60 protein-coding genes (1 of these 60 only partly in view) are annotated in these 56,706 nt (G+C 66.9%); 2 read left to right on the forward strand and 58 right to left on the reverse strand.

Annotated elements, in window-relative coordinates; translation table 11 throughout:
* On the forward strand, positions 1 to 1,995 hold a 1,995-nt coding region (locus tag B7438_RS06780; protein WP_085368804.1), incomplete at its 5' end, for an acyltransferase family protein.
* 10 nt (positions 1,996 to 2,005) lie between these two features.
* On the opposite strand, the gene B7438_RS06785 is transcribed toward B7438_RS06780, so the two are convergent.
* From B7438_RS06785 to B7438_RS06985, 41 genes are all read right to left on the reverse strand, one after another.
* On the reverse strand, positions 2,006 to 3,034 hold the full coding sequence (locus tag B7438_RS06785) for a GNAT family N-acetyltransferase (protein ID WP_085368805.1): 1,029 nt from the start codon (positions 3,032 to 3,034) through the stop codon (positions 2,006 to 2,008).
* A gap of 78 nt (positions 3,035 to 3,112) precedes the next feature.
* Positions 3,113 to 3,667, reverse strand: a complete 555-nt coding sequence (gene rplQ / locus B7438_RS06790; protein ID WP_085368806.1) for a 50S ribosomal protein L17 — start codon at positions 3,665 to 3,667, stop codon at positions 3,113 to 3,115.
* Positions 3,668 to 3,736: 69 nt separating this feature from the next.
* Positions 3,737 to 4,732, reverse strand: a complete 996-nt coding sequence (locus tag B7438_RS06795; protein WP_055894825.1) for a DNA-directed RNA polymerase subunit alpha — start codon at positions 4,730 to 4,732, stop codon at positions 3,737 to 3,739.
* A 125-nt stretch (positions 4,733 to 4,857) separates the two neighbouring features.
* Entirely contained in the window at positions 4,858 to 5,256 is a 399-nt protein-coding gene (rpsK, locus tag B7438_RS06800) for a 30S ribosomal protein S11 (RefSeq protein ID WP_055821293.1), read from the reverse strand.
* 41 nt (positions 5,257 to 5,297) lie between these two features.
* Positions 5,298 to 5,672 carry a 30S ribosomal protein S13 gene (gene rpsM, locus B7438_RS06805; RefSeq protein ID WP_055894822.1) on the reverse strand — a complete coding sequence of 125 codons (375 nt, stop codon included), beginning with the start codon at positions 5,670 to 5,672 and terminating at the stop codon, positions 5,298 to 5,300.
* Between the two features lie 170 nt (positions 5,673 to 5,842).
* Complete coding sequence (gene rpmJ, locus B7438_RS06810) at positions 5,843 to 5,956, reverse strand: 50S ribosomal protein L36 (protein WP_021759549.1); 114 nt, start codon at positions 5,954 to 5,956, stop codon at positions 5,843 to 5,845.
* Between the two features lie 78 nt (positions 5,957 to 6,034).
* Positions 6,035 to 6,256 carry a translation initiation factor IF-1 gene (gene infA, locus B7438_RS06815; protein ID WP_021759551.1) on the reverse strand — a complete coding sequence of 74 codons (222 nt, stop codon included), beginning with the start codon at positions 6,254 to 6,256 and terminating at the stop codon, positions 6,035 to 6,037.
* Between the two features lie 185 nt (positions 6,257 to 6,441).
* Positions 6,442 to 7,272 carry a type I methionyl aminopeptidase gene (gene map, locus B7438_RS06820; protein WP_085368807.1) on the reverse strand — a complete coding sequence of 277 codons (831 nt, stop codon included), beginning with the start codon at positions 7,270 to 7,272 and terminating at the stop codon, positions 6,442 to 6,444.
* A gap of 6 nt (positions 7,273 to 7,278) precedes the next feature.
* Entirely contained in the window at positions 7,279 to 7,887 is a 609-nt protein-coding gene (locus B7438_RS06825) for an adenylate kinase (protein WP_179150747.1), read from the reverse strand.
* Positions 7,884 to 9,206 (reverse strand): preprotein translocase subunit SecY, encoded by a 1,323-nt coding sequence (gene secY / locus B7438_RS06830; protein ID WP_085368809.1) that lies wholly within the window; start codon positions 9,204 to 9,206, stop codon positions 7,884 to 7,886. Before secY ends, B7438_RS06825 begins: the two co-directional genes overlap by 4 nt.
* 83 nt (positions 9,207 to 9,289) lie before the next feature.
* Entirely contained in the window at positions 9,290 to 10,024 is a 735-nt protein-coding gene (rplO, locus tag B7438_RS06835) for a 50S ribosomal protein L15 (RefSeq protein WP_085368810.1), read from the reverse strand.
* Positions 10,024 to 10,209 (reverse strand): 50S ribosomal protein L30, encoded by a 186-nt coding sequence (rpmD, locus tag B7438_RS06840; protein WP_085368811.1) that lies wholly within the window; start codon positions 10,207 to 10,209, stop codon positions 10,024 to 10,026. The genes rplO and rpmD overlap by 1 nt, the downstream gene beginning before the upstream one ends.
* Positions 10,209 to 10,928 (reverse strand): 30S ribosomal protein S5, encoded by a 720-nt coding sequence (gene rpsE, locus B7438_RS06845; RefSeq protein WP_082581390.1) that lies wholly within the window; start codon positions 10,926 to 10,928, stop codon positions 10,209 to 10,211. Before rpsE ends, rpmD begins: the two co-directional genes overlap by 1 nt.
* Positions 10,925 to 11,296: a 50S ribosomal protein L18 gene (rplR, locus tag B7438_RS06850; protein ID WP_085368812.1), complete on the reverse strand. Its 372-nt coding sequence runs from the start codon at positions 11,294 to 11,296 to the stop codon at positions 10,925 to 10,927. Before rplR ends, rpsE begins: the two co-directional genes overlap by 4 nt.
* Before the next feature lie 2 nt (positions 11,297 to 11,298).
* Entirely contained in the window at positions 11,299 to 11,835 is a 537-nt protein-coding gene (gene rplF, locus B7438_RS06855; protein WP_085368813.1) for a 50S ribosomal protein L6, read from the reverse strand.
* 6 nt (positions 11,836 to 11,841) lie between these two features.
* Entirely contained in the window at positions 11,842 to 12,240 is a 399-nt protein-coding gene (gene rpsH, locus B7438_RS06860) for a 30S ribosomal protein S8 (RefSeq protein ID WP_055894808.1), read from the reverse strand.
* A gap of 103 nt (positions 12,241 to 12,343) precedes the next feature.
* Positions 12,344 to 12,931, reverse strand: coding sequence for a 50S ribosomal protein L5 (rplE, locus tag B7438_RS06865; protein ID WP_085368814.1), 588 nt, complete (start codon positions 12,929 to 12,931; stop codon positions 12,344 to 12,346).
* Positions 12,931 to 13,290 carry a 50S ribosomal protein L24 gene (gene rplX, locus B7438_RS06870; RefSeq protein ID WP_085368815.1) on the reverse strand — a complete coding sequence of 120 codons (360 nt, stop codon included), beginning with the start codon at positions 13,288 to 13,290 and terminating at the stop codon, positions 12,931 to 12,933. The genes rplE and rplX overlap by 1 nt, the downstream gene beginning before the upstream one ends.
* 3 nt (positions 13,291 to 13,293) lie before the next feature.
* Positions 13,294 to 13,662, reverse strand: coding sequence for a 50S ribosomal protein L14 (rplN, locus tag B7438_RS06875; protein ID WP_055894798.1), 369 nt, complete (start codon positions 13,660 to 13,662; stop codon positions 13,294 to 13,296).
* On the reverse strand, positions 13,659 to 13,964 hold the full coding sequence (rpsQ, locus tag B7438_RS06880; protein WP_055894793.1) for a 30S ribosomal protein S17: 306 nt from the start codon (positions 13,962 to 13,964) through the stop codon (positions 13,659 to 13,661). The genes rplN and rpsQ overlap by 4 nt, the downstream gene beginning before the upstream one ends.
* Positions 13,964 to 14,293, reverse strand: coding sequence for a 50S ribosomal protein L29 (gene rpmC / locus B7438_RS06885; RefSeq protein ID WP_085368816.1), 330 nt, complete (start codon positions 14,291 to 14,293; stop codon positions 13,964 to 13,966). Before rpmC ends, rpsQ begins: the two co-directional genes overlap by 1 nt.
* A complete protein-coding gene (gene rplP / locus B7438_RS06890) occupies positions 14,293 to 14,712 on the reverse strand; it encodes a 50S ribosomal protein L16 (RefSeq protein WP_055894786.1) in 420 nt (139 codons plus the stop codon). Before rplP ends, rpmC begins: the two co-directional genes overlap by 1 nt.
* A gap of 2 nt (positions 14,713 to 14,714) precedes the next feature.
* On the reverse strand, positions 14,715 to 15,491 hold the full coding sequence (gene rpsC / locus B7438_RS06895; RefSeq protein WP_085368817.1) for a 30S ribosomal protein S3: 777 nt from the start codon (positions 15,489 to 15,491) through the stop codon (positions 14,715 to 14,717).
* Positions 15,491 to 15,883, reverse strand: coding sequence for a 50S ribosomal protein L22 (rplV, locus tag B7438_RS06900; RefSeq protein WP_055894778.1), 393 nt, complete (start codon positions 15,881 to 15,883; stop codon positions 15,491 to 15,493). The genes rpsC and rplV overlap by 1 nt, the downstream gene beginning before the upstream one ends.
* A 24-nt stretch (positions 15,884 to 15,907) precedes the next feature.
* Entirely contained in the window at positions 15,908 to 16,189 is a 282-nt protein-coding gene (rpsS, locus tag B7438_RS06905) for a 30S ribosomal protein S19 (protein WP_055894775.1), read from the reverse strand.
* A 9-nt stretch (positions 16,190 to 16,198) separates the two neighbouring features.
* Entirely contained in the window at positions 16,199 to 17,038 is an 840-nt protein-coding gene (gene rplB, locus B7438_RS06910) for a 50S ribosomal protein L2 (RefSeq protein WP_055894771.1), read from the reverse strand.
* 26 nt (positions 17,039 to 17,064) lie between these two features.
* The gene (gene rplW, locus B7438_RS06915; RefSeq protein ID WP_085368818.1) at positions 17,065 to 17,361 is read right to left on the reverse strand and encodes a 50S ribosomal protein L23; all 297 of its coding nucleotides are present in this window, start codon (positions 17,359 to 17,361) and stop codon (positions 17,065 to 17,067) included.
* Positions 17,361 to 18,011 carry a 50S ribosomal protein L4 gene (gene rplD / locus B7438_RS06920; protein ID WP_085368819.1) on the reverse strand — a complete coding sequence of 217 codons (651 nt, stop codon included), beginning with the start codon at positions 18,009 to 18,011 and terminating at the stop codon, positions 17,361 to 17,363. The genes rplW and rplD overlap by 1 nt, the downstream gene beginning before the upstream one ends.
* Positions 18,012 to 18,015: 4 nt before the next feature.
* Positions 18,016 to 18,675, reverse strand: a complete 660-nt coding sequence (rplC, locus tag B7438_RS06925) for a 50S ribosomal protein L3 (protein WP_055894761.1) — start codon at positions 18,673 to 18,675, stop codon at positions 18,016 to 18,018.
* Between the two features lie 11 nt (positions 18,676 to 18,686).
* The gene (gene rpsJ / locus B7438_RS06930; RefSeq protein ID WP_005050520.1) at positions 18,687 to 18,995 is read right to left on the reverse strand and encodes a 30S ribosomal protein S10; all 309 of its coding nucleotides are present in this window, start codon (positions 18,993 to 18,995) and stop codon (positions 18,687 to 18,689) included.
* A gap of 381 nt (positions 18,996 to 19,376) precedes the next feature.
* On the reverse strand, positions 19,377 to 19,850 hold the full coding sequence (locus B7438_RS06935; protein ID WP_085368820.1) for a hypothetical protein: 474 nt from the start codon (positions 19,848 to 19,850) through the stop codon (positions 19,377 to 19,379).
* Positions 19,851 to 20,267: 417 nt separating this feature from the next.
* The gene (gene tuf, locus B7438_RS06940; protein WP_055894752.1) at positions 20,268 to 21,461 is read right to left on the reverse strand and encodes an elongation factor Tu; all 1,194 of its coding nucleotides are present in this window, start codon (positions 21,459 to 21,461) and stop codon (positions 20,268 to 20,270) included.
* Between the two features lie 113 nt (positions 21,462 to 21,574).
* Positions 21,575 to 23,689: an elongation factor G gene (gene fusA, locus B7438_RS06945; protein ID WP_085368821.1), complete on the reverse strand. Its 2,115-nt coding sequence runs from the start codon at positions 23,687 to 23,689 to the stop codon at positions 21,575 to 21,577.
* 118 nt (positions 23,690 to 23,807) lie between these two features.
* Positions 23,808 to 24,278 carry a 30S ribosomal protein S7 gene (rpsG, locus tag B7438_RS06950; RefSeq protein ID WP_055894744.1) on the reverse strand — a complete coding sequence of 157 codons (471 nt, stop codon included), beginning with the start codon at positions 24,276 to 24,278 and terminating at the stop codon, positions 23,808 to 23,810.
* Positions 24,278 to 24,652 (reverse strand): 30S ribosomal protein S12, encoded by a 375-nt coding sequence (rpsL, locus tag B7438_RS06955; protein WP_055787040.1) that lies wholly within the window; start codon positions 24,650 to 24,652, stop codon positions 24,278 to 24,280. Before rpsL ends, rpsG begins: the two co-directional genes overlap by 1 nt.
* Positions 24,653 to 25,040: 388 nt before the next feature.
* Positions 25,041 to 25,337 (reverse strand): WXG100 family type VII secretion target, encoded by a 297-nt coding sequence (locus tag B7438_RS06960; RefSeq protein ID WP_085368822.1) that lies wholly within the window; start codon positions 25,335 to 25,337, stop codon positions 25,041 to 25,043.
* Positions 25,338 to 25,461: 124 nt separating this feature from the next.
* On the reverse strand, positions 25,462 to 26,352 hold the full coding sequence (locus B7438_RS06965; RefSeq protein ID WP_085368823.1) for a hypothetical protein: 891 nt from the start codon (positions 26,350 to 26,352) through the stop codon (positions 25,462 to 25,464).
* On the reverse strand, positions 26,349 to 26,951 hold the full coding sequence (locus B7438_RS06970) for an alpha/beta fold hydrolase (RefSeq protein WP_085368824.1): 603 nt from the start codon (positions 26,949 to 26,951) through the stop codon (positions 26,349 to 26,351). The genes B7438_RS06965 and B7438_RS06970 overlap by 4 nt, the downstream gene beginning before the upstream one ends.
* Positions 26,948 to 27,574 (reverse strand): hypothetical protein, encoded by a 627-nt coding sequence (locus B7438_RS06975; protein ID WP_085368825.1) that lies wholly within the window; start codon positions 27,572 to 27,574, stop codon positions 26,948 to 26,950. Before B7438_RS06975 ends, B7438_RS06970 begins: the two co-directional genes overlap by 4 nt.
* 34 nt (positions 27,575 to 27,608) lie before the next feature.
* Positions 27,609 to 29,018, reverse strand: a complete 1,410-nt coding sequence (locus tag B7438_RS06980; protein WP_085368826.1) for a putative T7SS-secreted protein — start codon at positions 29,016 to 29,018, stop codon at positions 27,609 to 27,611.
* A gap of 9 nt (positions 29,019 to 29,027) precedes the next feature.
* Positions 29,028 to 29,351: a hypothetical protein gene (locus B7438_RS06985; RefSeq protein ID WP_085368827.1), complete on the reverse strand. Its 324-nt coding sequence runs from the start codon at positions 29,349 to 29,351 to the stop codon at positions 29,028 to 29,030.
* A 112-nt stretch (positions 29,352 to 29,463) separates the two neighbouring features.
* Here B7438_RS06985 and B7438_RS06990 point away from each other — a divergent pair, with 112 nt between their 5' ends.
* The gene (locus B7438_RS06990) at positions 29,464 to 33,951 is read left to right on the forward strand and encodes an FtsK/SpoIIIE domain-containing protein (RefSeq protein WP_085368828.1); all 4,488 of its coding nucleotides are present in this window, start codon (positions 29,464 to 29,466) and stop codon (positions 33,949 to 33,951) included.
* Positions 33,952 to 33,970: 19 nt separating this feature from the next.
* Here the strand turns inward: B7438_RS06990 and B7438_RS06995 are convergent, their stop codons facing one another.
* From B7438_RS06995 to B7438_RS07075, 17 genes are all read right to left on the reverse strand, one after another.
* The gene (locus B7438_RS06995; RefSeq protein WP_085368829.1) at positions 33,971 to 34,459 is read right to left on the reverse strand and encodes a DUF6121 family protein; all 489 of its coding nucleotides are present in this window, start codon (positions 34,457 to 34,459) and stop codon (positions 33,971 to 33,973) included.
* A gap of 47 nt (positions 34,460 to 34,506) precedes the next feature.
* Positions 34,507 to 35,679, reverse strand: a complete 1,173-nt coding sequence (locus B7438_RS07000) for a hypothetical protein (protein ID WP_085368830.1) — start codon at positions 35,677 to 35,679, stop codon at positions 34,507 to 34,509.
* 105 nt (positions 35,680 to 35,784) lie between these two features.
* Positions 35,785 to 36,504, reverse strand: a complete 720-nt coding sequence (locus B7438_RS07005; RefSeq protein WP_143465684.1) for a hypothetical protein — start codon at positions 36,502 to 36,504, stop codon at positions 35,785 to 35,787.
* A gap of 2 nt (positions 36,505 to 36,506) precedes the next feature.
* The gene (locus B7438_RS07010) at positions 36,507 to 37,316 is read right to left on the reverse strand and encodes a hypothetical protein (protein WP_085368832.1); all 810 of its coding nucleotides are present in this window, start codon (positions 37,314 to 37,316) and stop codon (positions 36,507 to 36,509) included.
* Entirely contained in the window at positions 37,313 to 38,362 is a 1,050-nt protein-coding gene (gene pilM / locus B7438_RS07015; RefSeq protein WP_085368833.1) for a type IV pilus assembly protein PilM, read from the reverse strand. The genes B7438_RS07010 and pilM overlap by 4 nt, the downstream gene beginning before the upstream one ends.
* 19 nt (positions 38,363 to 38,381) lie before the next feature.
* Positions 38,382 to 39,227, reverse strand: coding sequence for an A24 family peptidase (locus tag B7438_RS07020; protein WP_085368834.1), 846 nt, complete (start codon positions 39,225 to 39,227; stop codon positions 38,382 to 38,384).
* Positions 39,224 to 41,110, reverse strand: coding sequence for a hypothetical protein (locus B7438_RS07025; RefSeq protein ID WP_143465686.1), 1,887 nt, complete (start codon positions 41,108 to 41,110; stop codon positions 39,224 to 39,226). The genes B7438_RS07020 and B7438_RS07025 overlap by 4 nt, the downstream gene beginning before the upstream one ends.
* On the reverse strand, positions 41,107 to 41,748 hold the full coding sequence (locus B7438_RS07030) for a type II secretion system protein (RefSeq protein ID WP_168690057.1): 642 nt from the start codon (positions 41,746 to 41,748) through the stop codon (positions 41,107 to 41,109). The genes B7438_RS07025 and B7438_RS07030 overlap by 4 nt, the downstream gene beginning before the upstream one ends.
* Before the next feature lie 8 nt (positions 41,749 to 41,756).
* On the reverse strand, positions 41,757 to 43,115 hold the full coding sequence (locus B7438_RS07035; protein WP_085368837.1) for a prepilin-type N-terminal cleavage/methylation domain-containing protein: 1,359 nt from the start codon (positions 43,113 to 43,115) through the stop codon (positions 41,757 to 41,759).
* Between the two features lie 83 nt (positions 43,116 to 43,198).
* Positions 43,199 to 43,642: a type II secretion system protein gene (locus tag B7438_RS20965; RefSeq protein WP_085368838.1), complete on the reverse strand. Its 444-nt coding sequence runs from the start codon at positions 43,640 to 43,642 to the stop codon at positions 43,199 to 43,201.
* 175 nt (positions 43,643 to 43,817) lie between these two features.
* Complete coding sequence (locus B7438_RS07045; RefSeq protein WP_179150748.1) at positions 43,818 to 45,044, reverse strand: type II secretion system F family protein; 1,227 nt, start codon at positions 45,042 to 45,044, stop codon at positions 43,818 to 43,820.
* A 4-nt stretch (positions 45,045 to 45,048) separates the two neighbouring features.
* Positions 45,049 to 46,590, reverse strand: coding sequence for a type IV pilus twitching motility protein PilT (locus B7438_RS07050; protein ID WP_306293887.1), 1,542 nt, complete (start codon positions 46,588 to 46,590; stop codon positions 45,049 to 45,051).
* 8 nt (positions 46,591 to 46,598) lie between these two features.
* On the reverse strand, positions 46,599 to 48,269 hold the full coding sequence (locus B7438_RS07055) for a GspE/PulE family protein (protein WP_085368839.1): 1,671 nt from the start codon (positions 48,267 to 48,269) through the stop codon (positions 46,599 to 46,601).
* 166 nt (positions 48,270 to 48,435) lie between these two features.
* The gene (locus B7438_RS07060; protein WP_085368840.1) at positions 48,436 to 48,666 is read right to left on the reverse strand and encodes a hypothetical protein; all 231 of its coding nucleotides are present in this window, start codon (positions 48,664 to 48,666) and stop codon (positions 48,436 to 48,438) included.
* 102 nt (positions 48,667 to 48,768) lie between these two features.
* Positions 48,769 to 52,644 carry a DNA-directed RNA polymerase subunit beta' gene (locus B7438_RS07065; protein ID WP_085368841.1) on the reverse strand — a complete coding sequence of 1,292 codons (3,876 nt, stop codon included), beginning with the start codon at positions 52,642 to 52,644 and terminating at the stop codon, positions 48,769 to 48,771.
* 44 nt (positions 52,645 to 52,688) lie between these two features.
* A complete protein-coding gene (rpoB, locus tag B7438_RS07070; protein WP_085368842.1) occupies positions 52,689 to 56,186 on the reverse strand; it encodes a DNA-directed RNA polymerase subunit beta in 3,498 nt (1,165 codons plus the stop codon).
* Positions 56,187 to 56,484: 298 nt separating this feature from the next.
* Positions 56,485 to 56,706 carry the final stretch of an aldehyde reductase gene (locus B7438_RS07075; RefSeq protein ID WP_256921900.1) on the reverse strand. 804 nt of this gene lie beyond the right edge of the window, so 222 of the gene's 1,026 nt are visible here — the last part of the coding sequence; the start codon falls outside the window, past its right edge; the stop codon is at positions 56,485 to 56,487.

The raw sequence follows: 56,706 nt of genomic DNA on the forward strand, positions 1-56,706 counted from the left end.
TCCCCCAGCCGCACTCTCCCCTCGCATCCCGGCCGCCAGCCTCGGCTCACGGTCCGCCCCACCGTCACCGTGCGTCCCTCCGGACACCCGCCGTTCGCGGGCAGGAACGCGCGGCGCCGCTACGCGGGGCTGGACGGCCTGCGCGCGTTCGCGGTCGCCGCCGTGCTCGTCTACCACCTGTTCCCCGGCATCCTGCCCGGCGGGTTCATCGGTGTCGACATCTTCTTCGTGGTGAGCGGCTTCCTGATCACCAGCCTGCTGAAGCGCGAGCGCTCCGGCACGGGCCGCATCGACCTGCGCGGGTTCTGGGTGCGGCGTGCGCGACGGCTCGTGCCGGCGATCGTGGTGCTCGTCCTCGTCTGCTCCGCTGCCGCGCTGGCCGTGGGAGGGGACGTGCTCGTCGGGTTGCCGCGGCAGATCCTCGGGGCGGCGACGTTCAGCGCCAACTGGCTGTCGATCGGGGCCGACAGCAGCTACTTCGCCCAGGATGCGCCCGAGCTGTACCGCAACCTCTGGTCGCTGGCGGTCGAGGAGCAGTTCTACCTCGTCTGGCCGCTCGTCATCCTCGCCGTCGCACTGCTGCGCCCGTGGTGGGCGAGGCTCGCGGTCGTCTCCGCGGTGGCGGTCGCATCGGCCGTGGCGATGTTCGCGCTGTACCCGCCGGACGGCGACCCCACCCGCGTCTACTTCGGTTCGGACACGCACAGCTTCGGGCTGGCCATCGGCGCCGCCCTCGCCATCCTGATCGCGCGCTCCCGCCCGCTCGACCTCGACGCCGGCGAGACAGCGATGCAGACCTTCGTCCGGAGGTGGCTGCCGCCGCTCGGCGTGCTCTCGCTGGCCGGTCTGGTCGCGGCCTGCGTGCTGCTGCCCGACGACGCCGCGTTCACCTACCGCGGCGGCCTCGTGCTGGTCAGCGTCCTCAGCGCCATCGCAATCTGGGCAGCCGTCGTCCCCGGCGCGCGGCTCGGCCGCATCCTCGACACCCGACCGCTCCAGGCGGTCGGCGCGCGATCGTACGGACTGTACCTCTGGCACTGGCCGGTGTTCGTGCTCGTCTGCGCCATCGTCCCCGACGAGCACGACCCGGTGATGGCCCCGATCGTCGGCTTCGGAGCGCTCGCCATCGCATCGGCCGCCGCCTTCTTGTCCTACCGCTGGGTCGAGCAGCCCATCCGCCGGCACGGGATGCGCGGAGTGCTCGCCGCGGGCAGGCGCAGGATGCGCGCATCCCGGGCTGCACGTGCCGGCGGCGTCTCTGTGGTCGCGGTCGCCGCCGTGCTCTCCGTGGCGACGGTCGCGGCGATGGTCGTCGCGCCCGCGGCGACGGGCGCCCAGCGCTTCATCGAGCGCGGCTCGGCCTCGCTCGGCGGACCGACCGCCGGCCAGCAGCACGGAGGAGACTCCGTCCCGCACGACCGGCAGCACCTGCGCATCCCGCCAGACCCGCAGCCGGTCGCCACCGGCACGGACATCTCGGCGTTCGGCGACTCGGTGATGCTCGCGTCCGCTCCCGCACTGCAAGAACGGTTCCCGGGTATCCGGATCGACGCCGTCGTCTCCCGGCAGCTGAGCGCGGCGCCTGCGCTCGTGCGCTCGGCCGCGGAGGCGGGCGGGCTGCGGCCCGTCGTGCTGGTGGGGCTCGGGACGAACGGCTCGATCAGCGCCGACACCCTCGGCGACCTCCTCGACGCGATCGGGCCGAGCAGGAAGCTCGTGCTGGTCACCGTGCAGGCGCCGCGATCCTGGACGGAGGGTGTCAACAGCACCATCGCCGGTTTCGCCGCTGCCCACCCGAAGCAGGTCGCCGTCGCGCCCTGGCGAGAGGACATCGCCGGCCACCTCGACCTGCTCGCCGACGACCAGATCCACCCCGGCCACCGTGGCGGCCTGGTCTACGCCGACGCGCTCCGCGATGCGCTGCTCCAGCTGGCGGCGAACTCGCCCGTGCGCGTCGCCAACCCGTGGGACACGGCAGGCCCGCGCCCGCAGTGACGCAGCGGGCTCAATACGTGCGCACCAGGCTGACCTCGGCGTCCGTGCGCTCGAACCCCATCCCGGTGTAGAGGCCGAGGGCGCCGGACGGGTTCTCCGCGTCCACGGACAGCGTCACCTTCTGCCAACCGAGCGCCGCGCACGCCTCCATCGTCCGGCCGAGAAGGGCGGGAGCGATCCGCTTGCCGCGCGCGTCGCGGATGGTCCCGACCATCCCGATGTACGCACCGGTGAAGCCCTGGGTCTCCCAGTCGCCCTCGTTTACCTGGTTGAGCGCGAAGCCGACGACCCGGTCGCCGGACAGCGCGAGGAACGAGATGTCCGGCCGGAACGTGCCGCCGATCCACGCGTCCCACTGCTCCTCGCTCATCGGCTGGCTCGCCCAGTGGTCGCGGAACGAGTCGTTGCGCGCGGCCAGCGCACCAGCGGACAGCTCGTCGCTGAACGGCACGATCCGGATGCCGTCCGCCGGCTCGACCACGGGGATCGGCTCCGCGAGGTCGCGCTCCAGCTCGAAGAAGTAGCGCGCGGTCTCGAACCCGTCGTGGTGGAACAGCCGCACGGCGTCCTCCGCGCGCTCGTCGGCGTACGCCATGATCCAGGCGGGAAGACGCTTGGTCGACGCCGCCAGCTTCTGCTCGGCACGCGCGCGCGACCACGCCAGCAGTTCGCGCCCGATGCCCCTGCCACGCACCTCGGGATGCACGCCGCCCTCCAGGAACACGCGCACGAGCGACTCCTGCAGCGGGGGCATCGTGGTCACCCCGACCGCCACGAGCCTGCCGTCCCCGTCGAACCCGAGCACGGTGTCCTCCGCGAGGTCGACGAACGAGTAGTCGAACAGCTCCTGCACCTCCTCGCGGGTGTGCAGCCACTCGGGGTGGTCCACCGCATCCATCGCCCGCTGCGCCTCGGTGACGGCGTCGACATCCGCCTGCGTGGCAGGACGCCACAGAGCGACCAGTGGATGCGCGGGGGCGTGCGTCGCAGGCGTGGTCACGCGCTCGTTCACGGGCAGGAGGTCGTCGAGGTCGGCCATGCCTCCACCCTAGCGACGGGCCCAGCAACGACGAAGGCCCCGCATCCAGTGGATGCGGGGCCTTCGTGAACCGTGAGGTCAGGCCTTCTCGGCCTCGGCCTCTGCGGTGGTCTCCTTCGGGGTGACCTCCGCGTCGGCGGTGGTCTCCTCGACGACCTCGGCCTCAGCGGCCTCGGTCTCGGTGGAAGCTGCCTCGACCGGCGCCTCTTCTGCTGCCGGGGCAGCCTTCGGAGCGGCGGTGGTGCTCGACTTGGTCGACTTCACCTTCGGGGTGACAGGCTCGAGCACGAGCTCGATCTGCACCATCGAGGCGTTGTCGCCCTTGCGGAAGCCCAGCTTCGTGATGCGGGTGTATCCACCCTCGCGCTCGGCGACGAGCGGAGCGATCTCGGTGAACAGCTCGTGCACCACACCCTTGTCGTGGATGGTGGCCAACACGCGACGGCGGGCGTGCAGGTCGCCGCGCTTCGCGAACGTGATGAGGCGCTCGGCGATCGGACGCAGGCGCTTCGCCTTGGTCTCCGTGGTCTTGATGCTCTTGTGGGTGAAGAGCGCAGCGGCCAGGTTGGCGAGCATCAGGCGCTCGTGCGCGGGACCGCCTCCGAGGCGGGGGCCCTTGGTGGGCTTAGGCATGATCGGTTATCTCCAGTTGTAAAAATCGACAGTGTCGATGTATCAGGTGGCGTCGTCGGAAGACAAGCCTCAGATGGTGGTCTCGTCTTCTTCGTAGCCGCTGTAGAAGTGGGCGCCGTCGAAGCCGGGGACCGAGTCCTTGAGCGAAAGGCCCATCTCGGTCAGCTTGTCCTTGACCTCATCCACCGACTTCTGGCCGAAGTTGCGGATGTTCATCAGCTGCGTCTCCGAGAGCGAGACGAGCTCGCTGACGGTGTTGATGCCCTCGCGCTTGAGGCAGTTGTACGACCGGACGGACAAGTCGAGGTCCTCGATCGGCATCGACAGCTCGGAGCTGAGGACGGCGTCGACCGGCGCGGGGCCGATCTCGATGCCCTCTGCCGCGGTGTTGAGCTCGCGGGCCAGACCGAACAGCTCGGTCAGCGTGCGGCCGGCCGAAGCGATGGCGTCGCGGGGGCTGATCGCGGGCTTGGTCTCGACGTCGACCACGAGGCGGTCGAAGTCGGTGCGCTCACCGGCACGCGTCGCCTCGACACGGTAGGTGACCTTGAGGACCGGGGAGTAGATCGAGTCGATCGGGATCTGACCGGCCTCGCTGTACTCGTTGCGGTTCTGGGTCGCCGACACGTAGCCGCGGCCACGCTCGATGGTCAGCTCGACCTCGAACTTCGCCTTGTCGTTGAGGGTCGCGATGACGAGCTCGGGGTTGTGGATCTCCACACCGGCCGGAGCCGAGATGTCGGCGGCGGTCACCTGACCGGAGCCGGTCTTGCGGAGGTACGCCGTGATCGGCTCGTCGTGCTCGCTGGAGACGACGAGTCCCTTGATGTTCAGGATGATCTCGGTGACGTCTTCCTTGACACCCGGGACCGTGCTGAACTCGTGCAGCACGCCGTCGATGCGGATGCTGGTGACAGCCGCGCCGGGGATCGAGGACAGCAGGGTGCGGCGAAGCGAGTTGCCGAGGGTGTAACCGAAACCGGGCTCGAGGGGCTCGATCACGAACCGCGAGCGGAACTCGGAAATGTTCTCTTCGGCGAGCGTAGGACGCTGTGCAATGAGCACTGTTGATTCCTTTCGGCTAAGTGTCCGCTATATGACACTTGCGATTTGCGCGCCGGGATCGATGACGGCCAACCGCCACCGATCCCCGCCTGCGCGAAAATGGATACTGAGAGAACTACTACTGCTTAGACGCGACGACGCTTCGGCGGGCGGCAACCGTTGTGCGCCTGCGGGGTGACATCGTTGATCGAGCCGACCTCGAGGCCTGCGGCCTGGAGCGAACGGATCGCGGTCTCGCGACCGGAGCCCGGTCCCTTGACGAAGACGTCGACCTTCTTCATGCCGTGCTCCTGCGCCTGACGCGCAGCAGACTCGGCGGCGAGCTGAGCGGCGAACGGGGTCGACTTACGCGAACCCTTGAAGCCGACGCCGCCGGACGATGCCCAGCTGATGACCGCACCGGTGGTGTCGGTGATCGAAACGATGGTGTTGTTGAACGTCGACTTGATGTGGGCCTGGCCCACGGCGATGTTCTTCTTCTCTTTCTTGCGCGGCTTGCGAACGGCCGACTTGGGTGCTGCCATGATTTCTCCTGAATCCTATGGGCGAGGCTGCTGGCTAAGGCCTAGCGAGCCTTCTTCTTGCCGGCCACGGTGCGCTTCGGGCCCTTGCGGGTGCGAGCGTTGGTCTTGGTGCGCTGACCGCGGACCGGGAGGCCCTTGCGGTGACGGATACCCTCGTAGCTGCCGATCTCGACCTTGCGCCGGATGTCGGCCGCGACCTCGCGGCGGAGGTCACCCTCGACCTTGAAGTTGCCTTCGATGTAGTCGCGGAGGGCGACGAGCTGGTCGTCGGACAGATCCTTGACGCGGATGTTGCCGTCGATTGCGGTGTCGGCGAGGGTCTTCAGAGCCCGCGTGCGGCCGACGCCGTAGATGTAAGTGAGTGCGACTTCCACGCGCTTCTCGCGCGGGATGTCAACGCCTGCTAGACGTGCCATTGTGGCTTCTCCTGTGAGTGAGTGGAGGTCTGCAGCAATCCCGGTGCCCCGGCCTCCAACCGGGGGTGTCCCCCTCCTCGCTCACGCGATTCGGGATCTGGGACTGCCAGATTTCGATATTGAGTTATGGGTGGCCGGCGGGAAATGCATCCCACCGGCCGGAACCGCGATTAACCCTGGCGCTGCTTGTGGCGCGGGTTCTCGCAGATGACCATGACCCGGCCGTTACGACGGATGACCTTGCACTTGTCGCAGATCTTCTTGACGGAGGGCTTGACCTTCATATTTCTTTACCTTTGTTCGCTGTCCTCGTACCTCGCCAGGGGCTACCCGGTGGCGAGGCCGTTACTTACAGCAGACCTTTACTTGTAGCGGTAGACGATCCGGCCGCGGGTCAGGTCGTATGGGCTCAGCTCCACGATCACGCGGTCCTCGGGGAGGATGCGGATGTAGTGCTGGCGCATTTTGCCGGAGATGTGGGCAAGGACCTTGTGGCCGTTGGTCAACTCAACGCGGAACATCGCGTTGGGAAGAGCTTCGACTACGGATCCTTCGATCTCGATGACGCCGTCTTTTTTGGCCATAGCCTCACTGTCGCTAAAAGTCGTGGTTTGCTGGTCGTGCGTTGATTGTGGTGACGGCACGCTGAAACGCGCCTAAGACACCAAGGATCAATCTTATGGGATTGTCTGGCGTTTTGCCAATCCTTGTGTATGATCTGCGCACGCTGACCGCGAACAGCCCGGTCGGGGCGGGATTCCCTGCCCGGTCACGCGATCGGAGTCGGAGTGATGCCGAACGGTGCGAGACCGGCCGCTCCCCCGTCGGCAGCGGTCAGCACCCAGATGCCGTCCTTGTGCACGGCGACGCTGTGCTCCCAGTGCGCTGCCGCCGAGCCGTCCTCGGTGGCGACGGTCCAGCCGTCGTCCTTCACGTAGGTCTCCGGGTCGCCGAGAACCACCATCGGCTCGATCGCGACGACCAGGCCCGGCTTCACCTCCGGACCCTTCGCGCGCACGCGGTAGTTGAAGACCGGGGGCTCCTCGTGCATCCTGCGGCCGATCCCGTGTCCGATGTAGTCGGTCAGGATGCCGTACTCGCCCTGCGAGAGGATGTGGTCCTCCACGGCTTCGCCCACCTCGTTGAGGTGCTTCGCCGTCGCGAGCCTGGCGATGCCGTGCCAGAGCGACTGCTCGGTCACGTCGGAGAGCTTCTGGCGCTCGGCGACCAGCTCCGGCCTGGCCGGGTCCGGCAGCACGAAGCTGCGCGCCGAGTCGCCGTTCCAGCCGTCGAGGATCGCACCGCTGTCGATGGAGACGATGTCCCCCGGCTGCACGATGCGCGAACCGGGGATGCCGTGAACGACCTCGTCGTTCACCGACGAGCAGATGGTGTGGTGGTAGCCGTGTTCGAGCTTGAAGTTCGGCATTCCGCCTGCGGCGATGATCGCCTGCTCAGCGAGCTCGTCGAGCTGCAGCGTGGTGACGCCGGCGACGAGCGCATCCCGGACGGCGTCGAGCGATGCGGCGGTCGCGAGACCGGGCGCCACCATCAGCCTGAGCTGCGCCGGCGACTTGTAGATCGAACGCTTGAAGACCAACGGAGCCTATGCCACGGACTCGTCGCGCTCCGCGACGGGCAGGATGCCCTTGCTCGCGAGCGCCGACTTGATGCGTGCTGCCACCTCGTCCATGTCGCCGAGTCCGTCGACCTCGACGAGGAGTCCGCGCGAGCGGTACACGTCGATCAGCGGAGAGGTCTCGCGCACGTAGACCTCCTGGCGGTGCCGGATGGCCTCCTCGGAGTCGTCTGCACGACCCTGCTCCTGCGCACGCTTCGAGAGGCGGGCGACGATCTCGTCCTGGTCTGCGACCAGCTGGATGACCGCGTCGAGCTTCTGCCCGTTCTTCTCGAGCAGCTCATCCAGGTATGCCACCTGGTCGAGCGTGCGCGGGTATCCGTCGAGCAGGAAGCCGTTCTTGGCGTCGTCCTCAGCGATGCGGTTGGTGACGAGCTCGTTGGTGAGGCTGTCCGGGACGTAGTCGCCCGCGTCGACGATCGCCTTGACCTGCAGGCCGAGCGGCGTCTCGTTCTTGATGTTGGCCCTGAAGATGTCGCCCGTGGAGATGTCCGGGATCCCGTACGCGGTGGTGATGCGAGAGGCCTGAGTGCCCTTGCCCGCTCCGGGAGGTCCGACGATCAGCATACGGGTCAACGCAGAAGCCCTTCGTAGTGCCGCTGCTGGAGCTGGGAGTCGATCTGCTTGACCGTCTCCAATCCGACACCGACGATGATCAGGATGGACGTGCCGCCGAACATGAAGTTCTGACTGGCTCCGATGACCGCGAATGCGACAAGCGGTATCAGCGCGACGAGACCCAGATAGATCGAACCGGGGAGGGTGACGCGGGTGAGCACGTAGTCGAGGTATTCGGCGGTCGGACGGCCGGCACGGATGCCGGGGATGAAGCCGCCGTACTTCTTCATGTTGTCGGCGACTTCTTCCGGGTTGAACGTGATGGCCACGTAGAAGTACGTGAAGCCGACGATCAGCAGGAAGTAGAGCAGCATGTAGAGCGGGTGGTCGCCCTTGGTGAGGTAGTTCGTGATCCAGGTCACCCAGGGCGCGGGAGCCTTGCCCGCTGCCGGCTGGTTGAACTGCGCGATCAGCGCCGGCAGGTAGAGCAGCGACGACGCGAAGATCACGGGCACGACACCGGCCATGTTGACCTTGATCGGGATGTACGTGTTGTTACCGCCGTACGTCCGCCTGCCCACCATTCGCTTGGCGTACTGCACAGGGATGCGCCGCTGCGACTGTTCGACGAAGACGACCGCCATGACGATCAGCAAGCCGATCGCGATCACCAGCAGCAGCGTCTCGATGCTCTGCGACTGGGCGATGGCCCAGAGCGAGCTCGGGAACTGAGCCGCGATCGAGGTGAAGATGAGGAGGGACATGCCGTTGCCGATGCCGCGCTCGGTGACGAGCTCGCCCATCCACATGATGAGGCCGGTGCCGGCGGTCATGGTGATGACCATGAGCATGATGGCGTACCAGGAGTCGTCCGTGATGAGCTGGGTGCACTGCGAGACGGCGGTGGTGCCGAAGAGTGCGCCGCTGCGGGCGACGGTGATCAGCGTGGTCGACTGAAGGACGCCGAGCGCGATCGTGAGGTAACGCGTGTACTGCGTGAGCTTGGCCTGACCGGCCTGGCCCTCCTTGTAGAGGGTCTCGAAGCGCGGAATGACCACGCGCAACAGCTGCACGATGATCGACGCGGTGATGTACGGCATGATGCCGAGCGCGAAGATCGAGAGTTTGAGGAGCGCGCCACCCGAGAACAGGTTGACGAGCGAATAGAGACCAGAAGTGTCCTGGTTGGCATTGAGACAGGTCTGCACATTGCCGAAGTCAACGAACGGCGCCGGGATGAACGAGCCAAGGCGGAACAGGGCGATGACGCCCAAGGTGAAGGCGATCTTCCGGCGAAGATCTGGTGTGCGGAAGATCCGCGCAACGGCGCTAAACAAAAGTGCGTCCTGCTTTCCTGTAAGGAGTCAGCCGGGTGACCGGAGAAATACCGGTCACCCGACTGTACAGCTTTACGGTGTGGCTACTTGACCGAGCCACCCGCGGCGACGATCTTCTGCTCTGCAGAGCCGGAGACCTTGTCGACCGCAACGTTCAGCTTAACCGCAATGTCCCCGTTGCCGAGAACCTTGACCTTCTCGTTCTTGCGAACGGCGCCCTTGGCGACGAGATCGGTGACGGTGACGTCACCACCCGACGGGTAGAGCTCGGCGAGCTTCTCCAGGTTCACGACCTGGTACTCGACGCGGAACGGGTTCTTGAAGCCGCGAAGCTTCGGGGCCCGCATGTGGAACGGCAGCTGGCCACCCTGGAATCCGGGGCGGACCGAGTAGCGAGCCTTCGTACCCTTGGTACCACGGCCTGCCGTCTTACCCTTCGAGCCCTCACCGCGTCCGACGCGGGTGCGGTCCTTCTTGGCACCTGCTGCTGGACGGAGGTGGTGAACCTTGAGCACGTGCTCGCGGGTCTCCGAGGGCGATGCCTTCTTGGCCGGGGCCTTCGCGGCGGGCTTGTCAGCCTTGGCGACGGTCTCGTCCTTCGACGCTGCGGCAGCCTTGGCAGGAGCCTTGGCGGCCGGAGCCTTCGCAGCAGGAGCCTTCTTCTCGGCGGCCAGCTTGTCGGCAGCGGCCTTCGCCGGAGCCTTCTTGGCCGGAGCCTTCTCAGCAGCGGCCTTGGCCGGAGCCTTGGCAGCAGCTGCCTTCTTCTCGGCGGCCGGCTTGGCGGCAGCCTTGGTGGTTGCTTCCTTTTCGTCAGCCATTAGTCAATCTCCTCGACCTTGACAAGGTGAGCGACGGTCTTGACGTACCCGCGGTTCTGCGAGTTGTCCTCGCGAACGACGACGTCACCGATGCGCTTGAGTCCCAGGCTGCGAAGGGTGTCGCGCTGGTACTGCTTCTCACTTACTTTGGACTTGATCTGCGTGATCTTCAGACGCGCAGCCATCAGGCACCTGCCTTCGCGGTCGCGGCGGCCTCTGCCGCCTGGGCCTCGGCACGCAGCAGGCGAGCCGGAGCCACCTGGTCGTAGTCGAGTCCACGGCGAGCGGCAACGGCGCGAGGTTCCTCGAGCTGCTGCAGCGCCTCGACGGTCGCGTGCACGATGTTGATCGTGTTGGACGAACCGAGCGACTTGCTCAGGACGTCGTGGATACCGGCGCACTCGAGGACGGCGCGGACCGGGCCACCGGCGATAACACCGGTACCTGCCGCGGCGGGGCGCAGGAGCACCACACCGGCTGCAGCCTCACCCTGGACGGGGTGCGGGATGGTGTTGCCGACGCGCGGGACGCGGAAGAAGTTCTTCTTCGCCTCTTCGACGCCCTTCGAGATCGCCAGCGGGACCTCGCGGGCCTTGCCGTAGCCGACACCGACCAGACCGTTGCCGTCTCCGACGACGACGAGGGCGGTGAAGCTGAAGCGACGTCCACCCTTGACGACCTTCGAGACGCGGTTGATGGTCACAACGCGCTCGAGGAACTGGCTCTTGTCCTGGTCGCGGCTGCCGCGATCACGGTTGGGGTTGCGCTCGCGACCACCACGGCGGGCCTCACGGGGCTCGCTCTGGGTGTTGGTGGTCGATGCCGCAGTCTCAACCGGCGCCTGGGCGTCGGTCGTCTGCTCAGAGGCCACGGTCTGCTCCTTGTTGTTCTGTTCGTCGCTCACAGGTTCAATCCACCCTCTCGAGCTCCTTCGGCGACAGCTGCGACGCGACCTGCGTACTTGCTGCCTCCACGGTCGAATACGACGGCGTCGACGCCAGCGCTCTTGGCGCGCTCGGCGACGAGCTCGCCGACCTTGCGTGCCTTGGCGGTCTTGTCACCGTCGAAGCTGCGGAGGTCCGCCTCCATGGTCGACGCAGACGCGAGGGTGTGACCCTTGCTGTCGTCGACGATCTGGACGAAGACGTGACGTGCCGAGCGGTTGACGACCAGACGCGGACGGACCGCGGTGCCCTCGACCTTCTTGCGGAGCCGGGTGTGACGGCGGCCGCGTGCTGCGGACTTGCTCTTTCCTCTGGTTCCGAGAGCCATGGTTACTTACCAGCCTTTCCGGCCTTGCGGCGGACAACCTCGCCGGCGTAGCGCACACCCTTGCCCTTGTAGGGCTCGGGCTTGCGGATCTTACGGATGTTGGCGGCGACCTCACCGACGGCCTGCTTGTCGATACCACTGACCGTGAGCTTGTTGTTGCCCTCGACCGTGAACGTGATACCCGCGGGCGGCTCGACGTTGACCGGGTGCGAGAATCCGAGAGCGAACTCGACGCCCGCGCCCTTCTGCGCGACGCGGTAACCGGTGCCGACGATCTCGAGTCCCTTGGAGTACCCCTCGGTGACGCCGATGATCTGGTTGTTGATCAGGGTGCGGGTCAGGCCGTGCAGCGAACGCGATGCGCGCTCGTCGTCGGGACGGGTGACGAGCACCTGGCCCTCTTCCAGCTTGACCTCGATCGGGCTGGCGACGACGAGGCTGAGCTCGCCCTTCGGGCCCTTGACGGTGACGGCCTGGCCGTCGATCTTCACATCAACCCCGGCAGGGATGCTGATGGGCAGTCTTCCAATACGCGACATGACGAACTACCACACGTAGGCGAGGACTTCCCCACCCACGCCCTTCTTCTCAGCCTGACGGTCGGTGAGCAGACCGGAGGAGGTGGACAGGATGGCGACGCCGAGGCCGCCGAGAACCTTGGGGATCTCGGTGGACTTCGCGTAGACGCGGAGTCCGGGCTTGGAGACGCGCTTGATGCCGGCGATGGAACGCTCGCGGTTCGGTCCGAACTTCAGACCGAGGGTGAGGGTCTGGCCGACGCGTGCGTCGCTGACCTCCCAGCTCGCGATGTAACCCTCGGACTTGAGGATGTCGGCGATGTGCGCCTTGAGCTTCGAGTGCGGCATCGACACGGTGTCGTGGTGCGCCGAGTTCGCGTTGCGCAGTCTGGTCAGCATGTCTGCGACCGGATCTGTCATTGTCATTTCGGTGTTTCCTTTGTTCACCAGGTTTCGTTCAGCCGTTACACGACTGACGACCTGTGGTGGAAGCGGGCCGGCCGGATCGGCCGGCCCGACAGGGTGAGGACTAGTTCGCGGCCTCGTTGGAACGGAAGGGGAAGCCGAGCTGCTTGAGCAGCGCGCGGCCCTCTTCGTCGTTCTTCGCGGTGGTCACCACAGTGATGTCCATTCCGCGGACGCGGTCGATGCGGTCCTGGTCGATCTCGTGGAACATCGCCTGCTCCGTGAGACCGAAGGTGTAGTTGCCCGTTCCGTCGAACTGCTTGTCCGACAGACCGCGGAAGTCGCGGATACGGGGAAGTGCAAGAGACAGCAGGCGGTCGAGGAACTCCCACATGCGGTCGCCACGCAGCGTGACGTGCGCGCCGATCGGCTGACCCTCGCGCAGCTTGAACTGCGCGATGGACTTGCGGGCCTTGGTGACCTGCGGCTTCTGACCGGTGATCTTGGTGAGGTCTGCGACCGCACCATCCATGACCTTGCCGTCACGAGCAGCCTCGCCGACGCCCATGTTGACGACGATCTTCACGAGACCCGGCACCTGGTGCGGGTTGGTGAAGCCGAGGTCCTTGGACAGCTGCGCTGCGATCTCGTTCTTGTACTTCTGCTTGAGACGCGGCTGGATTTTGCCAGCAGCGGTTGCAGTGTCGGTCATTACAGGTCCTTACCTGACTTCTTGGCGTAACGAACGCGGACCGTCTTGGTGACGCCGTCCTTCGTGACAGTCTCGTTGCGGAAACCGACGCGGGTCGGCTTCTTGGTCTCGGGGTCGACGAGCGCCACGTTGGAGACGTGGATCGGAGCCTCGTGCGTCTCGATGCCGCCGGTCTTCGTGCCACGCTGCGTCTGTCCGACGCGGACGTGCTTGGTGACGAAGTTGACGCCCTCGACGATCACGCGGTTCTTCTCGACGAGAACCTCGATGACGCGACCCTGCTTGCCCTTGTCGCCTCCGCGCGCCTGCGACGCACCGGAGATGACCTGGACCAGGTCGCCCTTCTTGATGTTCGCCATGTGTTACAGCACCTCCGGGGCCAGCGAGATGATCTTCATGAACTTCTTGTCGCGGAGTTCGCGACCGACCGGTCCGAAGATGCGGGTACCGCGGGGGTCCCCGTCGTTCTTCAAGATCACTGCGGCGTTCTCATCGAACTTGATGTATGAGCCGTCCGGGCGGCGGGTGTTCTTCACCACGCGCACGATGACAGCCTTGACGACGTCGCCCTTCTTGACATTGCCGCCGGGGATCGCGTCCTTGACCGTGGCGACGATCGTGTCGCCCAGGCCGGCGTAACGACGGCCGGAGCCGCCGAGCACGCGAATCGTGAGGAGCTCCTTGGCGCCCGTGTTATCGGCGACCTTGACTCGGGATTCCTGCTGAATCACTTGGCCTTCTCCAGAATCTCAACCAGGCGCCACCGCTTGGAGGCGCTCAGCGGACGGGTCTCGTTGATGAGAACGAGGTCGCCGATGCCGGCGCTGTTGCTCTCATCGTGCGCCTTCACCTTGGAGGTGCGGCGGATGACCTTGCCGTACAGGGGGTGCTTCACGCGGTCTTCGACCTCGACGACGATGGTCTTGTCCATCTTGTCGCTGACGACGTAACCGCGACGGGCCTTGCGGTACCCGCGGACGAGGGCCTCGTCGGCCGCCGACTCCGCGGCCGCAGCCTTGGTGGTCTCAGCCATTACTTGGCCTCCTCAGTCTCAGTCTCGGCGTCGGCGGCCGCGGGGGCGGCCTTCTTCGCCTTGGTCTTCTTCTCAGCCTTCGCGTCGGCGACCTCGGCGGGGGCCGGGGTGGCCCTGATGCCGAGCTCGCGCTCACGGATGACCGTGTAGATACGAGCGATGTCGCGCTTCACGGCGCGCAGGCGGCCGTGGCTCTCGAGCTGGCCGGTGGCCGACTGGAAGCGCAGGTTGAACAGCTCTTCCTTGGCCTTCTTCAGCTCGTCGACGAGACGCTCGTCTTCGAAAGTGTCGAGCTCTGCGGATGCGAGCTCCTTGGATCCGATCGCCATTACGCGTCGCCCTCCTCGCGCTTGATGATGCGTGCCTTGAGGGGCAGCTTGTGAATTGCACGGGTCATGGCCTCGCGAGCGAGTTCCTCGCTGACACCAGAGACCTCGAAGAGGACTCGACCCGGCTTGACGTTGGCGACCCACCACTCGGGGGAACCCTTACCGGAACCCATGCGGGTTTCGGCCGGCTTCTTCGTGAGCGGACGGTCGGGGTAGATGTTGATCCACACCTTGCCACCACGCTTGATGTGACGGGTCATCGCGATACGAGCGGACTCGATCTGACGGTTCGTCACGTACGCGGGGGTCAGGGCCTGGATGCCGAACTCGCCGAAGGAGACCTTCGTGCCACCAGTGGCCTGGCCGGAACGGCCGGGGTGGTGCTGCTTGCGGTGCTTGACTCTACGTGGGATCAACATGGTTATGCCTCAACTCCTGCTGCGGCCGGCGCGCTCTCGGCTGCAGGGGCGTTGCCCCGGCCACCGCCGCGACGCGGACGGTCACGGTCGTTGCGCTCGCGCGACGGCTTCTGGTTGGCCTGCTCGCGAGCAAGCTCCTTGTTCGTGATGTCGCCCTTGTAGATCCACACCTTGACACCGATGCGACCGAAAGTGGTCTTGGCCTCGTAGAAGCCGTAGTCGATGTTGGCGCGGAGCGTGTGCAGCGGCACACGGCCCTCGCGGTAGAACTCCGAGCGGCTCATCTCAGCGCCGCCGAGACGGCCGGACACCTGGATGCGGACACCCTTGGCGCCTGCGCGCTGGGCGCCCTGCAGGCCCTTGCGCATCGCGCGGCGGAACGCCACACGTGCGGAGAGCTGCTCTGCGATGCCCTGAGCGACGAGCTGAGCGTCGGCCTCGGGGTTCTTGACCTCGAGGATGTTCAGCTGGATCTGCTTGCCCGTGAGCTTCTCGAGGTCGGCGCGGATGCGCTCTGCCTCTGCGCCACGACGACCGATCACGATGCCCGGGCGGGCGGTGTGGATGTCGACGCGGACACGGTCACGGGTGCGCTCGATCTCGATGCGGGAAACACCCGCGCGGTCGAGCGACGTCTGCAGCAGACGACGGATCTTGACGTCCTCGGCGAGGTAGTCACTGTACCGCTGACCCGGCTTGGTGCTGTCCGAGAACCACCGCGACACGTGGTCGGTGGTGATGCCCAGACGGAAGCCGTATGGATTGACTTTCTGACCCATTACTTGCTCGCCTTCTTCGTAGCCTTGGCAGCTGCGGCCTCATCCGGCGTCGCGAGGACGATCGTGATGTGGCTGGTGCGCTTGTTGATGCGGAAGGCCCGGCCCTGTGCACGCGGCTGGAAGCGCTTGAGGGTCGTGCCCTCGTCAACGAATGCGCTGCTCACGTACAGGTCCTGCTCGTCCAGATAGGTGTTCGACTGGTCGGCCTTGACTCGCGCGTTGGCGATCGCCGAGGCGACGAGCTTGTACACCGGCTCGCTCGCACCCTGCGGGGCGAACTTCAGGATGGCCAGGGCCTCCTGTGCCTGCTTGCCGCGAATCAGGTTGACGACGCGACGAGCCTTCTGGGGGGTCACGCGGATGTGTCGCACGCGTGCGATCGACTCCACCATTTCTCTCCTCCTTACGTCACCGCGTTAGCGGCGACGACCCTTCTTGTCGTCCTTCACGTGTCCACGGAAGGTGCGGGTGGGAGCAAACTCACCGAGCTTGTGCCCAACCATGGTCTCGGTGACGAACACCGGGATGTGCTTGCGACCGTCGTGCACCGCGATGGTGTGACCCAGCATGGCCGGGACGATCATCGAGCGGCGCGACCAGGTCTTGATCACGTTCTTGCTGTTGGCCTCGTTCGCGGCGACAACCTTGCGAAGCAGGTGGTCGTCGACGAAGGGGCCCTTTTTGAGACTGCGTGGCATCTTCTACTCCTACTTACGCTTCTTGCCGACAGTACGACGACGCACGATGAGCTTGTCGCTTTCCTTGTTCGGGTGGCGGGTGCGGCCTTCCTTCTGACCCCACGGGCTGACCGGGTGACGACCACCGGAGGTCTTGCCCTCACCACCACCGTGCGGGTGGTCGATCGGGTTCATGGCAACACCACGGACGGTCGGGCGGACGCCCTTCCAGCGCATGCGGCCTGCCTTGCCCCAGTTGATGTTCGACTGCTCGGCGTTGCCGACCTCGCCGATCGTCGCGCGGCAGCGTGCATCCACGTTGCGGATCTCACCCGACGGCAGACGGAGCTGCGCGTACGGGCCGTCCTTGGCGACGAGACGCACGGAAGCGCCGGCCGAACGGGCGAGCTTTGCGCCACCGCCCGGCTTGAGCTCGATCGCGTGGATCACGGTACCGGTGGGGATGTTGCGCAGCGGCAGGTTGTTGCCCGGCTTGATGTCCGCGCCTGCACCCGACTCGACGATGTCGCCCTGCGACAGCTTGTTCGGGGCCAGGATGTAGCGCTTGGTGCCGTCCACGAAGTGGAGCAGCGCGATACGTGCGGTGCGGTTGGGGTCGTACTCGATGTGAGCGACCTTCGCGTTGACGCCGTCCTTGTCGTTGCGACGGAAGTCGATCACGCGGTACTGGCGCTTGTGGCCACCACCGATGTGACGGGTCGTGATGCGGCCCTGGTTGTTGCGGCCACCGGTCTTCGACAGCGGACGGAGCAGCGACTTCTCGGGCGTCGACCGGGTGATCTCAGCGAAGTCGGCAACGCTCGAACCGCGACGACCGGGGGTCGTGGGCTTGTACTTACGAATAGCCATTGTCTGTTTTCCTCTAGATCCCGGCCTTAGCCAACTGCCGTGAAGATGTCGATGGAACCGGACTTGAGCGTGACGATGGCACGCTTGGTGTCCTTGCGCTTGCCGGTGCCGAACTTGGTGCGACGCGTCTTGCCCTGACGGTTCAGGGTGTTGATCGAGGCGACCTGGACCTTGAAGATGCTCTCGATGGCGAGCTTGATCTCGGTCTTGTTCGAACGCGGGTCGACGACGAACGTGTACTTGCCCTCGTCGATCAGGCCGTAGCTCTTCTCAGAGACGACCGGGGCGATGATGATGTCGCGCGGGTCCTTGTTGACGGCCATTACGCGTTCACCTCTTCCTTGTTGGACTTCGAAGCGATGAAGCCTTCGAGCGCACCCTTCGTGAAGACGATGTCGTCACTGACGAGCACGTCGTACGCGTTCAGCTGGTCGAAGGTCAGCGTGTGGACGGTGGGCAGGTTGCGGACGCTCTTGAGGCTCACCGCGTCGTCGCGCTCGAGCACGATGAGGACGTGCTTCGAGGTGGCGACAGTGGCGAGGTACTCTGCGACGGCCTTGGTCGACGGGGTCTCACCGAGGGCGAGCGACTCGACGGCGTGCAGGCGGCTTCCGCGGGCGCGGTCGGAGAGAGCACCGAGCAGAGCAGCGGCGATCATCTTCTTGGGGGTGCGCTGCGCGTAGCTGCGGGGCACCGGTCCGTGGACGATGCCACCACCGGTCATCTGAGGGGCGCGGATCGAGCCCTGACGAGCGCGACCGGTTCCCTTCTGCTTGAACGGCTTGCGACCTGCACCGGAGACCTCACCACGACGCTTGGTCTTGTGAGTTCCCTGACGCGCCGCAGCGAGCTGCGCGACGACGACCTGGTGGATCAGCGGGATGTTGGTCTGGACGTCGAAGAGCTCGGCGGGAAGCTCGACAGAGCCTGCCTTCTTGCCCTTGACATCGAGAACGTCAATCGAGGTAGCCATGCGACTAGGCCCCCTTCACTGCGTTGCGGACGAAAACGATGCGGCCGCGAGCGCCGGGAACGGCGCCCTTGACCAGCAGGAGGCCCTTCTCTGCGTCGACGGCCTGAACCTTGAGGTTCAGAACGGTCACACGCTCGCCACCCATGCGACCGGCCATGCGCATGCCCTTGAAGACACGGCTCGGGGTCGAGGAGGCGCCGATGGAACCCGGCTTGCGGTGGTTGCGGTGTGCACCGTGCGAGGCGGAGACACCCTTGAAGTTGTGACGCTTCATCACACCGGCGAAGCCCTTACCCTTGGACGTTCCGACGACGTCGACCAGCTGGCCGGCCTCGAACGTGGCGTCGACGGTGAGCTCCTGGCCGGCCGAGTACTCGGCGGCGTCTGCGGTGCGGACCTCGGTGAGGTGACGGCGCGGCGTGACGCCGGCCTTGTCGAAGTGACCTGCCGACGGCTTGTTGACCTTGCGCGGGTCGATCTGGCCGTAGGCGATCTGGACGGCGTTGTAGCCGTCGACCTCGGGGGTGCGGACCTGGGTGACGACGTTCGGCGTGATCTCGATGACGGTCACGGGGATGAGCTTGTTGTTCTCATCCCAGACCTGGGTCATTCCGAGCTTCTTGCCGAGGAGGCCACGGGAGGTCTTGGTTTCGATGTTCGACATGGCACTCCCCCTTAGAGCTTGATCTCGATGTTGACGTCGGCGGGCAGGTCGAGACGCATGAGCGAGTCGACGGCCTTCGGCGTCGGGTCGATGATGTCGATCAGCCGCTTGTGCGTGCGCATCTCGAAGTGCTCACGGCTGTCCTTGTACTTGTGGGGAGAACGGATGACACACACCACGTTCTTCTCGGTGGGAAGGGGCACCGGGCCGACGACGGTAGCGCCTGCACGGGTAACCGTGTCGACGATCTTGCGCGCCGAGGTGTCGATGACCTCGTGGTCATACGACTTAAGCCGGATGCGGATCTTCTGTCCCGCCATGTCTGACTCACTCTCTTGTTATGGCGTCGTACGAGACCGGCTCCCGAGAGAACCTGACTCGCATTGGACGCGGATGCGACGAACGCTTGTTGGGGAACGCCACTATTCTTCTGTCAACTCATCGACCGCCCGCGGACATGGGTGAACCCTTGTCTTCGAGGTTGTCGATTAAGCTTTGCTCTTCTACCCGCGGCCTAACCATCTTCCGAATGCCGCCTGGCGGCGTCTCGGTGGGCTATGCACTGCCTGGCAGTGATCCGTTCGGAGCGCACATGAGCGCACTCGTTCCGAAATGTTGAACTAGACAAGTTTGCCAGACTCCGGCCCAAGCTGCAACCCGGGCGTGTCGCGGGCGCGTCGCACGCCGCTTCGCGCTCGCCCTCAGCCCGAGAAAGCCCGGACGATCACGTCGACGGCGAGCACCACGACGACGATCCCGACCAGCAGATCCGTCCACGTCGCGAGCGCCTCCTGCGCGTTCTTGCCCCTCTTCGGCAGGTGCATCAGCCCGGCGATCAGGAGGAAGACGCCGCCCGCGATGCCCGCGGGGAGAGCCCACCCTGGCACGAGTGCCAGCAGGCCGGCGATTCCCATGCCGAGGTTGGCCGTGCCGAGCTCGCGCGTGAGCTGCTTTTCCTGCACCGTCGGCGTGGCAGCGCCCAGGATCGCCGTGGTCGGCCCCCTGCCGGAGACCTGCGCGACGCCAGCCACGAGCAGCCGCGTGCCGACTCCCCAGAACACCCACCACTTGCCGAAGACCAGCACGGGGTCTCCCCCGCCCACCGCCAGCTCGATCGAACCGGAGACGATCGGAAGCACCACGGTCTGCGCGATGACGAGCACGAAGTAGCCCATGCATCAGGACCTTATCGGCAGCACCCCGTTACGCGCCAGCAGCGGTCCGAGACGGTCGGCACTACGGGCGGTGTCCCCAAGCGCCAGACGCACAGAGCGGGGCCCGGCTGAACGCCGGAGCCCCGCTCGGGTGACGCCTCGCGCCGTCACCCCGTGCTGTTGCCAATGGGACCGCTTACGCGACTCCCGAACTTTCCGTCCGAATGCCTGTCTGCGGGTTGGCCTGGTTTGCGAGGTCATGGATATCCATACGCTCTCCCTTCATCGACGGAACCGTCCGGTTGAAACGGTGTCCTCATTCTGCGCTTTGCCCAGCGGGAGGTAAACCCCCTGGAGCAAACGCCCAGGACCCGATGGGGGAATGCAAAAAGGGGCCGGACCTTTCGGTCCAGCCCCTTTCCGAGCAGTCGGAGAAGACTACTTGATGATCTTCGTGACCGTACCAGCGCCCACGGTGCGGCCACCCTCACGGATGGCGAAGCCGAGGCCCTCCTCCATAGCGATCGGCTGGATCAGCTCGACCGTCATGTCGGTGGTGTCGCCGGGCATGACCATCTCGGTGCCCTCGGGCAGCGTGATGACGCCGGTGACGTCGGTGGTGCGGAAGTAGAACTGCGGACGGTAGTTCGCGTAGAACGGGTTGTGACGCCCACCCTCATCCTTGGACAGGATGTACGCGGTGCCCTCGAAGTTGGTGTGCGGCGTAACCGAACCCGGCTTCACGACGACCTGACCGCGCTCGACGTCCTCACGCTTGGTTCCACGGAGGAGCAGACCACAGTTCTCGCCGGCCCATGCCTCGTCGAGCTGCTTGTGGAACATCTCGATACCAGTGACCGTGGTCTTCTGCGTCGGGCGGATGCCGACGATCTCGACCTCGGAGTTGATGGCGAGGGTTCCACGCTCGGCGCGGCCGGTGACGACGGTTCCACGACCGGTGATCGTGAAGACGTCCTCGATCGGCATCAGGAACGGCTTGTCCTTGTCGCGCACCGGGTCGGGGATGGAGTTGTCGACGGCGTCCATGAGCTCGACGATCGACTCGACCCACTTCTCGTCGCCCTCGAGAGCCTTGAGGCCCGAGACGCGAACGACGGGGGCGTTGTCGCCATCGAAGTCCTGGCTCGACAGAAGCTCGCGAACCTCGAGCTCGACGAGCTCCAGGATCTCCTCGTCGTCGACCATGTCGGACTTGTTGAGCGCGACGAGCAGGTACGGAACACCGACCTGCTTCGCGAGCAGCACGTGCTCACGGGTCTGCGCCATCGGGCCGTCGGTAGCGGCGACCACGAGGATCGCGCCGTCCATCTGAGCGGCACCGGTGATCATGTTCTTGATGTAGTCGGCGTGCCCAGGGGCGTCAACGTGCGCGTAGTGGCGCTTCGGGGTCTCGTACTCGACGTGCGAGATGTTGATCGTGATACCGCGCTGACGCTCTTCCGGAGCCGAGTCGATCGACGCGAAGTCGCGCTGAACGTTGGTCGCCGACGGGTACTTGTCAGCAAGCACCTTCGAGATCGCCGCGGTGAGCGTCGTCTTTCCGTGGTCGACGTGACCGATGGTTCCGATGTTGACGTGCGGCTTAGTCCGCTCGAACTTGGCCTTAGCCACTGGGTCCTCCTCAGGACTCTCGTGTAGAAGCCCCGGCCGATGGTTTCCGGCCGGCAACTCTACGGGATTGTTTATCTATGTTACGGGATACTGCGAAAGGAGGGTGACCGGAGTCACTCGCCCTTGTTCTTCTGGACGATCTCGTCGGCAACAGCCTTGGGAACCTCCGCGTAGCTGTCGAAGGTCATCGAGTAGACCGCACGGCCCGAGGTCTTCGACCGCAGGTCGCCGATGTACCCGAACATCTCCGACAGCGGAACGTTCGCGCGGATCACCTTGACCCCGCTCGCGTCCTCCATCGACTGGATCTGACCACGTCGTGAGTTGAGGTCACCGATCACATCGCCCATGTACTCTTCCGGCGTGCGAACCTCGACCGCCATGAGCGGTTCGAGGAGCACGGGGTTCGCCTTGCGCGCGGCCTCCTTGTAGGCCATCGAGCCGGCGATCTTGAACGCCATCTCCGAGGAGTCGACGTCGTGCGAAGCGCCATCCACGAGGGTGGCCTTGACACCCACGGTCGGGAAGCCGGCGAGAACACCCACCTGCATCGCGTCCTGGATACCGTGGTCGACCGAGGGGATGTACTCGCGCGGGACGCGGCCACCCGTCACAGCGTTGACGAACTCGTAGCTCGTCTCCGGCGTGACATCCATCGGCTCGATCGTGATCTGGATCTTGGCGAACTGGCCAGAACCACCGGTCTGCTTCTTGTGGGTGTAGTCGTACTTCTCGACCGCGCGACGGATGGTCTCGCGGTAGGCCACCTGGGGCTTGCCGACGTTGGCCTCGACGTTGAACTCGCGCTTCATGCGGTCGACCAGGATGTCCAGGTGAAGCTCACCCATACCCTTGATGACCGTCTGACCGGTCTCCTGGTTCTGCTCGGTGCGGAACGTCGGGTCTTCCTCGGCGAGCTTCTGGATCGCGGTGCCCAGCTTCTCCTGGTCGGCCTTGGTCTTCGGCTCGATCGCGACCTCGATGACGGGCTCGGGGAACGTCATCGACTCGAGGACGACCTGGTTGTCCGGGTCGCACAGGGTGTCACCGGTGGTGGTGTCCTTGAGGCCGATCACGGCGTAGATGTTGCCAGCGGTCAGGAAGTCGACCGGGTTCTCCTTGTTGGCGTGCATCTGGAAGATCTTCCCGATGCGCTCCTTCTTGCCCTTGGTCGAGTTGACGATGCCAGCACCGCTGTCGACACGGCCGGAGTACACGCGCACGTAGGTCAGACGACCGAAGAACGGGTGGACGGCGACCTTGAAGGCCAGAGCCGAGAACGGCTCGGACGCGTCGGCGTGGCGAAGGATGACCTTCTCCTCGTCGCGCGGGTCGTGAGCCTCGATGGCCGGAACGTCGATCGGCGACGGAAGGAAGTCGATCACAGCGTCGAGCATCGGCTGCACGCCGCGGTTCTTGAACGCGGAACCGCAGAGCACCGGGTAGAGCTCGCTGTTGATCGTCATCTTGCGGATGGCGCCCTTGATCTCTGCGACCGTGAGCTCCTCACCGCCGAAGAACTTCTCGAGCAGTGCGTCGTCGCTCTCCGCGACGGTCTCGAGCAGCGTCTGACGGTACTCGTTGGCCTTGTCGACCAGGTCGGCCGGGATCTCCTCGATGGCGTACTTGGCGCCCATCTGGACGTCACCCTTTGCGTCACCGCGCCAGGTCAGCGCACGCATCTCGATGAGGTCGACGACGCCCTCGAAGGCGGACTCGGAACCGATCGGGAGCTGCAGCACCAGCGGCTTGGCGCCGAGGCGGCTGACGATGGTGTCGACCGTGTAGTAGAAGTCGGCGCCGAGCTTGTCCATCTTGTTGACGAAGCAGATGCGCGGGACGTTGTACTTGTCGGCCTGACGCCAGACGGTCTCGGACTGGGGCTCGACGCCCTCCTTGCCGTCGAAGACGGCGACGGCGCCGTCGAGGACGCGGAGCGAACGCTCCACCTCGACGGTGAAGTCCACGTGACCCGGGGTGTCGATGATGTTGATCTGGTTCTTGTTCCAGAAACAGGTGACGGCCGCGGACGTGATGGTGATGCCGCGCTCCTTCTCCTGCTCCATCCAGTCGGTCGTCGAAGCGCCGTCGTGGGTCTCGCCGATCTTGTGGTTGACGCCCGTGTAGAACAGGATGCGCTCGGTCGTAGTGGTCTTGCCGGCATCGATGTGGGCCATGATGCCGATGTTGCGGACCTTGTTCAGGTCGGTGAGCACGTCCTGTGCCACAGGGTTCCTCCGAAAAGTAGAAAGGTGAAGGGGTGCCGGCCCGGGTGGGGCACTCCATGGAGTACAACACCCGGACCGGCGTGGTAATGCCCGAACCGGGATTACCAGCGAGCCGGATTTACCAGCGGTAGTGCGCGAAGGCCTTGTTCGACTCGGCCATCTTGTGCGTGTCCTCGCGACGCTTGACAGCGGCGCCGAGGCCGTTCGACGCGTCGAGGATCTCGTTGGTGAGGCGCTCGGTCATGGTCTTCTCGCGACGACCCTTGGCGTAGCTGGTGAGCCAGCGCAGCGCGAGCGTGTTCGCGCGGTGCGGCTTGACCTCGACGGGGACCTGGTAGGTCGAGCCACCGACGCGGCGGCTGCGGACCTCGAGGGTCGGGCGGACGTTGTCGAGCGCCTTCTTGAGCGTGACGACGGCATCCTGACCGGACTTGGAGGCGACGCCTTCGAGCGCGTCATACACGATGCGCTCTGCGAGGCCCTTCTTGCCGTCGAGCAGGATCTTGTTGACGAGCTGGCTGACGATCGGTGCGCCGTAGACCGGGTCTGCGACGACGGGGCGCTTGGGAGCTGGACCCTTGCGAGGCATTACTTCTTCTCCATCTTCGCGCCGTACCGGCTGCGAGCCTGCTTGCGGTTCTTGACGGCCTGGGTGTCCAGCGCGCCACGGACGATCTTGTAGCGAACACCGGGGAGGTCCTTCACACGACCGCCGCGGACGAGCACCATCGAGTGCTCCTGCAGGTTGTGGCCCTCACCGGGGATGTAGGCCGTGACCTCTGTCCCGTTGGAAAGCTTGACGCGAGCCACCTTGCGGAGAGCCGAGTTCGGCTTCTTCGGGGTGGTGGTGTAGACGCGGGTGCACACGCCGCGCTGCTGGGGGTTGGCCTTCAGGGCGGGCGCCTTGGTCTTTGTGACCTTGGGGCTGCGGCCCTTCCGAACCAACTGCTGAATGGTTGGCACTGAACTTCTCCTTATATGGACTGCACGGTGACAGGTGTTGCTTCCCCGAGCCAGGGCACGCCCTGCTGGGCGTGTCTTTTCTCAGGGGGACCGATCGACGTTCAGAAGTGTTCGTCATCGATATGCCGTGGGGGCCGGACTCCCGTGCGGTTGTCCTGCCCATCGGATGAGTACGTGCCTGCCCACTCGCGGTGGCCATTCCTGGGCACCAGACGAGCGCGCGACAGAGCGCACACCCGATAAATCTTAGCTCGCGGGCAGCGCCCGGTCAAATGGATGCGGGTGCGCGCGGCGCGTCTGCAGCCCGTGATCTCCCCGCTGGGAGTATACGGCGAAGCGCGGGCATCCATCGTGGATGCCCGCGCTTCGCGGTGGAGGCGGAGAGGACTCAGCCGCCGATGCCCTTGGCGAGCTCGCTGTCGACGTTCTGCAGAGCGTCAGCGGCCTTGGTGAGGAACTGCGACATCCCGTCGAGACCGTTCACCGCGTCGGTCGTGCCCTTGGTGAACTGCTCGTACGAGGTGTGGAATGCGCCGGAGGCCTGGTCGGTGACGAAGCCGCCGTTGACGAGTCCGTTGACCAGGTTCTGCAGTTCGTGGAGCTTGGCGGTGATGTCGTCCTTGCCCGAGATGAGGCGGTTGGCGGCATCGGTCATCTCGCCGTACGTGACGTTCATGTTTGCCATGATGTCGTTCCCTTCGTGTTGTCCGAGAGGCCAACCCCTCGGCCGACCAGTGATATCAAACTATCCGCGGATGCCGGTGGAGTGGAATGGGGAGCACTCCCCATGCACCTCCCCCGGCGGTCCCCTACGCGGCGGACTCCCCGGAGCCCAGCTCCTCGCCTGCGCGCCAGAACTGCGTCGCGCAGACGATGCCCGCGACGATCAGCGCGAGGCCGAGCGCGACGAACGAGAGCGTCCAGGGCAGCGCGTCTGCGAGCTCGGAGCTGGACGAGGTCGGGCCGACGGCGGAGGATAGCGGCGTGAACGCGAGCACCAGGATCACGCCGCCGAGGCCGGAGAGCCAGAGGTCGAAGCGCCAGCGGTAGTCGAAGAAGCGCCAGAACCGGCGGCCGGGTGCATCCACCCCCTGCTGCACCTTTCCTGCGGCCTGCGCGCGGTAGTAGGAGAGCTTCTTGATGAGCGAGGTGATCGCTGCGACGGTCACACCGAAGCCGATGGAGCCGTAGATGACCCAGTAGCGCGAGAAGTCGTTCTCGTCGCCGACGCTCGCCGGCCAGCCGCCGGTGAACCAGGAGACGACCGGCACCAGCACGAGCAGCACGGAGATCAGCAGGCCGACGACGATCCAGAAGACGTGCCAGCCGACCGGGAGGACGCGGAACCGGGACACCATGCTCGCCGACGGCAGGACCGTGTCCGGAGGCGCCGGGTTGCGCTTCATCGCTCCCCTGCGCAGCTGCTCCCCGGCGACGAGGCCGCACATCGCGAGCAGCAGGATCACGCCGGGGGTCGCGCCCATCGCGACGGCGGCGACGCCGCGGATGCCGTCGAGCGAACCGTCGTCCGGGCCTCCCGCTACGGCGGTCATCACGAGACCGCCGCCGACCAGCAGCACGAACGCGATGGCGGCGAGGATGCCCCCGCCCACGCTGAGCACGCGCCCGAATGCCCGGTTCGATGCCGCGACCCGCTCCCTGCGCTGTGCGAGCGCCTCCTCGGTCAGTTCGTCGGTCACGAGACCTCCTCGGTCTGCAGTTCGGCCCAGGTGAGGGAATCGACGATCGCGTCGAAGAAGAGCGTGTACAGCTCGGGGTCGTGGGCGGTGGGGGCGGAGACGCTGACGGTCAGCAGGCCGGCGTCCGCCGGGTACGGCACCGAGTATTCGAGGTAGAGGGACGGCTCGCGCGTCTCCCCGATGACGTCCTCGCCGATCTCCCGGATGCGGGCGACCGGTCCCGTGCGCTGCTCGATGAGCTGCGCGCCGGGCGTCGCGGCGGCGAGCCGTTCGGCGAGAGGGCGCTCGGCGTCGACCTCCTCCGGCCACGCGCGGTCGCGCGCGATGAGGGCTGCGGGCAGCGGGATGCCGGGGAGGACTTCGAGCGACATCCAGAACGCGGTGGCGCCGGCGGCCCGCGCGCGCTCTGCCGTGCTCACCAACTCCTCGCGCGCATCCCGTCTCATCCGCGCCAGGCGGTCGTTGCGGCCGACCTGCTGCAGCACCAGGGTCCGGATGCGCTCGCGCATGGTCTCCTCGTCGACCAGCGGGATCTCGGCCCAGGTGCCGGGGAGGATGATCGAGTACGAGCCCTGCGGGGAACGGGCGGTGTACGTCATGCGTCCACCCTGTCCGCGAGGGTGACGGTGAGCGTCGCGACCAGCGCCTGCACGTCGGAGGCCATATCGGTGAACACGCCGAGGTTCTCCGCCGACGCCACGAACTGCACGACCTGCGCGGCGTCCGGCGGGTAGACCACCGCCACGACCCGCTCCTCCAGCTCGGCGCCGCCGTCCGGGAGGGCGTGGGCGATGAGGTTGTGCGAGCCGACCAGTTCGCCGGCGTCCACGGCGGAGCGCCAGGTCTGCACGGCGAAATAGCTCTGGCCGGAGTCCGGCTCGACGACGGGAGCAGCGAGCGCCTCCTCGTACTGGTCCGGCGTTCCGACCAGCTCGATGGGGGCGAGCGAGAAGACGAGTGCCGCCCCTGCCCGGCCGATCTCCGGGTACGGGATCCAGACCGCCGCGGTCATCGCCGGGTTGCGCATCTCGCGGAAGCGCGAGCGCGCGAACGCGAGTTCGTCGGCGAGCTTGGCGCGCATCCCCTGGTCGTCGACGAGGGATGCGGCGAGGTGCGTCGGCCAGTCCGGGTCCGAGGCTTCGGCGAGCGGCATCGGATACCAGCGCTCCGGTGTGCCGATGCTGAAGTCGACGATGTCGCGCCGTGTTCCGTTCGCCGTCACTGAGCCTCCCCTTCGCCCACCGGTACCCTACCCGCTACTTCGTGCCGTTGTTGGCGACGTTCCAGACGTCCTTGACCACGCCGACCGTGCTGCTCGTCGCTCCGCCGATCTTGTCGTAGTCGCCGGGGACGAACGACGAACCGGTGTCGATGGCCTGCCCGATCGGGTTGTTGGTGAAGCCGGAGACCGCGCCCGTGACCACCTTGACCGTGTTGTGCACCTGGTAGAGGGTCGCGGCCCCCGCGGTGAACTTCATGCCGTTGGTGAGCAGGCTCGGATCCGCCTTGGCCAGGTTGTAGAAGCCGACCAGGTCCTTGTTGATGCCGAAGCCCTTGCTGATGCTGAGGTTCAGGCCGGGGAACGCCTCGCGCGCCGCTTCCTTGATGAGCTCTGGACCGGACTTGGTGCCGGACTGGAACGCGGTGAGCGCCGCCTTCTGCGCATCCGTGCGGATGAACGGGGACTTGAACGCGTCGGAGAGCGGCTTGCTCAGGGCCTCGTTGGCCTTGGTGGCGCTCATGAAGTCCGTGCTGTGCCTGCTGACCCCCTGCAGCCGCGACAGCTGGCGGCTGTCGGTGATGCCGGTGCGGACGATGGCGGTGGCGCGCAGGTTCTTGGCCACCATCGCGAAGATCTTCCCGCCGAACAGCGTGAGCACGCAGCCGACGGCGGCGAACGCGACATCCCACCAGGAGCCGTCGCCGTTGATGACCTTGACGATGGACTCGACCAGGTCGATGATCGCTCCGATCGCGCCGAGCACGATCAGGATCTGGCCGAGGATCGGCACCCAGGCGAAGAAGATCGCCAGCACGCCCGCCCACTTGCAGATGGTCTTGAAGATGCTGAAGACGGTGGAACCCCAGTCGTCCCAGAACGAGTCCTTCAGGCCGTGGTTGTTCTTGTCGACGACGTTGACGATGGCGGCGATGGCGGTCTCTGCTGCGGAGTTCTTCGCATCCAGCGCTGTGTGCCACTCCGCGTGCGCCGCCCGCAGGTCGGCGTCGGCTGCGTCGGCGGCATCCTGAGACTTGGTGGCCGCCGTGGATGCCGTTGCCTTGTCGGCGTCTGCCGCGGTGTCCGCTGCATGCTGCGCGGTGGTCGCCGCGTGCTTGGCGGTGTTGGCCGCCTCCTGCTTGCTCTCGATGTGCGCGATGGCGGTGGTGGCCGCATCCTGGGCCGAGCGCAGAGACGACGAGTACGTGATGAGGGCGTCCGCCGTCGTGCGGTAGCGGTCGTGGGCTTTGTCGATGTCGCCGGCGACATCCTTGGCGGAGTCGCGGAACGCGTCGATGGCCTTGCTGACCATCTGGTCGACGTCGCCGATCTTCTTCAGCGTGGTGACCGAGCGCTGGATGGCGTCGGCGATCTCGGCGTAGTGGCGCGCCTTGGACAGCACCAGGTCCGGGTCGCCCTTGAGCGGCTGGTATTCGACGTCACTCATCTGCGTCTCCTAGTTCTTCGCCGGCGCTGCCGGGTAGTCCTGCGACTTCGCCGCGTCTTCCAGTGCGGTGGCAAGCCCCTCGTCCACCTTGGTGAAGCCGTCCGTGACCCCCGCGACGGACTTGGAGAGGCTCTCCACCGACTCGGTCATCTTCTTGCGCTTGTCGTTCCACTTGTGGGCGAAGTCGCGCACGTGGCCGGAGAGTCCGTCGTGGCCGGTGGCGTCCGCGACGGCGTCACTGAAGTCGTCTGCGCCCTTGAACTCGGAGACGATGGCCTCGAGGTCGGACTTGAGCTGTCCGAGCAGTTCCAGGTCGAGCTTCAGATCGGTCATGACGTTCCCCTCCGTTTTCAGGCTGTAGCCAACCTACCGAGCGCGGCATGGTGAGGCGATGGGGAGCAGTCCCCATGCAGCGACGTGCATGTATATAGGTATCGTTCTTTGCGTGCGCCTCAAACTCACGCTCTCCCGCCCATCCGGTGCCGGCGATGACATCGTCGTCACCGCAGACGCCGCAGCCAGCATCTCGGAAGTCGCCGCGAGCATCCGGCGTGTCGACCCGCGCGGCGGGGAAGGGCCGGTCACCGACGACAGGGCGCTGACCCTCCGCGCCGCCATCCCCGGCCAGGCGGAGACCCTCGTGCTGCCACCGGATGCGCCGATCGGCGAGGCCTGGATCGGGAGCGGGGCGACGGTCAGCCTGGCGGACGCCGGGGTGTACTACGCCCCGAGCGACCTCGGCGACGCGCCGGCGGTCGCGACGGCGCAGATCCTCACCGGCCCCGACGCCGGGCGTGAGTTCCCGCTCCGGCCGGGAACGGCCCTCCTCGGCAGGGACGACAGCTGCGACATCGTGCTCAACGACCCGCTGGTGTCGAAGCGGCACGTGCGCCTCGAGGTGGGCGACGGCGTCGAGGTGATCGACCTCGGCTCCGCCAACGGCGTAGTGGTGGATGGCGGCATCGTGACCCGCCTCACCGTGCGGAGGTCGGAGACCCTGCTGATCGGAGACACCGAGGTGCGCATCGCGGTGTCCGGGCTGTCCGGCATCCCCGCTGCAGCGCCGAAGGCCGGACCGGTCTTCTTCAACAGGTCGCCGCGGGTGGAGCAGCGGTACGCGGGCCAGGTGTTCCAGGCGCCGGAGGTGCCGACGGAGAAGGACGACCCGCCCTTCCCGCTGCTCGCGATGATCACGCCGCTGCTGCTCGGCGGGGCGATGTTCGCGCTCACCCGCCAGCCGACGTCGCTGCTGTTCGTGCTGCTCTCCCCGGTGATGCTCATCGGCAACTACATGACCGGGCGCACCCGCGGCAAGCGCAAGCTCAAGAAGGCCATCGCGGTGTTCGACAAGCGACTGGATGCGCTCACCGCCAAGCTGGACGCCGAGCGCCTCCGTGAGGTCGAGCTCCGGCGTGCGGAATCGCCGACGACGCACGCGGCCCTCGCGGACGCCGTGCAGCGCGGCCCGCTGCTCTGGACGAGGCGCCCCGAGCACTGGTCGTTCCTCAACCTGCAGCTCGGGATCGGCTCGATGCGGTCGAGGAACACCATCGCGAGCAACGATCGCGGCGAGATGATCGTCGAGTTCCAGGAGCGGCTGGACGCGGTCATCGACGCCAACGAGCGCGTCTCGGACGTCCCGGTGCTCGACAACCTGTTCGAGTCCGGCGCGCTCGGCATCGCCGGCCCGGCCGAGCACATCGCCGGGTCGGTCAACTCGACCCTGGTGCAGCTGACGGCGCTGCACTCCCCCGCAGAGCTCGTGGTCGCCGCCCTCGTCTCCCCGCGCTGGTCGCGGGAGCTGGAATGGCTCAAGTGGATGCCGCACACCTCGTCGCCGCATAGCCCGCTCGCCGGGGGCCACCTCGCGGACAGCGCGTCGAGCGCATCCACTGTCCTCAGCGCGCTCGAAGGGCTCGTGGAGGAGCGGCTGGCCCGCGCGAAGGGCCCGCAGCGCCGCGGTGCGATGGAGCAGGAGCGGGCCGCCATCGAGCGCGGGGCCGAGGTGGGCAAGTCGCAGACCGTCGACGGGACGCCGTCCCCCGTTCCCGCCGTGGTGGTCGTCATCTCCGGCGACGTGGCGATCGACCGGCCGCGCCTGGTGCAGCTGGCGGAGGCCGCTGCCGACGCCGGCGTCTTCCCGATCTGGCTGGACACCGACGTCGCGGCGCTTCCTGCCGTCTGTCGTACCTACGTGGCGCACGCAGAGCGGGACGACCGCGCGACGGTCGGCTTCGTGCGCATCGGCGAGACCATCGACGACGTTGTCACCGAGCCCGTCGACCGCGCCACAGCGCTCGACTACGCGAAGCGCATGGCCCCCGTGATCGACGCGGGCGCGCTCGTCGCCGACGCCAGCGACCTGCCGCGCAGCATCTCGCTCGTCAGTCTGCTCGGGCACGACCTGACCGAGTCGTCCGTCGCCGTCATCGATCGGTGGAGGCAGAACGCGTCCATTCACGACAGGTCGGGCGCGCGCCCCGTGAAGCGCAGAGCAGGCACCCTGCGGGCCATCATCGGCTCCGCCGGCGTGGATGCGATGCACCTCGACCTGCGCAGCCAGGGCCCGCACGCCCTCGTCGGCGGAACGACCGGCGCGGGCAAGAGCGAGTTCCTGCAGGCCTGGGTGCTCGGGATGGCCGCCGAGTACAGCCCGGACAGGGTCACCTTCCTGTTCGTCGACTACAAGGGCGGCTCCGCCTTCGCGGACTGCGTGAGCCTGCCGCACTGCGTCGGCCTGGTCACCGACCTCAGCCCGCACTTGGTGCGCCGTGCGCTCACCAGCCTGCGCGCCGAACTGCACCACCGCGAGCACCTGCTCAACCGCAAGAAGGCCAAGGACCTGCTGGAGCTGGAGAAGCGCGGCGACCCGGAGTGCCCTCCTGCGCTCGTGCTGGTGATCGACGAGTTCGCAGCGCTCGTCGGCGAGGTGCCGGAGTTCGTGGACGGCGTGGTCGACATCGCCCAGCGCGGACGGTCGCTCGGCATCCACCTCATCATGGCCACCCAGCGCCCCGCCGGCGTCATCAAGGACAACCTGCGCGCGAACACCAACCTGCGCATCGCGCTGAGGATGGCGGACGAGTCCGACAGCCAGGACGTTGTCGGCGTCTCGGACGCCGCCCACTTCGACCCGGCCATCCCCGGGCGCGGCATGGCCAAGACCGGCCCGGGCAGGCTCGCCCCGTTCCAGTCCGCGTACGCGGGCGGCTGGACCAGCCGAGAACCGGAGCGCGCGGGCGTCGAGGTCGCCGAACTGCGCTTCGGCGGCGAGATCCGCTGGGAGGAGGAGGGCTCCGGCCGCGAGGAGGAGCGCGACCTCGGGCCGACGGACCAGCAGCGCCTCGTGACCTCGATCGTGCGGGCGCAGGGCGAGGCCCGCATCCCGTCGCCGCGGCGTCCCTGGCTGGACGAGCTGGCCGCTGTCTACGACCTCGGGCTGCTGCGGCAGCGCACGGACGCCGAGCTGCTGCTCGGCGTGAGCGACGTGCCGGACAGGCAGCAGCAGCTGCCGGTGTACTTCCAGCCGGACGTGGACGGCAACATCGCCATCTACGGCACGGGCGGCGCAGGCAAGTCCGCTGCGCTCCGCACACTGGCGTCGTCGGCGGCGATCACCCCGCGCGGCGGCCCCGTGCGCGTCTACGCGCTCGACTTCGGTGCAGGCAGCCTCCGGATGCTCGAGAAGATGCCGCACGTCGGCTCCGTCATCCCCGGCGACGACGCCGAGCGCATCATCCGGCTGTTCCGGATGCTCAAGGAAGAACTCGAGACCCGTGGGCCGCGGTTCGCCGAGGCCAACGCCTCCAGCATCACCGAATACCGCAGGCTGACCGGGCGCCAGAACGAGGCGCGCATCCTGCTGCTGATCGACGGCTTCCCGAACTTCCGCGAGGACTTCGAGATCCCGGCGGGACGCTCGCAGTGGTACGACGTGTTCAAGGACATCCTCAGCGACGGCCGCCAGCTCGGGATGCACGTCGCACTCACCGGCGACCGCGCCGGCGCCGTCCCCACCGCGATCCGGTCGCTCGTGCAGCGTTCCGTCGTGCTGCGGCTCGCCGACGACGGCTACGGGATGCTCGACGTGCCGAGCGACATCCTGGGCCCGTCCTCCCCTCCCGGGCGCGCGATCGTCGACGGCTACGAGACGCAGCTCGCGGTGCTGGGCGGGAGCGCATCCGTGTCGGACCAGTCCGCAGCGACGACGCGCCTGGCCGAGGCGATGGTGCGCGCCGGGGTGCAGGAGACGCCGCCGATCGGCTCGCTGCCCAAGGAGTTCGCCATCGAGACGCTCCCGCCGTCGCACGACGGGGCGCCGGTGCTCGGGGTCAGCGACCTCGACCTCGGGCCGTTCGGGTTCGAGCCCGCCGGAACGCTGCTCGTCGCAGGCCCTCCGGCGAGCGGCCGGTCGACCACGCTGGCGGCGCTCGCGGCCTCTGTGCTGCGGTTCGACCCGCACGCGCGGCTCTACTACCTGGGCAACGCGCGGTCGGCGCTCGGGCGGGCGAGCCACTGGACAGACGCGGCGACGACGCCGGAGACCGCGGCTGCGCTGGCGAAAGACCTGGTCGCCGCCGTCGCCGACCCGGACACGGAGGGGCGCATCGCGGTGATCGTGGAGAGCATCGGGGACTTCCTGCAGACCCCGGCCGACTCCCCCATCGTCGAGCTCGTGCGCGCCGTGCGCCGCAGCGACCACCTGCTGGTCGCCGAGGCGGAGTCGAGCGCGTGGGGGTCGTCGTGGCCGCTGCTCGGCGAGGTGAAGAACGGCCGCCGCGGTCTGCTGCTGCAGCCGGACTCGGTCGAAGGCGACCTGCTGCTCAAGACGCCGCTGCCGAGGCTGAACCGCTCCGAGTTCCCGCCCGGGCGCGGCGTCTACATCGCCAAAGGTCGCTTCGCGCGCGTGCAGGTGCCGCTGGTCGGGGAGTAGAGAGAGGCGCGGGTGCCCGCTACTTCTCCTTCTCCCACGGCCAGCGCGGGCGACCGCGCTGCTGGAAGCGGCCGACGAGGACGAGCTGGTACAGGAGCGTGACGACGAACCCGGCGATGCCGACCGTGATCGCGTAGATGCTGCCCAGCTGCCCGACGGCGAACAGGACGTACGCGAACGGCTGCGACGGGTCGCCCGCCGCCCCGGCGACCCCTCCGGCGACGATGAACACGAAGTAGCAGGCGAACCCGACGGCCAGCGCGACGCCCGGCGAGATGCGCTGCTTCTCCGCCGGGACGCGGGTGCCGATCACCAGGAGGAACACGAAGAGCATCAGCGTCGCGCATCCGGTCATGATCGGTCCGACGAGCGGGCCGATGTCCGGGTCGGCGATCACGTCCGTGTTCGTCGCCAGCGAGATCAGCCCGAAGGCGGCGACCACCAGCGCCAGGTAGAGGAACGTGGCGAAGGCCGACAGGACGGCTGCGTACGCACGATACTCACGCATGAGTGGAGTCACGCATCACTGGAGTCACGCAGGGCGGTGCGTGCCGGTCAGTACCCCTGCGGCGTGGCGTACGCGGCGACGGCCTGGTTCTGCGCGTCGGCGAGCTGCTGGTCGTATGCGGCCTGAGCTTCTGCGTTGCGGATCTTGAGCTTGCGGCCGCGCGCTGCGAGCCACGCACCCGTCCACATCGAGATCTCGCGCGCGATCACACCGGCGAGCACCGCGAACGGGGCGACCCAGAGACGCTGAACGACCACGACGGCCTCGTTGGCGGTGAGCGTCCAGACGTGGAGGTCGACCAGCGACGCCCCGACGTACGCGAAGTAGACGAACAGCGCCACGAACAGGCCACCGAGGATGTAGGCCCACCAGCGGGCGCGGTTGATGATCTGGATGAGGACGACCATGCCGACGAAGAACGCCACCACGGGCACCCACCCGGCGGACTGCGACAGGAAGAAGCGCGACAGCGACTCGGCGAACTGGTCGGTCGGGGTGAGGGCGTAGCCGACGAGCACGACGGCGATCACCCACAGCACCGCGAACACGACCGTGCCGACGAGCGCGATCAGGATGCCGAAGCCCCTGTTGCTCTTCTTCTTCGGCGGCTCCGGGCGCTGCACGTAGATCGGCGTGACCGGCTGCGCGTACCCGGGGGCCGGAGCTGCGCCGGGCTCGGGAGCCCAGGTGGCCTCTCCTGCCACGGGCTGGGCGGTCGGCTGCCCGGTGGTGGGCTGGGCGGCGGTGGCCGCCTCTGCCGCGACGATCACGGGCGTGGCCGACTGGGCGGGGGATGCGGTGTCCACCGTGGCCGTTCCGGCTGCGGCGGCCGCCGGCACGTCTCCGGTGTGCGAGCGGGCGACGGCGGCGGCGATGTCGTCATCGGTCGCGACGACGGGCTCCGGCTCCGTGACCTTGGCGGGAGTGCTGGGGGCCGGAGTCGCGGGGACCTCGGTGGCCGTGGCCTCCTGTGCGTCTGCGGCAGGCGCATCCGGTCGGTTGACGTGGCCGCGCGCAGACACCGGGCTCGACGGCGGGTCGACGACCTCAGGGTCGGTGTCGCGGGGCTCGGTCGCTGCGGGCTCGGCTGCTGCGGGCTCTGCCGCTGCAGTCTGGGCGGGGGCCGTCGCCGGCGCCGTTCCGGCCGTGGTCGGCGCATTCTCCCCCGCGGGCTCCGCGGCTGCGCCGTTGTTCCGCGCAGATTCCGGCGTCTCGCTCATGGTGCCACTCCTCGATCGGCCCGGTCGGGCATCCGTCAGTGCTGCCCACTGTAGCAACGGGGTGAAGGAAGTCCAGGGAGGGCTGGCGGTGAGCGGGCGGAGTGGTTATTTCTGCGCTGCGGCCGCCTTCGGGAGGGTGAGGACGTATGTGTAGCCGTTGATCTTGGCGTCGACGCCCGTGCCGCCGGATGCTGGACCGGAGGAGAAGCCGTCCACCAGGAACAGCCGCTGGCCGGTCTGAGCGGCGTGCAGAAACGCCACGACGTTGGTGTATCCGCCTGTCACGGTGAAGCTGACGGGCACCACCGTGAAGTTCTGGGCCGTGATGAGGGGACTGACGACGGGCGGCATCCCGGCGACGGGGACCGGCGCAGCCGTGGCCGTCGGAGCGGGGGTCGGCGTCGCCGACGGCGACGGGGTGGCCGTCGAGGCGGCGGACGAGCCGGTGGAGGCGACGGGGGCCGCCGGTGCTGCCGGGGCTGCGTACGGCTGCCCGTCCGCGATCGCCCAGCCCGAGATCACCACGCCGTTCGCCGCTGCGAAGCCATTGAGCTCGTCCATGAACGCCGCGTTGGCTGACTCGGTCGGCACGGAGGCGGCGAGTGATGCCAGCGTCTTCTTCAGCGCCGGGAGGTTCGCCGAGTCCTTCTTCAGCCGGTCGAGCACGGCGGTGTTCGCTGTGATGGTCTGGTCGACCTGCGCGGTCTGCGTGTCAGCGGCGGCGGCCTGGTCGAGCTGGGGCTGGATGCCGACCACCCAGCCGAGCGCCACGAGGGCGACCATCACGATGACGGAGCCGATCATCCAGAGTCTGGTCTTGTCCATGATCACTTGCCCTTCTGCTCGAAGCGCTTCGCGTAGCGCGTCTGGTCGACATGGAGGGTGATGGTGACCTTGTACTGACCGGTCGTCGTGTCGAGTGAACCGATGCTCGGCACCACGTCCGCGACGCCAGGGATCTTCTCCAGCTCGCGCACCCAGGCGGTGACGTCGGGGATGGTGGGACTGGAACTGACGGTGGTGACGGTCCCGATCCTGGCCAGCTGCAGCGGGTCGGGAGACTGCTGGTAGATCGCGAGCGGCGACGCGGAGTCCGCCGCGACCGTGTCGAGGGCGACCCCGGCCGGTTGCACGGCGCCCACCTGGTCGAGCAGCGCTTTCCAGTCGATCTCGGTGGACGCGCCCACCCGCTGCGCCGCCTGGGCGAGCGCGACCTCTTTCTGCACATCCCGGACGCCGGTGAACTTCTGCTGCTGGGTGAGCAGGTCGGCGGTGGCGAGCTGGGCTCCGAGGAACCTGGCCTGGGCCGCGACGTTGTAGACGAACGCCCCACCGATGGCGAGGACGACGGCAAGCAGCACGGCGAGGACTCCCCAGCCGAAACCGCGGCGGGTGCTCCTGTTCTTCCGTTCGGCCCTGACCTCCGGCGGCAGGAGGTCGACGCGCGGCTCGCTGCCGATGTCGATGCTCTCCGCGCGGCCGGCGGATTTCGGCGCGGACGCTCTGGTGGCCTTGAGTTCGGCCGGGGCTGTGGGCTTCTTGGGCGCTTTCGGCGCCCTGCGGCCCTTCGTCGCCGGAGCGACCGTCGGCAGCTGCTCCGTCTCCTGGGCGTCCGAGCGCCTCGTCGTGATACTCATGCTGCGCTCCCGAGTGCGAGGCCGAGCGCCACCGTGAGCGCCGACCGGTTCTGCCGAAGCGCATCCGCGTTGAGACTCCGCGAGAGGGCGACGGCGTGGAAAGGGTCGCCGACGGCGACGGGCAGCCTGGTCATCTCGCTCAGCGCGTCGGTGAGGCCGGGCAGCTGGGCTCCGCCTCCCGTCACGACGAGCCCGCTGACCGGGTTGTTCGGGCGGGTGTTCACGAAATAGCTGACCGTGTTCCGCAGGCTGGTGAGCAGCTCGCTGGTCACGCGGTAGATGATCTCGACCGCCTGCTGCTCCTCGATGGTGGTCACCTGCTTGGCCAGGCCGATCGTCGCCTTGATGCGCTCGGCCTCGCCGAGCTCGACGCCGAGCCCCTCCCTCAATGCCTGGGTCAGCTCCGCTCCCCCTGCCGGGATGATGCGCACGAACTGCGGCACGCCGTCGGTGACCACGACGACGCTCGTCGTGTTCGCGCCGATCTCGATCAGGGCGACGGTGCCGCCGATCCTGGCCCTGCTGATCAGGATGCGGCTGAGCGCGAACGGGATGAGGTCCACATCCACCGTGGTCAGCCCGGCGAGCTGCGTCGCCTTCACGTTGCCGAGCACCGCCTCCTTCACGGCGGCGACGAGCAGGCCGTTCACCACCGGGCCGTTGTCGCTCATGCCCTCGGAGACCGGGTAGAAGTCGAGCAGCGCCTCGGCGACCGGCACGGGCAGCATGTCCTGCACCTGGAACGGGAGGGCCTCCCTGATGCGGGTGCGCGACATCCGCGGCACGGTGAGGTCGCGGGCGAGCACCCGCTGGTTGCCCATCCCGAGCACCACGTCTTTGCTCTTGAAGCCGCCCTGCTGCCAGAGCCGCTTGAGGCTCGCGGCGACGGTGTTCGGCTCGAGCACCTCTCCGCGGCTGACGGCGCCCTCCGGCAACGGGACCTCGAAGTGGCGCAGCAGCGTCGGCCGCGCCTTGGCCGGGTCGGCGACCTCCACGGCGCGAACGGTCGAACTTCCGACGTCGATGCCGACGATGCTCGTAGCCATTCGATCTCCTTGAGCTCTTCTATGCGATTCCGAGAAGCGCCAGGTAGGCGCCCCACACTGCGTTGCCGGCGAGGACGCCGATCCAGGCCCCGCCGAGCATCCACGGCCCGAACGGGATGCCGGACCCGCGGCGCGCGCGGCGCGAGACCAGGAGCGCGGTGGCGAACAGGCCGCCGAGCAGGAAGGCGGCGAACGCGCCGACGACGAGAGCACCCCAGCCGAGGAAGCCGAGGAAGAGGCCGAGGACGCCCGCGAGCTTGACGTCGCCGAACCCCATCCCGCCGGGTGCGATCATCGCGAGGATGAGGTAGACGGCGAACAGTCCTGCGGCGCCGACGACCGCCCGCACCAGCACACCGGGCTCGCCGTTCAGCAGCGCGGCGGCACCGAGCAGCACGGCCCCCACCGCGTACGAGGGGAGCACGATCGCGTTCGGCAGGCGGTGCGCATCCAGGTCGATCAGCGCGAGGGCGATGCTGATGGCGGAGAGATAGAGGAACGCGACCACGACGAGCACGGCGGCGACCGTGGATGCGGTCCCCACCGGATGCACGGAGCCCGGCCCGGCCCAGAACCACCAGGCGACGAACGCGAACGCCAGCCCGGTCGCCGCCTCGACGAGCGGGTACCGTGCCGAGATCCCGCTGCGGCACGACCGGCACTTGCCGCCGAGGAACAGCCACGACAGCACCGGGATGTTGTCGTACGGCTTGATCTCGGTGCCGCAGCTTCCGCACGCACTCGGCGGCGACACGATCGACCTGCCCGCCGGCACGCGGTAGACGACCACGTTGAGGAAAGAGCCGATCAGCAGGCCGAACACGGCGACGAACCCGACGGCGGCGATGGCGACGGCGGCGGTCATGAGGTCGGGCCTCCGTTCGAGCGGTACGCGACGGCGACCTCGATCTCGGTGGTCACGTCGTAGGAGGTGGTGCGCGGGGTCGGGAACTTGGGCGGAGGGGAGTTGAGAAGCCTGGTGTCGTAGCTATAGCGCTTGAGGAAGCCACTCGACCCGCTGCCCTGGCCGACCGGGCCGCGGAACTCCTGGGCGATGGAACCGGTGACGCAGAGGTAGCCGTACGGGTCGCCGGAGTCGTAGTTCTGCACCTCGAAGCTGTGGTAGTTCGAGAGGATCGCCGCGTTGATCGTGCGGGCGCAGCTCGTGCTCGACGACGAGGCCTCCCAGGTGATCGGGGACGAGACGGCGTTGCAGCTGCCGCTCGTCCAGTTGCTCGGGCTGGTGCAGACGAGCGGGTTGTACACCCACACCGCCCCGGCGCCGACGAGCCCCAGGATGTCGTGGGCGGCATCCGAGTAGACGAGCTTGCCGGTGATCCAGGCGAAGTGGTCGGCGTTGATCGTGATGGCCGAGTGCATGGTGCCCTGGACGAACACGTCGCCCGCCGTGCAGGAGTATCCGGCGGCGGTGGCGACCACCTCGTACTTGAGCGGGTAGCCCAGCCCGTTGCCCGACGACGTCGTGTCTGCTCCGACGCACTTGAAGGTGTTCCCGTTCGGCGACTTGTTCGACGCCCACGAGTTCGGGTCGCTGGTCGCGGTGGGGATGCTCTGCACGTAGATCAGGTTGTTGTAGAGCTGAGACGTCGAATCGATCGTGATGTCCTGACCGTTCACCGTGTCCGACAGCGTGCCGGTGTTCGACGTCTTCGTCGGGTCCCCCGGCTTGCCGCAGAACGCCGGGTTCGCGGGAACGCCGGGACCGGTGGCCGGGTTGCCGACCACCTGCGTCTGCTTGGTCCACGGCGAGATGACGTTCATCTTCGCCACGCCTCCGACGAGCTTGAACGTGATCTTGGTCGGACCGGTGTACAGACAACCCGGCTTCGGGACCTTGCCCTGGATGTCGGTGCGCACCTGGTCGAGCTGCTGCTGCGGTGGCGGCATCGTGATCAGGGCGGCGTTGCCAGGCGCACCGGCGTTGAACACCGGGGTGGTGCTGCCGGACGGGCAGTTGTTCGAGCTGTAGAGCTTGCCGGACGAGTCCCTGTTCGGGTTCGCCGTGCTCACCCGCTGTTTGAACGTGCCACCGCAGATGTTGAGCGTGTCGTTGGAGTGGACGGCGCCGTCGAGGGTGTCACCGGTGATGAAGTTGATCAGGCATCCGGAGGTGCGTGCCGTCGTGGACTGCCAGGCGTACGCCTTGGTGCAGGACTTGGAGTTCAGCTGGGGGTCGAGGATCTCGTAGTCGGTGAAGTACACGTAGTTCGTGAAACCGGTCTGTTTGATGTTCGCCACCACGCTGCGGGCGACGGTGTCGACGAGACCGGTGGCGCGCACGTGCAGGACGCCGGTGCTCGCATACTTCGAGTTGTCCACCTCGTAGCGGAAGGCCGCGTTCGCCGGAAGGCCGTCGCTGAGCGGCACGGCGGCCCAGCGCGCGCCGGCAGCGACGTCGAAGGCGGGGTTGTTGTTCCCGGAGGGGAGCGCGACGGTCCCCGCCGAGCCATTGGCGATGGTGAACTTGGATGCGGGGTTGCCGTACTGCTGATAGCTCGGATCGTTGGTGAGCCGGCCCTGGTACTCGGCGATCCCGGCATACGCGGCCGACATCGCCGCATCCCAGTCCTTGTCGTGGTCTGCGCGCACGATGCCGGAGACGGAGAACGTCATCGTCAGCGTCACGAGCAGCAGCAGCACGGACCCGATGCCGATCACCATGGCGAGCGCCACCCCGCGATCGGAGGACGCGGCGCCGAGCCTGCTGCGGAGCAGAGCGCGCATCACGACCCCGATCCGATGTTCGACATCCCGACCGAGTTGGTGAGAGTCACCGCGCTGGCGGCCCCGGTCGGCTGGATCGTGATGCTGATCGTGATGGAGGCGATGGCGGACAGGGTCGTGATCGGCAGGGTCAGCGGGGCGCCCGATGCGTCGCGGTAGGTGAAGACCACGCTGCCGGCCGGGATGGAACCGCACAGGGTACGTTTCAGGTTCGGGGTCGGGCTGGTGTTGAAGTCCCAATGGCCGTTGACGCCGGGCGTGGTGGTCGTCGCGTTCCACTGGCTCTCCACCAGCAGGCCGTTGACCACCGCGAACTGCACCTTGACCGGGCTCTCCGCTCCCGTCAGGTTGACGTAGGCGTAGAACTGGATGGTCGTGGCGGTCGCCGTGATGATGGCCGGGTCGTTCTGCGCGCCGCCCGGCGTAGGGTTGGTCAGCGGATTCGGGGTGGCCGCGCGCACCATGCGGGCCATCTCGTTCATCCCGTTGGAGCCCTGACGGGTGCCGTTGTCGATCGACTGGGCGAGGCTGACGCTGTGGGTGCTCGCGACGAAGAGCGAGCCGGCCAGCGTGGCGATGAGCGCGGCGATGCCCATGGCGATGAGCAGCTCCACCAGCGTGAGGCCCTGGTCGCGGCGCACCCGGCGGATCATGGCAGCCTCGGGTCGAGGGTGAAGATGTTGGCGCTCGTCGCGGGCGGGCTGCCGACGGGGCGGGTGATCTTGGAGACGTCGACCAGCGCGGTGAGCGGGTCTCCCGAGTTGCTGAGCGCGTAAAGCACCCATGTTCCGTACGGCAGGGCGATGGTGGCCGAGTTACCGGACGACTTGGGGAAGTACAAGGTCATCCCGGTCGCGCATCCCGGGTCGCCGACCGTGGATGCGGCTACAGCACTCTGCGCAACCAGGAACTTGCCCGAGACGGCGACGGTGACGACCGGCATGGTGACGGTAGCGACGCTGGGGCCGGACGGCGTCGGGATCGCCTGTGCTCTGGCACCGACGTGACCGCTCGCGTTCATCTGCGTCCACTGCTGCGGGTCGACGGACAGGCACGTCGGCTTCGATCCGCCCGAGGACATGAACGCACCTGCGAAGACCGCGTAGCCGGACCCGAAAGGGAAGAGCGGCGTAGTGGCGGTGACACCAGTGACTGTGGGGACGGTGGTGTATGGGTCTGACTGGGGGACGTACGTCATCGGCAGGCTGATGGGGATGAGCGTCCCGGCAGTCGCGATCGTCAACGCGGGGGTCGCGGCCTTGTCGTACTGCATCTCCACCACGGCGGACTGCCCGGCCACGACCGAGACCTTGACGGTCGGCACCTGGACCTGAGAGTTGCTGATCGAGCCATCCCCCGCCTTGCCGACAGTGACGGTGTACGCGCCGGGCGTCACCTTCAGCGCGTAGCTGCAGCCGTCCGCGTCGGTGGACGGCGGCCCCGGTGTGATGGTGGCCGCGGTGTTCGGCGTGATCGTCGCGTCCGGCTTGGCGGTGATCGGGATGTTCGCGACGCCTGCTCCGCTGGCGTTGGTGACGTGCACGAGGATCGTGCCGGAGGCCGGATCATTGACCGGGCCGGCCGGGGCGAGCAGCGTGCTGGCCTGCACCGGCTTGGTGCCCGGGCGCATCCCGCCCCAGGAGACGGAGACGTTGAGGGTCTTGTTCTGCAGGATGCCCTGGCTGGTGCCGCAATCGGCGACGGTGCCGGTGCTGGTCACCCACCCGGCGATCTTGGTGATCGTATATTGCGTGCCGTCGATGGTCTGGGTGACGGTGCCGCTGACGACGGAGAAGACGTCCTTGGCGGAGCGGGCGATGTCGACCTGCTGCGCGGCCAGGTTGGCGGCGACCTCGTTGGCCCTGGACGACCGGGTGAGGGTCATCGACAGGGTGAGGGAGTATGCGACGAGGACGGAGATGATGCCGAAGACCATCATCGCGATCAGGACCTCGATGAGGGTGAAGCCCGACTCGCGGGTCTCGGTGGTGCGGAGCGGGTGGAGCACGGGGGTTCACCTCCCTGGGTCGGGTGTCTGGGAGAGGGGAGGCGGGGKGCCGCGTTAGGAAGCGCGGCACCCCGCCAGGGGAGTTAGCACTTGCCGGTGGCTGCACCATCGGTCTGGTTGATGTGGAACCACGCGGTGTCGGAACTCGTGCTCTTCGCCTGGATGCAGAACGCTGTCGCACTCGGCGTCGTACCGAAGGTGGGTGCGCCGTCGGTTTCGGGGCTCTTGGTGTACCCGTAGGTCTGCAGGCCAGTGTTGGCGGCATCGTCGAACGTCGGGGTGCCAGCCGTTGACCCCTTGTCGGTGTAGTACGCGACCACGGCGGTCTTGGCGTTCGCCAGGTCGGACTTGACGCCCGCGTCCTTGGCGTTGTTCTGGACCCCGATGTAGATCGGGATGGCGATGGCGGCCAGGATGCCGATGATGATGACCACCACGAGGAGCTCGATCAGGGTGAAGCCCTTCTCGTCCTCTTCGAGCAGGCCCTTGCGGCGAGCGTTCAGCTTGCCCATGAGTCGGAAGTACATTGCAGTTTCCAATCGGTCGGGTAGTGCGGGTCGGGGAGCGTTTGCGAGTGCCGCTCCGGTGATGACCATAATTCCCAGGAGATTTTGAGAAATATCCCACATTTGGGGGGTTTTCAGTCAGATTTCACCCCAGTGTAGGGGGATAGAACGCGTGGAAACCCCTGGTCGGGGGTCACTACTTGACGGCGGAGGCGATGCTGAAAATGGGCAGGTAGAGGGCCACGACCATGCCGCCGATGATCACGCCGAGGAAGGCGATCATGAGCGGTTCGATCATCGCGGTGAGCTGTTCCGTCGCCGCCTCGACCTCCTGCTCGTAGAAGTCGGCGATCTTGTCGAGCATGGATTCGAGCGAGCCGGCGTCCTCGCCGACCGCGATCATCTGCGTCACCATCGCGGGGAACACCGGCTGTTTCGCCAGTGGGGCCGCGATCGACTCGCCCTGCCGCACGGACTCGGCGACCTCCTCCAGGGCGTTCTGGATCACCCAGTTGCCAGAGGTCTCCCCCACGATCCTGAGGGCTTGCAGGATCGGCACACCCGCGCTGATCATGTTGGCGAAGTTGCGGCTGAAGCGCGCGATGGCGATCTTCTTCAGCAACGAGCCGAAGACGGGCAGCTTGAGCTTGACCGGATCGACCTTGCGCCGCACGGACTCGTCGTTCTTGTGCCTGCCCCACCAGACCGCGAAGACGATGCCGCCCACGACCAGCACCGGCGCTATCCAGACCATCGCGTGCGAGAGCTGCACCAGGATCTCCGTGGGCAGCGGGAGCTGGCTGCCCATGCTGGAGAACATCTTCTCGAAGATCGGGACGACGAACAGCAGCATCACCACGACGGAGACGACAGACATCAGCAGCACGATCACCGGGTAGGTCAGCGCCGACTTGATCGAGGACTTGAGCTTGACCTCCTTCTCGAAGTTCGACGCGACGGCTTCCAGCGCGTCGTCGAGGAAGCCGCCCGTCTCGCCGGCGCGCACCATGTTGATCATGAGCGGAGGGAACAGGTCCGCGTGCTTGCGCATGGCCTCGGAGGTCGAGACGCCGGACTCCACCTGATCCCGCACCTCGGAGAGCACGGCCTGCAGCTTCTTGTTCGGCGTCTGCTCGGCCAGGATGTTCAGTGTGCGCAGCAGGGACAGCCCCGAGGCGATCATGGTCGCCATCTGCCTGCTCATCACGGCGAGCTCTTTGAGCTTCACCCCCGAGCCGAAGCTGATGTTGATGTCGCGGTTGAGTCCCGTGCCTCCCGGGGACTCGGCGATCGAGACCGGCGAGAGGCCCATCGTCCTGAGCCGGGCCGCGACGGCAGCCTCGCTCGTCGCATCCACCCGGCCTTTGACGATCTTGCCGTCGGCGTCCCTGCCCTTGTACGCGTACGCGGTGCTTGCGGGCATGGCTCTACCTCACGGTTCCTGAGTATGTGTCGCCGAAGTCCGGCCCGCTGGATGCGATGGCCATCGCCGAGGAGTCTGTCGGAGACTCCGCGCGCTGGATGAGCCTGGTGATGCCTTCCACGTCGTGGGCCTTGTCCATGGCCGCCTTGCGGGTGATCTGGCCGGAGTTGACGAGGTCCGCGAGGTGCTGGTCCATCGTGCGCATCCCGGAGTCGCGGCCCGCCTGCATCATCGAGGCGATCTGGTAGGTCTTGCCCTCGCGGATGAGGTTGGCGACGGCGGGGGTCATCATCAGGATCTCGGTGGCCACCACGCGGCCGCGGCCGTTCGCCCGCTTCACCAGGGTCTGGCAGACCACGCCCTGCAGGGTGGCGGCGAGCTGGGCGCGCACCTGGTCCTGCTGGTGCGGAGGGAACACGTCGATGACGCGGTCGATGGTCTGCGGTGCATCCTGGGTGTGCAGGGTGGCGAAGACCAGGTGGCCGGTCTCGGCGGCGGTGAGTGCGACGGAGATGGTCTCCAGGTCGCGGAGCTCGCCGATCAGGATGACGTCGGGGTCCTGGCGCAGGACGTGCTTGAGGGCCGCACCGAAGCTGTGGGTGTCGTGCCCGACCTCGCGCTGGTTGACGATCGACTTCTTGTGGGTGTGCATGAACTCGATCGGGTCCTCGACCGTCACGATGTGGTCTGCGCGCGTGGTGTTGACCAGGTCGATGAGGGCGGCGAGGGTGGTCGACTTGCCGGAGCCCGTCGGGCCGGTGACCAGCACGAGACCGCGCGGCAGCTGCGAGAACGAGCCGACGGCATCCGGGACGCCGAGCTCGTGCAGCTGCTTGATCTCGGTCGGGATGAGTCGGAACGCGGCCCCGACGGAGCCGCGCTGCTGGTAGACGTTGACGCGGAAACGGGAGTTGGCGGAGATGGTGAACGCGAAGTCGAGTTCGAGCTCCCGGTCGAAGACCTCGCGCTGCCGGTCGGTGAGGAGACTGGTGAGCGCCGCCCTGGTGCGGTCGTGGTTCCATGGGGTCACGGAGCCCGCCGGCCGCAGGCTGCCGTCGACGCGCACCATCGGCGCCGTCCCGACGGTGACGTGCAGGTCGGACGCGCCCTGGTAGACCACCTCGTGCAGCGCCGCAACCAGCTCGGCGTCCGCGCGTTCGAGCGCTTCGCGCTCCACGGTGGTGAGCGTCTCGTCGATCGGCTCCGGCTCGTGCGGGTGCAGGGCGACGGGAAGCACGGGCTCGGGGAGCGGGTCGGCGGCGCGACGCCCGGACGGGACGAGCCGCTGCACCGGATACGCGTCGTCGACCACGGGGAACGGGACGGTGGGAAGCGGCACGGCGACCGGCGGGGCGACGACCGGCGCGGCGACGGGCGGCGCGACCGGCGGCGCCAATACGGGCGGCGGCAGCAGCGGCGTGCCATCCCCCGGCGCCCAGCCTCCGGCCGTCGAGCCCGGTGGGGTCACCGGGATCTCGTACACCGGCTTCTGCTCCGGCGGGGGAAAGCCGCCCCAACTCGTGTCGTTGCTCGCATCCGATGCCATGAGCCCTCCTAGGCCACCACTCGCAGGATCTCTTCCACCGAGGTCAGGCCGAGTCTGGCCTTCTCCCAGCCGTCTTCGCGCAGGGTGAGCATCCCCTGCTCCCGTGCCGCCCGGCCGATCTCGGCGCTGGATGCCCGGCCGACGGCGAGCCGCTCGATCTCCTCGCTCACCGCCATCACCTCGTGCACGGCGATGCGACCCCGGTAGCCCGTGTTCGAGCAGGTGGGGCAGCCGACGGGCACGAACACCTGCGGCGGCTGCTGGTCGGCGGACACCGGGAACCGGAGCCGCTGCAGGTCGTCGACCGAATAGACGGCCGGCTGCTTGCAGCGGTCGCAGAGCCTGCGCGCGAGACGCTGGGCGACCACGCAGTCCAGGGCGGAACCCACCAGGAACGGCTCGATGTCCATCTCGGTGAGGCGGGTGACGGCGCTCGGGGCGTCGTTGGTGTGCAGGGTCGACAGCACGAGGTGGCCGGTCAGCGACGCCTCGATCGCGATCTGCGCCGTCTCGTGGTCGCGGATCTCGCCGAGGAGGACCACATCCGGGTCGCTGCGCAGGATGCTGCGGAGCGCGCTGGCGAACGTGAGCCCCGCCTTCGGGTTCACCTGCACCTGGTTGATGCCCGCCATCCGGTACTCCACCGGGTCCTCGACTGTGATGACGTTGATCTCCGGCCGTGCGACGGCGTTGAGCGTCGTGTACAGCGTCGTCGACTTGCCGGAGCCGGTCGGGCCGGTGACCAGGATCATCCCGTAGGGCTTCGAATAGGAGGCTCGGTACGTCTCGAAGTTGCGCTCCAGCAGATTGAGGTCGCGCAGGGTCATCCCGGTGTTGGTGTTGTCCAGGATGCGCATGACGACCTTCTCGCCCCACACCGTCGGCAGCGTCGCGACGCGCAAGTCGATCTGGCGACCGCCGTGCACGACCGACATGCGGCCGTCCTGCGGTTTGCGCCGCTCGGCGATGTCGATGTCGCTCATGATCTTGAGGCGCGAGATGACACCGTTCTGGATGCTCTTGGGCGCGCTCTGCATGGCGTGCAGCACCCCGTCGATCCTGTACCGCACGCGCACGTCGTGCTCCGCCGGCTCGATGTGGATGTCGGAGGCATGATCCTGGATGGCCTGGCTCACCAGCAGGTTCACGAACCGGACGATGGGGGCGTCGTCGTCGCTCGACTCCGCGATGGTGAGGCTCGAATCGTCCGGTGTCGCCGACTCCTCCTCGAGCGTGGTGGTGAGGTCGCTCAGTTCGTCGTCCGCGCGGATGTACCTGTCGATCGCGGTGAGCAGGTCGCCGAGCTCCGCGACGGCGGGGGCGACATTCATCCGGGCGGCGGCGCGCACGTCGTCGATGGCGAACACGTTGCCCGGATCGGCCATCGCGAGGATCACCGTGCCGTCGGCGGTGCCGATCGGCAGGACGGAGTGGCGGCGGCAGATCGCGCCGGTCACCAGCGAGACCGCGGTGCGGTCCACCGGGTAGTCGCCGAGCTCCACGAACGGGAGGCCGGACTGGGCTGCGCGGGCGCGGGCCAGCTGCATCGCGCTGATGGCGCCGCGAGCGAGCAGGTCGCGCACAGCGGCCTCATCGGCTGTCGGCTCGCTCGTCACCGTGTCGAGATACTCGATCGGCAGATGGCCGTGCAGGATCAGGATTTCCGTCATCGACGCCACGGGAGCCTCCTCGCAAGGACGATGCCGGGGCGGGTCGGGTGTCTCGGCAGATGCGGCGGTACTGCAATATCACTTCTTCGGGTGAAGCGATGTCACACTATTCGCGCGTGTCACACACGCACCACTCCCACCTACAGGTGCCACACACCTGGGGGTCAGACGAAGTTCAGCGGCGGCGGATGTCCGCGCGCCGCGAAGCGAGGTAGACGAGGACGCCCGCGACGACCGCGGAACCCATCGTGGTGATCCAGAACGGCAGCGTGCTCGCGGCGTGGCCGGTCGTGGCCTGCACGATCCCGACCAGGAAGCTCCCCACGGCGACGACCAGCAGGGCCACCGCGACACCGACCATCGCGCGGCCGGTCGAGTCGGTGTATTCGAGGAGGTGACGCCACATGCATCCATTGTCGCGCATCCCTTTGGGTCGGCCGTCCACCCCCGCAAACGAGGACGGCCCCCGGTGCCGAAGCACCGGGGGCCGTCCGTCGTACGGAATCGCTTAGTTGTACGTTCCGGGGGTGTAGTCGTCCGAGCTGAAGCTGTCGAAGTCGACGAAGCTCAGGTCGTTCTCGCTGAAGGCCGAGTCGTCGGCGAAGATGCGGTTGGGGTACCGCTCCGCCTTCGCCTCTTCCGTGGCCTCGACCGTCACGTTGCGGTAGCGAGCCAGGCCGGTACCGGCCGGGATCAGCTTTCCGATGATGACGTTCTCCTTGAGGCCGATCAGCGGGTCGGACTTGCCCTCCATGGCCGCCTGCGTCAGGACGCGGGTGGTCTCCTGGAAGGACGCGGCCGACAGCCACGACTCGGTCGCGAGGGAAGCCTTGGTGATACCCATGACCTCCTGGCGAGCCGACGCGGTCTTCTTGCCCTCGGTGAGAGTGGCGCGGTTGACCTCGTTGTACTTCGAGCGGTCGACCAGCTCGCCGGGCAGCAGGTCGGTGTCGCCGTGCTCGACGACGGTGACCTTGCGCAGCATCTGGCGGACGATGACCTCGATGTGCTTGTCGTGGATCGGAACACCCTGCGAGCGGTAGACGCCCTGCACACCACCGACGAGGTGCTTCTGCACCTCACGGACACCCTTGACGCGAAGAACTTCCTTCGGGTCGACGGCGCCGACGATGATCTGCGTTCCGAGCTCGACGTGCTGGCCGTCCTCGACGAGGAGGGTCGAACGCTTGAGCACCGGGTAGACGTGCGGCTCGTCGCCGTTGTCCGGGGTCAGGATGACCTTGCGGCTGCGCTCCGTGTCCTCGATGGTGATGCGTCCTGCTGCCTCGGCGATCGGGGACGCACCCTTCGGGGTACGAGCCTCGAACAGCTCCTGCACGCGGGGAAGACCCTGCGTGATGTCGTCAGCGGATGCGGAACCACCGGTGTGGAACGTACGCATGGTCAGCTGGGTTCCCGGCTCACCGATCGACTGGGCCGCGATGATGCCGACGGCCTCTCCGATGTCGACGAGCTTTCCGGTCGCGAGCGAGCGGCCGTAGCAGGCTGCACACACACCGACGGCCGACTCACAGGTGAGCACGGAGCGCACCTTGATGTCGGTGACACCGGCGGCGACCAGCTTGTTGATGAGGACGTCTCCGACGTCGTCACCGGCCTTCGCCACGACGGTACCCTCCGGCGAGACAGCGTCGGCGGCGAGGGTACGGGCGAACACCGAGTTCTCCACGTTCGCGTCGCGCACCAGCACGCCGTCGGCGCCGGCCTCGGCGATCGGAAGGTCGAGACCCTTGGTCGTGCCACAGTCGTCCTCACGGATGATGACGTCCTGCGACACGTCCACCAGACGACGCGTCAGGTAGCCCGAGTCTGCCGTACGGAGAGCCGTGTCGGCCAGACCCTTACGGGCACCGTGCGTCGCGATGAAGTACTCCGCCACCGACAGACCCTCGCGGTACGAGGAAATGATCGGACGGGGGATGATCTCACCCTTCGGGTTGTTCACCAGACCACGCATACCGGCGATGTTGCGCACCTGCAGCCAGTTACCACGGGCACCGGAGGTGACCATGCGGTTGATGGTGTTGTCCGCCGGGAAGTTGGCGCGCATGGCCTCTGCGACCTCGTTGGTCGCTTCGGTCCAGATCTTCACCAGTTCCTGACGACGCTCGAGGTCGGTCGTGAGACCCTTCTCGAACTCGGCAGTGACCTTGGCGGCCTTCTTCTCGTAGCCGGCGACGATCTGCGGCTTGTTCGGCGGCGTCAGGATGTCGCTCAGCGACACCGTCACACCGGACCGGGTGGCCCAGTAGAAACCGGCGTCCTTGATGCGGTCCAGTGCTGCTGCGACCTCCACCTTCGGGTAGCGCTCCGCGAGGGCGTTGACGATCGAGGAGATCACGCCCTTGTCAGCGACCTCGTCGACGAACGGGTAGTCCGCCGGCAGCGCCTCGTTGAAGAGGGCGCGGCCGAGGGTCGTCTCGACGATGGCGGTGACACCCTCGGTGCCGGTCTCGTTCGCGTCGGAGGGCACGTAGTCCTCGAGACGGATCTTGACCTTGGCGTTGAGGTGCAGCGAACCCTGGTCCTTGGCGAGGATCGCCTCGGAGACCGACGAGAACGCGCGCCCCTCGCCCTCGGCGCCTTCGCGCACGGTGGTGAGGTGGTGCAGACCGATGATCATGTCCTGCGAGGGCAGGGTGACCGGACGGCCGTCCGACGGCTTCAGGATGTTGTTCGACGCGAGCATCAGGATGCGCGCCTCGGCCTGAGCCTCGACCGACAGCGGCAGGTGGACAGCCATCTGGTCGCCGTCGAAGTCCGCGTTGAACGCGGCACACACGAGCGGGTGCAGCTGGATGGCCTTGCCCTCGACGAGCTGAGGCTCGAACGCCTGGATGCCGAGACGGTGCAGGGTGGGTGCACGGTTCAGCAGCACGGGGCGCTCGCGGATGATCTCCTCGAGCACGTCCCAGACCTGCGGACGCGAACGCTCGACCATGCGCTTGGCCGCCTTGATGTTCTGAGCGTGGCTCAGGTCGATCAGGCGCTTGATCACGAACGGCTTGAACAGCTCCAGCGCCATCTGCTTGGGCAGACCACACTGGTGCAGCTTGAGTTGCGGGCCGACGATGATGACCGAACGGCCGGAGTAGTCGACGCGCTTTCCGAGCAGGTTCTGACGGAAACGACCCTGCTTGCCCTTCAGCATGTCGCTGAGGGACTTGAGGGCACGGTTGCCGGTGCCGGTGACGGGACGACCGCGGCGGCCGTTGTCGAACAGGGCGTCGACGGCCTCCTGCAGCATCCGCTTCTCGTTGTTCACGATGATCTCGGGAGCCCCGAGGTCGAGCAGACGACGCAGACGGTTGTTGCGGTTGATCACGCGGCGGTACAGGTCGTTCAGGTCGCTGGTCGCGAAGCGGCCACCGTCGAGCTGCACCATGGGGCGCAGCTCCGGCGGGATGACCGGGACGACATCCAGGACCATCGCAGCAGGCGAGTTGCCCGTGGCGAGGAACGAGGAGACGACGCGCAGACGCTTGATCGCGCGGATCTTCTTCTGTCCCTTGCCGTTCGCGATCTGGTCGCGGAGCAGCTCGGCCTCAGCGGCCAGGTCGAACGCGAGCAGGCGACGCTTGATCGCCTCGGCTCCCATGTACGCCTCGAAGTACAGCCCGAAGCGGTCGACCAGCTCGTTGAAGTCCGCGTCCTCCGGCTTGAGGTCGCCGACCTTGAGGGTGCGGAAGGACTCCCACACGCGCTCGAGACGGGCGATGTCCTCGTCGTAGGACTTGCGGATCTGGCCCATTTCCTTCTCGGCCGTGTCCTTGACGCGACGCTTCTGGTCGGCCTTGGCGCCTTCCTCCTCCAGTGCGGCGAGGTCGGTCTCCAGGCGCTGCAGACGGTCCGCGATGCGGCTGTCGCGCTGGTCGGACAGGGTCTTGATCTCGAGACGGAGCTCGTTCTCAAGGCCGGGCATGTCGGCGTGACGGCCCTCTTCGTCGACCTCGATCACCATGTATGCGGCGAAGTAGATGACCTTCTCGAGGTCCTTCGGCGCCATGTCGAGCAGGTAGCCGAGGCGCGAGGGAACACCCTTGAAGTACCAGATGTGGGTCACGGGAGCAGCGAGCTCGATGTGGCCCATGCGCTCGCGGCGGACGGAGGACTTGGTGACCTCCACGCCACAGCGCTCACAGACGATGCCCTTGAAGCGCACGCGCTTGTACTTACCGCACGAGCACTCCCAGTCACGGCTCGGCCCGAAGATCTGCTCTCCGAAGAGGCCGTCCTTCTCGGGCTTCAGCGTGCGGTAGTTGATGGTCTCGGGCTTCTTGACCTCGCCGTACGACCAACGACGGATGTCGTCAGCAGTGGCCAGGCCGATACGCAGTTCATCGAACGTTGTTGCGTCGATCAATTTTCCTTCTTTCCTGGAAAAAGTGTGTCAGTAGGTCTGGCGGCTTAGATCTCGTCGATCGACGACGACTCGAAGCGCGAGGAGATGTTGATGCCGAGCTCTTCCGCAGCGCGGAACGCTTCGTCGTCCGCGTCGCGCAGGCTGACCTGCTGGCCGTCGGCCGAGAGCACCTCGACGTTCAGGCACAGCGACTGCATCTCCTTGATGAGGACCTTGAAGGACTCCGGGATGCCCGGCTCCTGGATGTTCTCGCCCTTGACGATTGCCTCGTAGACCTTGACGCGACCGAGGATGTCATCCGACTTGATGGTCAGGAGCTCCTGCAGGGCGTACGCGGCACCGTATGCCTCGAGCGCCCACACCTCCATCTCACCGAATCGCTGTCCACCGAACTGCGCCTTACCACCGAGCGGCTGCTGGGTGATCATCGAGTACGGTCCGGTCGAACGCGCGTGGATCTTGTCGTCGACCAGGTGGTGCAGCTTCAGGATGTACATGTAGCCGACCGAAACGGGGTCAGGGTACGGCTCGCCGGAGCGGCCGTCGAACAGCTGGGTCTTGCCGGAGCCGCCGATGAGCCGGTCGCCGTCACGGGTGACGGTGGTCGAGTCGAGCAGACCGGCGATCTCCTCCTCCTTGGCACCGTCGAACACCGGGGTGGCGACCTTGGTGTTCGGGGCGGCGGAGAACGCAGCCTCAGGGAGCTCTGCAGCCCACTTCGGCTTGCCCTTGACCTCCCAGCCGTTCTTCGCGATCCAGCCGAGGTGGATCTCGAGGACCTGACCGAAGTTCATTCGACCCGGGACACCCAGCGGGTTGAGGATGACGTCGACCGGGGTTCCGTCCGCGAGGAACGGCATGTCCTCGACCGGCAGGATCTTGGAGATGACACCCTTGTTGCCGTGACGGCCGGCGAGCTTGTCACCAGCGGTGATCTTGCGCTTCTGGGCGATGTAGACCACGACACGCTGGTTGACGCCGGAGCCGAGCTCGTCGTCGCCGTCCTGCGAGTCGAAGACCTTGACACCGATGATCGTGCCCTCTTCACCGTGGGGAACCTTGAGCGAGGTGTCGCGCACCTCGCGGCTCTTCTCGTTGAAGATCGCGCGGAGCAGACGCTCCTCGGCCGAGAGCTCGGTCTCGCCCTTCGGCGTGACCTTGCCGACCAGGATGTCGCCGGGGCGAACCTCGGCGCCGATGCGGATGATGCCGCGCTCGTCGAGGTCGGCCAGGAGGTCCGGGCTGACGTTCGGCAGGTCGCGGGTGATCTCTTCCTTGCCCAGCTTGGTGTCGCGGGCGTCGACCTCGTACTCCTCGATGTGGATCGAGGAGAGGGTGTCGTCCTTCACCAGGTTCTGGCTGAGGATGATCGCGTCCTCGTAGTTGTGACCCTCCCACGGCATGAACGCGACGAGCAGGTTCTTGCCGAGCGCCAGCTCACCGTTCTCGGTGGCGGGACCGTCGGCGATGACCTCGCCTGCTTCGATCCTGTCGCCCTCGGAGACGATGACGCGGTGGTTGTACGACGTGCCCTGGTTGGAGCGGTCGAACTTGCGCAGGTAGTAGGTCTTCGTGCCGCCCTCGTCGAGCTGGATGGTGACGGCGTCAGCCGACACCTCCGACACGACTCCGGCCTTGTCGTTGATGAGCACGTCACCGGCGTCGATGGCCGCGTAGCCCTCCATACCGGTTCCGACGAGCGGGCTCTCCGAACGGACGAGCGGCACAGCCTGACGCTGCATGTTCGCACCCATGAGGGCGCGGTTCGCGTCGTCGTGCTCGAGGAACGGGATGAGCGAGGTCGCGACAGAGACCATCTGGCGCGGCGACACATCCATGTAGCCGATCTCGTCTGCGGGGATCAGGTCGACCTCTCCACCCTTCTGACGTGCCAGGACGCGGTCTTCCGCGAAGTGGCTGTCAGCGGTCAGCGGAGCGTTGGCCTGGGCGACGATGTAGTCGTCCTCCTCGCTCGCCGTGAGGTAGTCGATCTGGTCGGTGACCTTGCCGCCGACGACCTTGCGGTACGGCGTCTCGATGAAACCGAACGAGTTGATCCGCGCGAACGATGCGAGCGAACCGATCAGGCCGATGTTCGGGCCTTCCGGGGTCTCGATCGGGCACATGCGGCCGTAGTGCGACGGGTGGACGTCACGGACCTCGACGCCGGCGCGCTCGCGGCTCAGACCACCGGGGCCGAGGGCCGAGAGGCGGCGCTTGTGGGTCAGACCCGCGAGCGGGTTGTTCTGGTCCATGAACTGCGACAGCTGGCTCGTTCCGAAGAACTCCTTGATCGCGGCGACGACGGGGCGCACGTTGATCAGGGTCTGCGGCGTGATGGCCTCGATGTCCTGCGTGGTCATGCGCTCGCGGACGACGCGCTCCATGCGGGACAGACCCGTGCGGACCTGGTTCTGGATGAGCTCGCCGACGGCGCGGATGCGACGGTTGCCGAAGTGGTCGATGTCGTCGACGTCGAGACGGATCTCGACCGGCTCACCGTTGCGGACGCCGTTGAAGGTGGTGCGGCCGTCGTGCAGCGCGACGAGGTACTTGATCGTGGCCAGGATGTCCTGGACGGTCAGCACGGAGTCGCTCAGCGGGGCGTCGAGCCCGAGCTTGCGGTTGATCTTGTAACGGCCGACCTTCGCGAGGTCGTAGCGCTTCGGGTTGAAGTAGAAGTTGTCGAGGAGCGCACGCGCAGCCTCGGCAGCGACCTGCTCGCCCGGACGCAGCTTGCGGTAGATGTCCTTGAGCGCCTCCTCCTTGGTGAGGATGGCGTCCTTCTCGAGCGTGAGCTCGATCGACTGGTACCCGGCGAACTCCGAGAGGATCTCCTCGGAGGTGAGGCCGAGGGCCTTGAGGAACACCGTGACCGACTGCTTGCGCTTGCGGTCGATGCGGACACCGACCTGGTCGCGCTTGTCGATCTCGAACTCGAGCCATGCACCACGGCTCGGGATGACGCGTGCCGAGTAGATGTCCTTGTCGGACGTCTTCTCGGGCGTGCGCTCGAAGTAGACGCCGGGGCTGCGGACGAGCTGCGACACGACGACACGCTCGGTGCCGTTGATGACGAAGGTGCCCTTCTCGGTCATCAGGGGGAAGTCGCCCATGAAGACGGTCTGCGTCTTGATCTCACCGGTGAGGTGATTCATGAACTCGGCTTCGACGTAGAGAGGAGCGGAGTAGGTCTTGCCCTTCTCCTTGCACTCGTCGATCGAGTACTTCTTCTCTTCGAGGAAGGGGTTGGTGAAGGAGAGCTGCATCGTCTCACCGAGGTCTTCGATGGGAGAGATCTCCTCGAAGATCTCCTCGAGACCGGTGTTGCTCGGCAGATCCTGTCGACCCTGCTCCTGGGCTTCGGCGACGCGAGCCTTCCACGCGTCGTTTCCGACCAGCCAGTCGAAGCTCTCGGTCTGCAGTGCGAGCAGATCCGGAACGGTGAGGGTGTCAGTGATCTTTGCGAACGAGAGACGAGATGCGTTTCGTCCGTTCTTGGGTGTCTTGTCAGTGTTGGTTGCGTTGCGCGCAGCAGCCAAGGAAATAACCTCCGTGGGCCCCGTCGGGCCTCAGTTACTGTCTGTCAGTGTGTGTACTGTATGGACGAGAACTCCCAGGGGATCGTGCTGGCGCCCATCTGACCTGTGAACCAGGCCCAGGCGCGCACGGAAGATAAGCAAGGCCGACCGCAATATGAAGGCAGATGTTTGTCTGGGAGCGCAAAAGACAACTATATGTCAAATGGACGCGCCGTGTCCACTCTTTTCTTGACCCGACGCGCATCCTTGCGGTATAACCCGCGAAGGCTCTCCGATATTTCCGCAGAACGACGCGGATTCAGCCCGTCGGAAGCGAGTCGACCGTCGCCAGAATCGCCTCTTCGCGCGACCGCGGAGACCAGCCGAGCACCCGTTCCGCCTTCGCAGCGGACGCCCGGCGCACCACGCCGACGTCCGGGAGCGACCCCCGCACGGTGCGGCTGAACGGCGCGAGCGCCTTCAGTACCCAGTCCGGCATCGTCTTGGTCGTGATGCGGGCTCCCCCTTCTCCGAGGTGGCC

It is taken from the genome of Leifsonia sp. NCR5, assembly GCF_002105485.1.
GTDB lineage: Bacteria > Actinomycetota > Actinomycetes > Actinomycetales > Microbacteriaceae > Leifsonia.

Bases quoted from the DNA above. Each gene is read 5' to 3' on its own strand.
- B7438_RS06785 (WP_085368805.1), bottom strand. From the start codon at position 3,034: ATGGCCGACCTCGACGACCTCCTGCCCGTGAACGAGCGCGTGACCACG.
- rplQ (WP_085368806.1), bottom strand. From the start codon at position 3,667: ATGCCTAAGCCCACCAAGGGCCCCCGCCTCGGAGGCGGTCCCGCGCAC.
- rpsK (WP_055821293.1), bottom strand. From the start codon at position 5,256: ATGGCAGCACCCAAGTCGGCCGTTCGCAAGCCGCGCAAGAAAGAGAAG.
- rpsM (WP_055894822.1), bottom strand. From the start codon at position 5,672: ATGGCACGTCTAGCAGGCGTTGACATCCCGCGCGAGAAGCGCGTGGAA.
- rpmJ (WP_021759549.1), bottom strand. From the start codon at position 5,956: ATGAAGGTCAAGCCCTCCGTCAAGAAGATCTGCGACAAGTGCAAGGTC.
- infA (WP_021759551.1), bottom strand. From the start codon at position 6,256: ATGGCCAAAAAAGACGGCGTCATCGAGATCGAAGGATCCGTAGTCGAA.
- rplO (WP_085368810.1), bottom strand. From the start codon at position 10,024: ATGGCTGACGAAAAGGAAGCAACCACCAAGGCTGCCGCCAAGCCGGCC.
- rpmD (WP_085368811.1), bottom strand. From the start codon at position 10,209: ATGGCTGCGCGTCTGAAGATCACGCAGATCAAGTCCAAAGTAAGTGAG.
- rplR (WP_085368812.1), bottom strand. From the start codon at position 11,296: ATGGCTCTCGGAACCAGAGGAAAGAGCAAGTCCGCAGCACGCGGCCGC.
- rplF (WP_085368813.1), bottom strand. From the start codon at position 11,835: ATGTCGCGTATTGGAAGACTGCCCATCAGCATCCCTGCCGGGGTTGAT.
- rpsH (WP_055894808.1), bottom strand. From the start codon at position 12,240: ATGACAATGACAGATCCGGTCGCAGACATGCTGACCAGACTGCGCAAC.
- rplE (WP_085368814.1), bottom strand. From the start codon at position 12,931: ATGACCGACACTGCAACCGCTGCTGGCAAAATCCAGCCGCGTCTCAAG.
- rplX (WP_085368815.1), bottom strand. From the start codon at position 13,290: ATGGCGAACATCAAGAAGGGCGACCTGGTCCAGGTCATCTCCGGTGCG.
- rpsQ (WP_055894793.1), bottom strand. From the start codon at position 13,964: ATGGCTGAGACCACCAAGGCTGCGGCCGCGGAGTCGGCGGCCGACGAG.
- rpmC (WP_085368816.1), bottom strand. From the start codon at position 14,293: ATGGCGATCGGATCCAAGGAGCTCGCATCCGCAGAGCTCGACACTTTC.
- rplP (WP_055894786.1), bottom strand. From the start codon at position 14,712: ATGTTGATCCCACGTAGAGTCAAGCACCGCAAGCAGCACCACCCCGGC.
- rpsC (WP_085368817.1), bottom strand. From the start codon at position 15,491: ATGGGTCAGAAAGTCAATCCATACGGCTTCCGTCTGGGCATCACCACC.
- rplV (WP_055894778.1), bottom strand. From the start codon at position 15,883: ATGGTGGAGTCGATCGCACGCGTGCGACACATCCGCGTGACCCCCCAG.
- rpsS (WP_055894775.1), bottom strand. From the start codon at position 16,189: ATGCCACGCAGTCTCAAAAAGGGCCCCTTCGTCGACGACCACCTGCTT.
- rplB (WP_055894771.1), bottom strand. From the start codon at position 17,038: ATGGCTATTCGTAAGTACAAGCCCACGACCCCCGGTCGTCGCGGTTCG.
- rplW (WP_085368818.1), bottom strand. From the start codon at position 17,361: ATGGCCGTCAACAAGGACCCGCGCGACATCATCATCGCCCCGGTCGTC.
- rplD (WP_085368819.1), bottom strand. From the start codon at position 18,011: ATGGCTACCTCGATTGACGTTCTCGATGTCAAGGGCAAGAAGGCAGGC.
- rplC (WP_055894761.1), bottom strand. From the start codon at position 18,675: ATGTCGAACATCGAAACCAAGACCTCCCGTGGCCTCCTCGGCAAGAAG.
- rpsJ (WP_005050520.1), bottom strand. From the start codon at position 18,995: ATGGCGGGACAGAAGATCCGCATCCGGCTTAAGTCGTATGACCACGAG.
- B7438_RS06935 (WP_085368820.1), bottom strand. From the start codon at position 19,850: ATGGGCTACTTCGTGCTCGTCATCGCGCAGACCGTGGTGCTTCCGATC.
- rpsG (WP_055894744.1), bottom strand. From the start codon at position 24,278: ATGCCTCGCAAGGGTCCAGCTCCCAAGCGCCCCGTCGTCGCAGACCCG.
- B7438_RS06960 (WP_085368822.1), bottom strand. From the start codon at position 25,337: ATGGCAAACATGAACGTCACGTACGGCGAGATGACCGATGCCGCCAAC.
- B7438_RS06970 (WP_085368824.1), bottom strand. From the start codon at position 26,951: ATGACGTACACCGCCCGTTCCCCGCAGGGCTCGTACTCGATCATCCTC.
- B7438_RS06980 (WP_085368826.1), bottom strand. From the start codon at position 29,018: ATGAGTGACGTCGAATACCAGCCGCTCAAGGGCGACCCGGACCTGGTG.
- B7438_RS06985 (WP_085368827.1), bottom strand. From the start codon at position 29,351: ATGACCGATCTGAAGCTCGACCTGGAACTGCTCGGACAGCTCAAGTCC.
- B7438_RS06995 (WP_085368829.1), bottom strand. From the start codon at position 34,459: ATGCGTGAGTATCGTGCGTACGCAGCCGTCCTGTCGGCCTTCGCCACG.
- B7438_RS07000 (WP_085368830.1), bottom strand. From the start codon at position 35,679: ATGAGCGAGACGCCGGAATCTGCGCGGAACAACGGCGCAGCCGCGGAG.
- B7438_RS07005 (WP_143465684.1), bottom strand. From the start codon at position 36,504: ATGGACAAGACCAGACTCTGGATGATCGGCTCCGTCATCGTGATGGTC.
- B7438_RS07010 (WP_085368832.1), bottom strand. From the start codon at position 37,316: ATGAGTATCACGACGAGGCGCTCGGACGCCCAGGAGACGGAGCAGCTG.
- pilM (WP_085368833.1), bottom strand. From the start codon at position 38,362: ATGGCTACGAGCATCGTCGGCATCGACGTCGGAAGTTCGACCGTTCGC.
- B7438_RS07020 (WP_085368834.1), bottom strand. From the start codon at position 39,227: ATGACCGCCGCCGTCGCCATCGCCGCCGTCGGGTTCGTCGCCGTGTTC.
- B7438_RS20965 (WP_085368838.1), bottom strand. From the start codon at position 43,642: ATGTACTTCCGACTCATGGGCAAGCTGAACGCTCGCCGCAAGGGCCTG.
- B7438_RS07045 (WP_179150748.1), bottom strand. From the start codon at position 45,044: ATGCCCGCAAGCACCGCGTACGCGTACAAGGGCAGGGACGCCGACGGC.
- B7438_RS07050 (WP_306293887.1), bottom strand. From the start codon at position 46,590: ATGGCATCGGATGCGAGCAACGACACGAGTTGGGGCGGCTTTCCCCCG.
- B7438_RS07060 (WP_085368840.1), bottom strand. From the start codon at position 48,666: ATGTGGCGTCACCTCCTCGAATACACCGACTCGACCGGCCGCGCGATG.